Source organism: Paucibacter sp. KCTC 42545 (genome assembly GCF_001477625.1).
Taxonomy (GTDB): domain Bacteria; phylum Pseudomonadota; class Gammaproteobacteria; order Burkholderiales; family Burkholderiaceae_C; genus Paucibacter_A.
This window is the reverse complement of sequence record NZ_CP013692.1, coordinates 2,112,000-2,168,351: the sequence shown is the minus strand read 5'-3', so window position 1 is coordinate 2,168,351 and position 56,352 is coordinate 2,112,000. Positions and strand designations below refer to the sequence as shown.

Below are 56,352 nucleotides of genomic sequence, written 5' to 3'. Positions count from 1 at the left end.
CTGGAAGCCGAGATCATCACCGCACAAAAGGAGGCTGAGGCCTTTGGGACCCTGGCCGATGGCCACATTCCGAGCATTGCCTCGATGTTCGAGGATGTCTACAAGGAGATGCCAACCCATTTGCAGGAGCAAATGGCCGAGGCGCGCCGCTTTGGAGGTCGGGAATGACTGAGAAAGAAGCACAAGACAAGGCGGTGCCCATGACCATGATCCAGGCCCTGCGCTCGGCCATGGATGTGATGCTGGCGCGGGACCCCAATGTGGTGATCTTCGGCCAGGATGTGGGCTATTTTGGCGGTGTGTTTCGCTGCACCGATGGCCTGCAAGCCAAGTACGGCGACCAGCGGGTTTTTGATGCGCCCATCTCCGAGGGCGGCATCGTCGGCGTGGCCGTCGGCATGGGCGCTTATGGTCTGCGGCCGGTGGCTGAGATCCAATTTGCTGACTATTTCTACCCCGCCTCCGACCAGATCGTGTCCGAGGCTGCGCGGCTGCGCTACCGCTCGGCGGGCGACTTCACCGCGCCGCTGACGATTCGCATGCCTTGTGGCGGCGGCATCTATGGCGGGCAGACCCACAGCCAGAGCCCCGAGGCCTTGTTCACCCATGTCTGCGGCCTGCGCACGGTGATGCCGACCAATCCTTATGACGCCAAGGGCCTCTTGATCGCCGCGATTGAGTGCGATGACCCGGTGATATTTCTGGAGCCCAAGCGGCTCTACAACGGCCCCTTCGATGGGCATCATGACCGGCCGTCTACCCCGTGGTCCAGCCATCCCCTAGGCCTGGTGCCGGAAGGTTATTACAGCTTGCCGCTGGACCAGGCCACGGTTTTCAGACCCGGGCGCGAGCTGACGGTGATCACCTACGGCACGATGGTCTACGTGGCCGAGGCGGCGGCCAAGGAGACTGGCATCGATGCCGAAATCATTGATCTGCGGGCGATCTGGCCGCTGGATCTGGTGGCCATTGTTCGCTCGGTCAAAAAGACCGGTCGCTGCGTGGTCGTGCACGAGGCGACCCGGACCAGCGGCTTCGGCGCCGAATTGGTGGCCTTGGTGCAAGAGCATTGCTTCTACCACTTGGAAGTGCCGATCGAGCGCGTCACCGGTTGGGATACGCCCTATCCCCACGCCCAGGAATGGGACTACTTTCCAGGCCCGGCCCGTGTGGCCGCCGCCTTGCAACGTGCGATGGAGTCATGATGGGACAACACATCATCAAGATGCCAGACATCGGCGAAGGCATTGTCGAAGTGGAGTTGGTGGCCTGGCGAGTTCAGGTCGGCGAAGACATTCGCGAGGACCAGATCTTGGCCGATGTGATGACCGACAAGGCCACGGTTGAAATCCCTTCGCCCGTGCATGGTCGGGTGATCGCCCTGGGCGGCGAGGCGGGCGAGGTGATGCGGGTGGGCTCGGAGTTGATTCGCATTGAGGTGGAGGGCGAGGCAGGCGTCGCTGCGTCTACGCTCGAAAACGAAGTGGCAACTGTGGAAGCCGCACACGTGCCTGTTCTTGCTCCTGCAGCGGTGTCGGCAGTTGCTGCACCTGCTGTCACGTCCGCGCCGCCCCACGCGCCGCAAGACCTCGGCCTGAGTCTGGCCGAGAAACCCATTGCCTCGCCCTCGTTGCGCCGCCGGGCCTGGGAACTGGGTGTGGACCTGACCCAGGTGCGCGGCAACGGGTCGGGCGGCCGCATCATGCAAGCCGATTTGGATGCGTATATTGCTAGCCATGGCAGCCAGTTGCGCACGGCCGCCCCTGCCGTGGCAGTTGCGACCGCACCGGCAGCAGCCAGCAGCCTACGCCTCCCCCGTTCGAGCTCGCGTGGCGACGGCGTTGAGGCCATCCGCATCGTCGGTTTGCGCCGCAAGATCGCCGAGAAGATGCAGGACGCCAAACGCCGCATCCCGCATTTCAGCTATGTCGAGGAGGTCGATGTCACCGAGCTGGAGGCCTTGCGCCTCAAGCTCAACTCTCATTACGGTGCCACCCGCGGCAAGCTGACCCTCTTGCCCCTGCTAGCCCGGGCCATCGTGCGCACGCTGCCGGACTTCCCGCAGATCAATGCGCGCCTGGACGACGAGGCGGGCGTGATCAACCGTTTCGACGCGGTCCATCTGGGCGTGGCCGCGCAAACGCCGGCCGGGCTGATGGTGCCGGTGCTGCGCCATGCCGAGAGCCATGATTTGTGGAGCTGTGCCGCCGAGATTCGGCGTTTGGCCGAGGCCGCCCGCAGCGGCCGCGCCACCCGCGACGAGCTCAGCGGCTCCACCATCACCATCTCCAGCCTGGGCGCCCTGGGCGGCATCGTCACCACCCCGGTGATTAACAGCCCCGAGGTCGCCATCGTCGGCGTCAACCGCATCGTCGAACGGCCCATGATCCGCAACGGCCAGGTGGTGGCGCGGCAGATGATGAACCTGTCCTCCTCCTTCGACCACCGCGTGGTCGATGGTCAGGACGCCGCCGAGTTCATCCAGGCCCTGCGCGGCTTGATGGAATCGCCGGCCTTGCTCTTCATCGACTGAGCGGCAGGAGCAGGTTCGCCAAGCCCGCAGGCAAGTCGGGCTTGGCCACCATCAGGTAGAAGATGATGGGCATGGCCACGAAGGCGGCGTAGCCCAGCCCTTCCCACCATCGGGCATAACGCCAGTAGCGTGCGGGCAGGGCTTGTTCGCTCTTCAGCGCTGCCTCGACCATGTCGGACATGCGCAGCTGCAGCCAGACCACCGGCAGCCAGCAGGCCCCGGCAAACAGGTAGAGCGCCAGACCCAGGGTCAGCCAGGGTGTGCCCAGCACCGGCCAGCCGGCCTGCTGGGCCAGCCACAGGCCGCTGAACGGCTGGACGATCACCGCCGGCGTGGTGAACCAAAGGTCGGCCCGCTTGACCAGGCGGCAGACGACCACTTGCGCGGCCAGCGAGCCACTGCGGTTGGCAAAGAAGAGATAGAAGGCCGAGCCGAAGCCGGTGCCGGCCAGCAGCACGCTGGAAACCACATGCACGGTCTTGATGAGCAGATAGGTGTTCATGATGAGCTGCCGCCCTCGCGGGCGTCGAGAAAGAGCAGATAGAGCAGGGCGGCGATGGGCAGGTTCTTGCTCAGCGGGCCCAAGGGGTGGAGCCAGAGCGAGGGCAGCAGCAGGCTGCCCAGCACGGTCATCACCAGCATGGCCAGGCCTGCCGCCAAATAGAGCCGCGGCGCATGCCAGCGCCACAGCGCCGCACCGATCAGCAGGTCCAGGCCGGCGCCGCTGAGGATCAGGGTTTGGGCCAGCGCTGCATCCAGGCCGGCTGCGTGCAGCAGGGCCGCCGATTGGCCATACAGCTCCCAGAGGCTGACCACGCCGGTCCAGAGCCAGAGGCCGACCAGGCTGAGGCGCGCGGCGCGGCGTCCGGCGGGATGGAGTGCATGGCTCATGCGTCCTCCCAGGTGCTCAAGAACTCGGTCGGTGAGCGAGCGTCTCGATCCAGCAGTTGGCGCAGCGGCGCGGGGTCGGCTGTGTTGTCCTGCTGCAGCAGGGCCAGCGTTTCTCGACCCCAGGGTTGGAAGGGCAGGTGGTCGCCGATGCGGGCACTGAGCCGGCTCAGCGCATCGGGCAGGCGCAGCATTCGAGCCGGCGGCCGGCCTTGTTGCAGGCGCAGGCTGGCGATGAAATCGCTGAGGCGCAAGGCTTGGGGCCCCACCGCGGCGAGCTGCGGCGGTCCAGTCCGTGGCAGCAGACGCAGGCAGGCTTCGGCCAGGTCTTGCACGGCCACTGGTTGGACGCGGGTGTTCAGGGCCGCGCCGGGCAGGATCAGCAAGGGTAAGCGCGCCAGGCTCAGGAACAGTTCGCTGCTGGCGCCGCCGGGGCCGAAGACGATGCTGGGTTGCAGCACGGTGGCGTCCAGGCGCCCGGCTTCTTGCAACGCCAGCAGATGCGCTTCTGCGGCCCGCTTGCTGCGCGCATAACGCGTGTCGCTCCCGGCGATGCCCAGGGCCGAGATCTGCAGCACACGGCGCACTCCGGCTTCGGCGCAGGCCTCGAACAAAGCCACCGGGCCCCGGTGATGGATGGCCTCCATGGGTTGCCCCGGCCGGTCGCGAAGGACGCCCACGGCGTTGATCACGGCGGCTATGCCTTGCAGCCGCGGCAGCCAGTCCTTGGCCGAAAGGTCGCGGCTGAAATCGGCCTGGATCCATTCCAGGCCCGGCTTTTCAGAGCGGGGGCGTGCTGTTCGGCTTGTGGCCCGAACCGGGTGACCCTGGCTGAGCAACCGTTCCAACACATGGCGGCCGATGAAGCCATGGGCGCCGCAGAGCAGGATGTTCATGGTGATGCGCTGTGCCGTAGTGGAGGCGTGTTCAGCGTGTGCAGCGCTCGGCTGTGCAGCGTGGTTGGCGGGCGGCGTGTTCGGCGGCGCGCCGCAGGGCGCGGCCGAAGACCAGACCGCTGATCCAGGCCGGCACATGGTGGCGGTGGCGGGCAATCCAGGGGTAGAGCGTCTCGGCCAAGGGTCGCAGTACGGGCAGGGACAGGGCGCGACTGACACCGGGCAGGCCCACGGCCGCGTAAGCCAGGCGGAAGACCTCGACGCTGCGGATCACCTGGCCATCGGCCCGCAGGCCATGCATCAGGCTCAGCAAGTCCTCCCGGCTGCAGCCCGGCGGCGGGCCGGCGAAATCAGGTGCCGAGACATCGACAAAGCGCAGCTGGCCTTCGCTATTGCGCAGCATCAGATTGCGCATCTCGCTGTCGCACAAGGGGCATGCCGATTCGTAGAACAGGGTCAGGGGGAAGGCGCCGGGGTGCATGAGGGTGATATTCATGATTTGTCCGATATTTCAGTAATGACAGAAATTAAGGGTCAAAAAAATGCGCCCGTCTTTGACGACAGGCGCTGCCTTGCGCTTCAGTCCTTGCCGTCCGAGCCGCGCACAAATTTCTGCACACTGGCGCCGAGTTTCAAGACCTTCTCCAAGGTGGTGGGCGAGAGCCTGAGCATTTCCTCGGACCAGGCTCCCAGGGTGTCCATGAAGCGCAAGGCTTCACGCACGCGGTCCTGGGTGTCGGCGCTTTCACCGGCAAAGCCGGGGTCGGCGACCAAGGAGCTCAGCACGCGAACGGTCGGATCGAACTCCCGCTCCTTGCGCTCGCGCACGATGGTGCGGAACAGCTCCCAGACGTCGACCGAGGTCTCGAAGTAGTCGCGCCGGTCGCCCAGCACATGGGCCACCCGGATCAGGTTCCAGTTCTGCAACTCTTTCAGGCTGGTGCTGACATTGGAGCGCGCCACCGTCAGGGTGTCGGCAATCTCTTCCGCATGCAGCGGCCGGCCGTGAAAAAAGAGCAGGGCGTGAATCTGGGCCACGGTGCGGTTCACGCCCCAGGCATTGCCCATCTCACCCCAGTGGACGACAAATTTGCGTGCGACTTCGCTGAGTTCCATGGAAGGGAGTCTAGCTAGTCAGTAATTTCTGTCAATACAGAAATTACTGGGGCGCGGAAGAAATCGGCAAGGGCCAGCATTGCGGCGACGCAATTCAGTTTGGCGATTTGCGCTTTGCTGAAATACCCGGCGCACTTGTTTGTCGAGTGAGACCAAAGCCTGTCCGGCTAGCGCTCGCATGCGCTATTGCCAGTGCCTGCTGCACGGGGGCGCCTCGCTTCGCTGAGTCAGCGGCCGCAGGCCCTGCAGTTCACTGCGCAGCAAACGCGCCGCCCGCCTGCCAGGCCAACACATGCTCGGGCGCGGGCTGCTGGCAAGCCGGGTCTTGAATTGGGGCGCCGCGTTGCTGCGTGAGCGGCAGCACGCCGGCCCACACGGGCAAGGCGAGGTCCTCTTCATCATCCACCGGGCCGCCGGTGCGGACCTTGCAGGCGGCCTCGTCCAGACTGATGCGTAAGACGGTGGTGGCGTTGAATTCCTTGTCGTTGCCGGGGCGAATTTGGGCCTGGCGGCCGGGGGCCAATTTGTCCATGAAATGGGCCAGCGAGTCGCGCTTGGCTTGGGGTTCATCGACGGGCTCAAACCGGCCATAGATCATGGCGGAGCGGTAGTTCATGGAATGGTTGAAGGCTGCGCGAGCCAGCACCAAGCCGTCGAGGTGGGTGATGGTGACGCAGATGTCAGCGCCGCTGGTCAATGCCTTGAGCATGCGGCTGCCATTGGAGCCGTGGATGTAGAGGTGCTCACCTCGCGCCAGCAGGCTGTCGGGACGCAGTGGCTGGCGCTGCCGTCGGAGAAGGCGATGTGGCAGAGATAAGCGGCATCAACGATGGCTAGCAAGGTGGCGCGATCGTAGGCGGCGTTCTCGGCGATACGGCGGACACGGGTGCGGGGGCTGGGGGGCTGGTCGGGAACTGGCTTGGACATTTTCGATGGGCTGAATTGAGTTGGCTAAAACACAAAGAGATGTGTTGATGCGCCAATGTAGAGTTGGCTTGGTTCCATGGAAAGATCCAGGATGTGACTATTTTTTAGGGCCAGTGACAATTGCGGGTGGCCTGAGGGCCGTGCTGGCGCTGCTAGCCAAGCGCCCCCGAAGGTTCAAACAAGCCTCAACGTGGGTTGGTACGACAAATGCAGATTTCTCGATGATGGACGTTCAACTGCTATTGAATCGCCTTGCTGGCCCTAGTGATGGCGAGCGTAAGACCAAGGTGCGCGCCACCGGGCCTGCTGGCAGCGAGCCCATGCAACGCCGCTTGCATGAATGCTTGCGCACGGCCATTCGCGCCGGTGAATTGGCGCCGGGCACACGCTTGCCTGCCAGCCGGGCGCTGGCGCAAGAGCTGGCGCTGGCCCGCAATACCGTGCTGTATGCCTATGAACAACTGGCCACGGAAGGTCTGATTGAATCCAGCCGGCGCGGCACCGTCGTGGCCAGTTTGCTGCCGAACCGCGCCGCCCCCGTGGCGGCGGCCCGCAGTGCGGCGCCGGTGTTGGCGCGCCGTTTGGCACGTCGTGTGCAGTCCACCTTGAACGCGGTGCCGGTGCTGGAGGGCGTGGGCGCGTTTGCGGCTGGGGTGCCGGCCTTGAGCGACTTCCCGCTGCAACAGTGGCGCCGTGCCCTGGAGCGGGCTTGGCGCGGCCTGAGCCCCGCGCAGCTGAACTATGCCGACCCGGCCGGTGAAGCCGCGCTGCGTGAAGCGATTGCCGATCACTTGCGCCTGGCGCGCGGTGTGCGCTGCGAGCCTCGGCAAATTTTCATCACCGACGGCACCCAGGCCAGCTTGGATTTGTGCGCCCGTGCTTTTGCCGACCCTGGCGACAAGGCCTGGCTGGAAAGCCCCGGCTATGCCGGCGCGGCCGTGGCGCTGCGCGGCGGCTTGCTCAAGCTGATCGGCGTGGCAGTGGATGAGGAGGGCATGGCGCCGAGCGCGGCGGACTGGCGCCAGCAATGCCCACGCCTGATCTACACCACGCCTTCGCACCAATACCCCACCGGCGCGGTGCTGAGTCTGGCGCGCCGGCTTCAGCTGATTGAGCAGGCGCGGTCGCACGGCGCCTTGATCATCGAAGACGATTACGACAGCGAGTTCCGCCACGACGGCCCGCCTTTGCCCGCCATGCAAGGCCTGCAAGCCGATGCACCGGTGGTCTACCTCGGCACCTTCAGCAAAACCCTGTTCCCGGGCCTGCGCACCGGTTTCATGGTGGTGCCCGAAGGGCTTTGCGGGGACTTGCATCGCTTGCTGCGTATTCCATTGATCGCGGACACCGATTCCACGCTCATCGCGGACAGTGTTCCACGCGATGGCGGACACCCCGGACTGGGATCCTGAGTGACGGCGGGGATGGTAACGCACAGACCTCAGATGAGCGTTTAGTGGCCGGGTGGCGCAGGGGCATCAACGCCCGTTGGCCAGCTTCCTCATGGACTCCCCTTTGAGGGCCAGTTTGTGTGAGCCATGCACGATGCGGTCCAGGATGGCGTCAGCCAAGGTGGGATCATCCAGCCAGGTGTGCCAGGCCGTCACCGGCAATTGGCTGGTGATGAGTGTGGCGCGGCTGCCCACGCGGTCATCCAGCAACTCCAGCAGGTCATTGCGCTCGTGTGCGGCAATGGGGGCAATGGCAAAGTCGTCAAGAATCAGTAGGTCCAGTTTGGCCAGTTGAGCCAGCCGACGGGTGAAGCTGCCGTCCCCGTGCGCCACATGCAGTTCCTCCAGCAGGCGCGGGGCGCGGGCGTAGTAAACCGAGAAGCCCAATCGTGCAGCTTGCTGGCCCAGCGCGCAGGACAGCCAGGTTTTGCCGCAACCGGTGGCACCTGTGAGTAAAACGTTATGCCCGTGGCGTAGCCAGTCTCCGCCAGCCAGTGTTTGGATGGTGTCGCGGCTGAGTCCGCGGTTGCTGCGCCAATCGATGTCTTCCAGGCAGGCTGTGGAGACCTTCAGCCGGGCGGCTTTGAGCAGCCGCTCCTGGCGTTTGCCGTCGCGCCAGTCCAGCTCCCGCTGTACCAGCAACGCAAGGCGTTGGTCAAAGGGGAGTTCGGCAACGTGGATCTGGTTGGCAGGATCCGTCAGGGCTGCTGCCATGCCGTCTAGGCGCAGCGTTCTGAGTTGTTGCAGTGTGTGTTCGTTGAGCATGTTGATTCCTTGTTGAATCGGTGTTTTGTTTGGCGTCTTAGTTAGACGTTATGAATCGGGTTCTTCGATAAACACAGGCCCCTGCCGGGCCTTGTGTCCGGCCTCAGTGGTAGTAGTCGGGGCCGCGCAGGTTTGCGTGCAGGGGCAAACTGGTTTGGGTGGGCAGCGGCGCATCGATGGGACGCTGATCCAGGCCGCACTGCAAGATGGAGGCGACGCTTTTGTAGTTTGGCGCACGAATCGACTGGGCACGCGCGCACGCGGCCTCCAGTCGTTCATGGCCGTACTCCCGGCCCAGGCGCATGAGGCCCAGGCAGGATCGGTAGCCCTGCTCGGGATGGGCGCGGCGCTCCATCTGCCAGCGCACCACGGCGGCAGTGGCCGCACCGATGCCCTCGGCCCAGGTGATGAGCTTGTCCGGCGTCCATTGCAGGTGCGCCCGGTGCGAGGGTGGCATGTGCTCGGGCGCGGTGGAGTGGGCCCCTCGGTGCGGGCTCAGGGCATGGACAGCCACGCGGGCCTGGCCCTCCAGCACCTCCAGCGTGGTGGCCGTGATGCGCAGCTCCACCCGCCGGCCCACCAGGCGGTGGGGGGCGGAGTAGTAATGCCCATCGAGTTCAACGTGATAGTCGATGTTGACCCGCGCGGGCTTGAAGCGAGCGATGGCCATGCGCGTCGCCGGCAAGGGCCCCAGGAGAGGCCGATCCAGGCTGGCAAAGGCGCTGGCACGGCAGCCGGGCAGTTTCTTGAACGGGCGTTGGTTGAGCTCTTGCAGCAGGGCCGCAATGGCTTTGTTCAAGGCGGCCAGGCTGAAGAATTGTTGATGGCGCAGGCGCGCCAGAATCCAGCGCTCGACCACCTGCACGGCCACCTCGACCTTAGGCTTGTCGCGCGGCTTGGCCGGTCGGGCTGGCAGCACGGCCAGGCCGTAGTGGTGGGAGAGCTCATCCAGCAAGCGGTGGCTGGTGGGCTCGTAGCGGTCGGGCCGGATCATGAGCGCACGCGGCTGGTCAGGCACGAGCAGACGGGGCACCCCGCCGATGAACTCCAGCGTGGCGATGATGCAGGCGACCCAGTCGGCGGCCTTCTGGGCCGGCGTGGCGCAGGCATAGGTGTAGTTCGATGCGCCCAGCACGGCCACGAACACCTGCGCCTGGGTGATCTCGCCAGTGGCGGCATCCACCATGGGCACGGTCTGCCCGGCATAGTCCACGAAGAGCTTGTCGCCGGCCTCATGGGTCTGGCGCATGGAGCGCCTCAAGCGCTGGGCCCATTGCTGGTACTTCTCGCAAAAGGCGCTGTACTTGTAGGCCTGGCCCTGGTGTTGTGCTTGGTATTCCTCCCAGAGCAGCTGCAAGGTGACGCCGGGGCGTTTGAGTTCGATGTGAAGTGTGGCGTAGTCGGGCTCCAGGTGGCGGGACTGGCGTGCCACAGCGGGCCGGTAAAGCCGGCCCTGCAGTTCGGCGTCGCTCAAAGCCTGAGCGGCGTTCCAGTCCAGCCCGGCGACGCGGGCATAACTGGCGATCTCACTGACCGTGGATTTGGAGATGCCCAGCGAGGTGCCAATTTGGCGCTGGCTGAGTTTGCCGCTGTGCAGCAGTTGCAAAGTGTGTCGAATCTTGCTCATGGTGACTCTCGGTGTGGGCATCGCTGGGTTCCGGTGAAAAGACCGGGCAGCCTATGCCTCGTTGGAGTCACTCAGGACACAGCCAAAGTGTCCGCCATCAAAATGGAACGCTGTCCGCCATCAGCGTGGAATGGTGTCCGCGATGACGCTGGAATGCTGTCCGCCATCAACGTGGAATGGTGTCCGCCATGGCGTGGAATACGCAGCTTGCTGGCGCGTACCGCGCCGCGGGGGCGGGTGGCCGATCAATTGGCCTTGGCTGAGTTCATGCGTAACGGCCAGTTCGGCCTGCACCTGCGCCGCATGCGCCGGCTCTACCGGCAGCGCCGCGATGCGCTGGTGGCTGCCCTCTCGGCCGGTGTGGACGCAAGCGTGGCGACGGTGCACGGTGGCTCGGCCGGCATGCATCTGGCGCTGCGCTTTGAAGATGCCCGCTTGGACGATGTGGCCATCAGCGCCCGCGCTCTAGAGCTGGGTTTGATTGCCCCGGCGCTCAGCTTGCTGAGCATCGGGCCGCGCGCCCAGCCCTGGCGCGGCCTGCTGCTGGGCTATGCCCAGGTGCCTGCCGATCAAATGCCGGCGTTGGTTGCGCGCTTGCTGAGCTGCCTGACTACGGATACGGCGCCTACGGCTGAATGAGCCCGACTCTGGCTAGCCCCTAATCGCCTTCAGTCAGCCGTAGCACCCAGGGTGGAGCGTTCACGCAACTCGCGCAGCAGCGGCAGCAAATCGGCCTCTGGCCGGGCGGCGAGCTTGCGGTATTCCCGCCCGCCGTCGCTGCGCGCCAGCAGCTTCATATTGACCAATTCGCGCCTCAGCGTGCAGTGGTCGCCAAAGCAATGCTGGCGGTTCAGCACCTCGTTGATCTCGGGCTCGGTGTAGCGGCGCCGGCTGTCGAAATGCAGCCACAAGCCCCACAAGGCATAGCGCTGCACCTGATGGCGGCTGGGCCAGCGCATCAAGCGGCCTTGCGGGTCGAACTGGCGCAGGGCCCGGTCGGCCAGTTCGCTCAAATCCGGGTGGCGTGGGCCGCGCGCTGGGGGCAGGGACTTTGTCGGTGCAAGTACGGCGCTGGCGGCTTGGCTTGTGCTGGGCTGGCTCGCTTTGAGCGACTGGATATTGCGGTGCCCAGCAGCGCGGGCCAGCATATTCAGCAGGCTCAGATGGCCGGGCAGGGCGGCGTTGGCTTCTTGATGTGCGCTCAGCTGTTGGCGCAGTGATTTGGCGAAAGCCGAGATGTCCTCGGCCTGCAAGGGAATCAAACGGTCACGGGGCATGGTGATCAAACTCCACAACGCGTGCTCTTGACCATCTGGCGATGGCGCTATGGCTTGCCGACTTACAGCCGAGAACACACGCGGGTGAACACGAGCCTGTTGAATCAAAAAACTAGCAGGTTTAGCTCACGACGCTCTGCGTCGTGCGGCAAGGCCTGGGTGTGCTGCTGACCCAGGCTTGAGTATAGGCCGGCAAGACCTGACCCTGGCCGCAAAAAACAAGGCCCGCCGGGTTTCCCCGGCGGGCCTTGTTGAAGCGCGCTGCGCTCAGGCTAACTTCAGTTCGTCACGGCCTTGGCAGCATCGGCGTACTCCTCGATCTGGTCGAAGTTCATGTACTGATAAATCTTGCTGCCGTCCTTGTTGATGACACCCATATCGGCGTGGTATTCCTCAACGGTAGGAATACGACCCAGCTTGGAGGCAATCGCCGCCAACTCGGCCGAGGCCAGGTAGACATTGCTGTTCTTGCCCAGACGGTTGGGGAAGTTGCGGGTGCTGGTGGACACCACGGTGGCGCCTTCCTTGACCTGAGCTTGGTTGCCCATGCACAGGCTGCAGCCAGGCATTTCCATGCGGGCGCCGGCTGCGCCGAAGGTGCCGTAATGGCCTTCCTTGGTCAGCTCTTGGGCGTCCATCTTGGTCGGCGGGGCCACCCACAGCTTGACGGGGATGTCGCGGCGGCCTTCCAGCAGCTTGGAAGCAGCGCGGAAGTGGCCGATATTGGTCATGCAAGAACCGATGAAGACTTCATCGATCTTGGTGCCAGCGACGTCGCTCAGGAACTTGGCGTCATCCGGATCGTTCGGGCAGCACAGGATAGGTTCCTTGATGTCGGCCAGATCGATTTCGATGACGTGGGCGTATTCGGCGTCCTTGTCGGCTTCCAGCAGGCTGGGGTTGGCCAGCCAGGCTTCGACCTTCTCGATACGGCGCTGCAGGGTGCGGGCGTCGGCGTAGCCGTCATTGATCATGTTCTTCATCAGCACAATATTGCTGGTGAGGTATTCCTTGATCGGCTCGGGGTTCAGCTTGACCGTGCAACCGGCTGCGCTGCGCTCGGCCGAGGCGTCGCTCAGCTCAAACGCTTGTTCCACTTTCAGATCCGGCAGGCCTTCGATTTCTAGGATGCGGCCCGAGAAAGCATTGATCTTGCCGGCCTTGGCCACGGTCAAGAGACCTGCCTTGATGGCGTACAGCGGGATGGCATGCACCAGATCACGCAGGGTGATGCCGGGCTGCATCTGGCCCTTGAAGCGCACCAGCACCGATTCAGGCATGTCCAGCGGCATCACGCCAGTGGCTGCACCGAAGGCCACCAGGCCGGAGCCGGCGGGGAAGGAGATACCGATCGGGAAGCGTGTGTGGCTGTCGCCACCGGTGCCGACGGTGTCGGGCAGCAGCAGGCGGTTCAGCCAGCTGTGGATCACGCCGTCACCCGGGCGCAAGGACACGCCGCCGCGGCTGCTGATGAAGGCCGGCAGTTCGCGGTGGGTCTTGACGTCCACGGGCTTGGGGTAGGCCGCGGTGTGGCAGAAGCTCTGCATCACCAGGTCAGCGCTGAAGCCCAGGCAGGCCAAGTCTTTCAACTCGTCGCGGGTCATCGGGCCGGTGGTGTCTTGCGAGCCGACCGTGGTCATCTTGGGCTCGCAGTAAGTACCGGGGCGCACGCCTTGGCCTTCTGGCAGGCCAACAGCGCGGCCAACCATCTTCTGTGCCAGCGTGAAGCCAGCCTTGGTGGCGGCGGGCGGAGTGGGCAGGCGGAAGGTAGTGGCAGCGGGCAGGGCCAGGAACTCACGTGCCTTGGCGGTCAGCGAGCGGCCAATGATCAGGTTGATACGGCCACCGGCGCGCACTTCGTCAAACAGCACATCGCTCTTGAGCTTGAACTCGGCAGCGACCTTGCCGTCCTTCTCGATCTTGCCCTCGTAGGGGTAGATGTCGATGACGTCGCCCATGTCGAAGGCGCTCACGTCCACTTCGATCGGCAGGGCGCCGGAGTCTTCTTGCGTGTTGAAGAAGATGGGGGCGATCTTGCCGCCCAGCGTCACGCCGCCGAAGCGCTTGTTCGGCACGAAGGGGATGTCTTGGCCGGTGGCCCAGATCACGCTGTTAGTCGCAGATTTGCGCGAAGAGCCGGTGCCGACCACGTCGCCGACATAGGCCACCAGATGGCCCTTGCTCTTGAGGTCTTCGATGAACTTCATCGGGCCGCGCTTGCCGTCTTCCTCGGGTGTGATGCCGGGGCGGGCGTTCTTCAACATGGCCAGGTAGTGCAGCGGGATGTCGGGGCGGCTCCAGGCATCGGGCGCGGGCGACAGGTCGTCGGTATTGGTTTCGCCGGTGACCTTGAAGACGGTCACGGTGATCTTTTTCTCGACTTCAGGGCGGCTGGTGAACCACTCGGCATTGGCCCAGCTCTGGATCACATCCTTGGCGTGGGCGTTGCCGGCCTTGGCCTTTTCTGCCACATCGTGGAAGAAGTCGAACATCAGCAGGGTCTTCTTCAGCGCGGCGGCAGCGGAGCCAGCCACTTCGGCGTCGTCCAGCAGGTCGATCAGGGGCTTGACGTTGTAGCCGCCCACCATGGTGCCCAGCAACTCGGTCGCGCGGGTCTTGCTGATCAGGGCCACAGCCAGGTCACCATGGGCCACGGCAGCCAGGAAGCTGGCCTTGACCTTGGCGGCATCGTCCACGCCCGGGGGCACGCGGTGGGTCAGCAGGTCCAGCAGGAACTCGCCTTCGCCAGCAGGCGGGTTCTTGATCAGCTCGATCACGGCGGCGGTCTGCTCGGCGGAAAGGGCCAGGGGCGGGATGCCCAGGGCAGCGCGCTCGGCGACATGTTGGCGGTAGGCTTGCAGCATGGCTTTTACTCCAGGTGTGGCGGTGAAATTGAATGAAGGATGGCGGGACGTTTGGACTGTGCGCTTGGCTCAAGGCGCACTGGGTGTGATGACCTTGAGCCCTTTGAAATAGTCGCGAAAAAATCCGTCGTCGCGGGTGATCAGGGCGTCGCACTGCAACATGGCATGTGCGCCCACCAGAAAGTCAGGCACGGTACGGCGCGCGCTGACGGGGTCGTTGTTCGCTACGCCACTCGTGCGCTGGCGCAGCTTGTATTTTCTTTGCATTTCGCCGGCGCGAATCGCCGAGCGTTGGTCCAGGGGCAGAAAGCGCAGGCCCATATCTTCCAGCACATCCATCACCTCGGAGCCGTGGCCGAGGCTGGCGGTGACTTCGCTGACCACCACATCGCAGACGACCACCGGGCCGCTGGACAGGGCCAGGCGCAAAGCTGCCTCGGCCGCGTCGGCGCGGGAATCATCGCCCAGCAGGTCGATGAGCACGGAGGTGTCAACGGCAATCATGCGGCCATCACTCGCTGACCGGGTCGCCCGGTGCGCGACCACGCAGCTCGCGCATCAAATCATCGGTGGTGGTGCCTTCGGGCAGCTTGAAGCGGCCGCGGGCTCGGGAGATGGCGTCGTCGACGTTTTTGCGCAAGATGATGCGCGAGCCGTCCAATTCCACCTTGAGCGTGGTGCCCTTGCTCAGGCCCAATGCATCACGCACGGCCTTGGGCAGTGTGATCTGACCGCGTTCAGCAACAGTGGCTTCCATGCGCGAGCCTTTCGGAGGTGAGTCATACGTCTTGCCCGTTCGGAGTGAAGAGGTTTGGTATGACTCAGAAAGTATGCATGAATTCTACATACTTTTCCTGGCTTGGTGTTCGGATCTCAGCCGAAAAAAAGCCCCGCCGCAGCGCTTGGTGCTGGCGGGGCTGGTCCTTGCTTGGAATTAAGGCTTCTCGACCCGTGGGGTGATGCCCAGGCCGTTGACGGCGCTCAGGTCGATGCCGGAGGCTGCTGCGGCAGCGGCGGCCGCGCGGGCCAGATCGATCAGGGTGCGCTGCTCGGGGTGCAGGCACTCATCCACGATGCGCTGGCCGACTTGGGTGTCCAGCAGCATGGACTTGTTGGCGATCTGGATCATCAGGGTGCGGCCGGTCACGTCTTCCAGGCGCAGGGCGCCGGTGCTGGACAGCACGGGCTTCATGGTGAATACCTGCTTGAGGTATTTCACGTCCACGTAGCCGGCGGCGGTGGCGTGCGGCTCCAGCTCGATCGACTGCTTGAACTCGCAGTCGTAGCGGCCCAGATAGGCGCGCTTGGCGGCTTCGAGTTGTTCGGCCGAAGCTTCTGCCAGCGGAACGACGACGGGGGCCTTGACTTCAGCCTTCTTCGCGGCCTTGGTCGGCTTGGCTGCTGGCTTAGCTGCTGCCTTCTGCGCACCAGCGCTAGGCTCGGCGGCGCCGACGTGCAGGCTGGCGCCCAGTAGGCTCAGCAGTGCGAGCGACAAGAGGCTACGTTTCAATTGAGTCGAATTCATGGCGATGGGATGAGCGAATGAGTTGGCGAGATCGCGACTTGAAAAATTGGGGTGCGGAGGATGGATGGGCGGCATGCGTCCGAGCAAATGCTGAGCTAGGGCGCATGACGCGAGTCCTCATCCTTGCATTGTCACTCTTTGCTAGGTCCATTTGACCGAGCAACTGTGTCAAAGCGTTCAGTGCTGATGGGAGTTTGACCCGTCAAAGTGTGGAGAGGGCGGGTTCGGGTACAGGTCTGACCGGTTTGCCGCATTCAGTTGGCTGTATGTATCAGGCTGCGGCCGAGTTTTTCGGGGCGAAAAATGCTTGGCGCACTTCGGCTGGCAAGAGCTGGCCCGTGCGGTGGGCGCGCTCCAGCACGTGCCAGAAGAAGCGGTAGCTCGCGCGGTCATGCAGATTGTTGCGGTGCTGGATCGGCGCCCACTGGGCGGCCTGGGCCGCGTAAATGATCTCGATGGCTTCGTCCACCTCGGCGGTGCTGGGGGCGAAAGCGTCGAGGATGACTTGAATTTGCGTCGGGTGGATGCTCCACATGCGGGTGTAGCCGAACTCGCGCGCGGCGCGTGTGGCTGCAGTTTGAAGTGCGTCGCTGTCTTTGAACTCGGTCACCACGCAGTGCGAGGGTGTCTTGCCGTGGCCATGGGCGGCGGCGGAAATCTCCAGCTTGGCGCGCGCAATCAAGGGGTGGTCAAACTGGCCTTCGGCGCTCAGGCCAGAGCGAGGAATGGCGCCCTGGTGGGCAGAAACAAAATCCATCAGCCCGAAAGAGATCGACTCGATACGAGGATGTGCGGCAATGGCTTGCACATCGCGCAGTGCGCCGTGGGTTTCGATCAGTGCATGCAGAGGCAGGGCTTTGCGAATGCCGTGGCGTTGCAGGCTGGCGTCCACAAAGGCGCAGGCGGCGTTCAAGTCGGCAAAGCTGCGTGGCTTGGGCAGCATCAGGTAGGCGAGCGCTTCGCCGGCCTGGCTCACCAATGCATCCACATCGGCCTCGAAGGCGGGGTGATCGAAGGGGTGGACGCGCGCGCCCACGCGGCCCCAGCGGTTGGCGGGGCTGAGGGCCTTGTCAATCACCAACTGGCGTTGCTCAGCTTCGGCACCAACGGGCGCGCCGTCCTCCAAGTCGAGCGTGATGTCGAATACCGGGCCCATCTCGGCCTGCAGGGCCAGGCTTTTATCCATGCGCACTTCAACGCCGCAGTAGTGATCTACAACGGGTAGTGCGGTGGTTTGTTCGTCGGTGTCGAAAAGCGCTTGTTTTGGGTGGAGCATGGCTGTTGTGATGACGATGGCTATTCTTTGCGGTGCGGCATATTGCCACGGCATTGCGCCTTGCGGCGTGGTGGGCAAGGCGTGGCAGGCATGTAAAAAGGCCCTGCCTTCCTCGCGGAGGGCAGGGCCTTGAGCTTTTGGCTGCAGGGAATCAGACCAGGTGCTTGACGCCGTCTTGCTCGCCCAGCAGTTCGTCCAGGGTCTTCTTGATGCACTCTTGCGAGAAGGCATCGATTTCCAGGCCTTCAACGATCTTGTACTCGCCACCTTCGCAGGTCACGGGGTAACCGAACATGACTTCCTTGGGGATGCCGTATTCGCCGTTCGAAGGAATGCCCATGGTGACCCATTTGCCGTTGGTGCCAAGGGCCCAGTCGCGCATATGGTCGATGGCAGCGTTGGCAGCCGAAGCAGCCGACGACAGGCCGCGAGCGGCGATGATGGCGGCGCCGCGCTTGCCGACGGTGGGCAAGAAGGTTTCGCGGTTCCAGGTCTCGTCATTGATCATGTCCTTGACCGAAGCGCCGCCGATGGTGGCGAAGCGGTAGTCAGCGTACATGGTGGGCGAGTGGTTGCCCCAGACGGCCAATTTTTCGATCTCGGCCACGGCCTTGCCAGTCTTGGCAGCGATTTGCGAAGCGGCGCGGTTGTGGTCCAGTCGCAGCATGGCGGTGAAGTTCTTGGCCGGCAGATCCGGGGCCGACTTCATGGCGATGTAGGCATTGGTGTTGGCGGGGTTGCCGACGACCAGCACCTTGACGTTGCGCGAAGCAACAGCGTTCAGGGCCTTGCCTTGAGCGGTGAAGATGGCGCCGTTGATGGCCAGCAGCTCCGAGCGCTCCATGCCAGGGCCGCGGGGACGCGAACCGACCAGCAGGGCGTAGTCGGTGTCCTTGAAGACGGTCATTGGGTCGCTGTGGGCTTCGATGCCGGCCAGCAGCGGGAAGGCGCAGTCTTCCAACTCCATGATCACGCCCTTCAGCGCGTTCTGGGCCTTCTCGTCAGGGATCTCCAGCAATTGCAGGATGACGGGCTGGTCCTTGCCCAGCATTTCGCCGGAGGCGATGCGAAACAGCAGGGCGTAGCCAATTTGGCCTGCGGCGCCGGTAACGGCAACGCGAACGGGTTTCTTGCTCATGTGATTGCTCCGAAGGTAGTAAAAAACTGCTGCAATAAATTCCTGCCTGGGCGAGGCTTGTTTGTGCCCTCGCTGCGCCAGCGCTTGACCTGCAAGTGTAGGCCAGTCCAAGGGAATTCCCTTGCACAGAACTGACCTGCGTGCGTGCGATGGCGTGATTATGACGCGATGTTGCGTTTTTGCTGCTGGTCTTATGTCTTATAGAAGACATCTGGCATTTTGCAGCTGATGTGGGTGGACGTTGGGCCCCGCCCTGTGCTGCAATACCGGCCATGCCAACTTCGCCCGTCCGTTCTGCAGTCAAGTCTGCCGCCGCCCATGCGGGGTCGACGCTGGCCGGGCCGTCTTTTAGTCCGCTATACGCACAAATCAAGGGCTTGCTGATCGCCAGCCTGCAAGGCGGTGAATGGAAGGCCGGCGAGGCGATTCCGAGCGAGTTGGATCTGGCGGGGCGTTTCGGCGTGAGTCAAGGTACGGTGCGCAAGGCCATCGACGAGATGGCGTCGGAGAACCTTTTGGTACGCCGGCAGGGTAAGGGCACGTTCGTGACCACCCATGCCGAGCAAAAAATGCAGTACCGATTTTTGCGCCTGGTGCCGGACGAGGGCTCAACCAGCTTGGAGCGGCAGTTGCTCGACTGCAAGCGCATGCGCGCGCCCGCCGCCATTGCCAAGCAGTTGCAAATGCGTGCCGGCGAACAAATGGTGGAGGTACGGCGCTTGCTTAAAGCGGCCGGCCGGCCGGTGGTGTTGGACGACATCTGGTTGCCGGGCCAACTTTTCAAAGGGCTCACCACCGAGCGCCTGAATCAATACCGCGGGCCTTTTTATGGCTTGTTTGAGGCCGAGTTTGGCGTTCACATGATCCGCGCGCAAGAGAAAATTCGCGCCTTGGCGGCTGATGCCGAGGTGGCCGAGTTGTTGCAGGTGCCGGTGGGCGCGCCGCTGCTCAGCGTGGAGCGCTTGTCCTTCACTTATGGCGACCGGCCGGTGGAGTTGCGTCGCGGCCTCTACCACACCGAATCACACTTTTATCGCAATGAGTTGAACTAATGCGGCATAGGGCTTTTGCACGCGCTGTAAGCCTAGCGTCTGCTGCATTGCAATAAACTCTGGGAGTTTCACGTTGATTACACAAGGTCAGGTATGACAAACACCACCAAGATTAAAGCGGCCAGACCGGTCTTTCGCAATATTCACATCAGTCAGATCAGTTCATACCGGCTGCCGCCGGCAGGCATCGTTTCCATCCTGCACCGGATCAGCGGTTTGATGATGTTTTTGCTGCTGCCCTTCGTCGTTTGGATGTTCGACATGAGCTTGACGTCGGAAATCTCTTACGACGCCTTCACCAACGCCTTCGTGGCCGGTATCGGCTTCGTGCCGGCCTGGTTCGTCAAGCTGACGGTGTTAGCTTTGTTGTGGGGCTACTTGCATCACTTCATCGCCGGTGTGCGCCACCTCTGGATGGACGCGACCCACAGCGTCTCCAAGGAGCAGGGCCACAGCACGGCAGTCATGACGCTGGCTTTGAGCGTGCTGCTGACGCTGTTGCTGGGCGCCAAGCTCTTCGGCCTGTATTGATTCGGTCAGCCGATCAAGACTGAGAAAGAAAGAAAAAACTATGAGTACTTTTGGCAGCAAACGCACCGTGGTCGGTGCGCATTACGGCTTGCGTGACTGGCTGGCGCAGCGCGTCACCGCCGTGTTGATGGCCGTGTTCACCGTGGTGGTGTTGGCGCAGTTCCTGATGCCCGGCGCGCTGGGTTATGACCGCTGGGCCGGCATCTTCGCCCAGCAGTGGATGAAGTTCCTGACCTTTGTCGTCATTCTTTCCCTGGCGTACCACGCTTGGGTCGGCACGCGCGACATCTGGATGGATTACGTGAAGCCCGTCGGCCTGCGCCTGGCTTTGCATGTGTTTACCTTGGTTTGGTTGTTGGGCTGCGCCGGCTGGGCAGTTCAAGTGTTGTGGAGAATGTGATGACGGCGGCGACTACTAATTCGATTCCTAAGCGCAAGTTCGATGTGGTCATCGTCGGCGCGGGCGGCTCTGGCATGCGTGCCTCGCTGCAACTGTCGCTGGCTGGCCTGAACGTGGCGGTGCTGAGCAAGGTCTTCCCGACCCGCTCGCACACCGTGGCGGCGCAGGGTGGCGTGAGCGCCTCGCTGGGCAATATGTCCGAGGACAACTGGCACTATCACTTCTTTGACACGGTCAAGGGCTCTGACTGGCTGGGCGACCAAGACGCCATCGAGTTCATGTGCCGCGAAGCGCCCAAGGTCGTTTACGAGCTTGAACATTTCGGCATGCCTTTCGACCGCAATGCGGACGGCACGATTTATCAGCGCCCCTTCGGCGGCCACACCGCCAACTACGGTGAAAAGCCGGTGCAGCGCGCTTGCGCCGCGGCCGACCGTACCGGCCACGCGATGCTGCACACGCTGTATCAGCAAAACGTCAAGGCCAAGACGCAGTTCTTCGTCGAGTGGATGGCGCTGGACCTGATCCGCAACGAAGCAGGCGATGTGGTTGGCGTGACCGCACTGGAAATGGAAACCGGCGAGCTTCACATCATGGAGGCCAAGACCGTGCTGCTGGCCACCGGTGGTGCAGGGCGCATCTTCGCCGCCTCCACCAATGCCTTCATCAACACCGGCGACGGCCTGGGCATGGCGGCTCGCGCCGGCATCCCGCTGGAAGACATGGAGTTCTGGCAGTTCCACCCCACCGGCGTGCATAACGCCGGCGTGCTGCTGACCGAAGGTTGCCGCGGCGAAGGCGCGATTTTGCGCAATTGCAATGGCGAGCGTTTCATGGAGCGCTACGCCCCGACGCTGAAAGACCTGGCTCCGCGCGACTTCGTGTCACGCTGCATGGACCAGGAAATCAAGGAAGGTCGCGGCTGCGGTCCGAATAAGGACTACATCGAGCTGGACATGACCCACTTGGGTGGCGAGACCATCATGAAGCGTCTGCCTTCGGTGTTTGAGATCGGCCACAACTTCGCCAACGTCGACATCACCAAGGAACCGATTCCTGTGGTGCCGACCATCCATTACCAGATGGGTGGCATCCCGACCAATATCTACGGTCAGGTCGTTGTGCCCAAGGATGGCGAACCCAACACGGTGGTGAACGGCTTGTATGCCGTGGGCGAATGCGCTTGCGTCAGCGTGCACGGCGCCAACCGCCTGGGCACCAACTCGCTGCTGGACTTGCTGGTGTTCGGCCGCGCGGCTGGCAACCACATCGTTGAGTCCGGCCTGAAGTCGCAGCAGCACAAGCCTCTGCCGGCTAATGCAGGTGCCGACTCCGTGGCCCGTATCGCCCGTCTGGACAACAGCCAGAGCGGCGAGTACGCCCAAGACGTTGCCAACGATCTGCGCTTGGCGATGCAGCGTCACGCAGGTGTGTTCCGCACTCAAGCGATGCTGGACGAAGGCGTGGTCAAGGTGGCTGAGATTGCTGAGCGCGTGGGCAACATCACGCTGAAGGACAAGTCCAAGGTCTTCAACACGGCTCGTATTGAAGCGCTGGAAGTCGAGAACCTGATCGAAGTGGCCAAGGCCACCATCGTCTCGGCGGCAGCCCGTCGCGAGAGCCGCGGTGCCCATACGGTGGACGACTACGGCGATACGCCCGCCCACCCAAATGGTCGCAATGACGAAGAGTGGATGAAGCACACCCTGTGGTATTCGGAAGGCAGCCGTCTGGACTACAAACCGGTCAAGCTCAAGCCGCTGACGGTGGATTCGATTCCACCAAAGGTCCGCACATTCTGATGTCTTTGCGGAGCAGGGCTGCGCGCGAAGTCGCAGCTGGCCCTGTTGCCCACTGACTGAGGACTGACGGCCTTGAGTGGCGGCCCGATAGCCCGCAAGCGCCTCGCGCTGCCACCAACTGACTAGAACAAGGATTAAGAAAATGACCAAGCGTACCTTCCAGATCTACCGCTACGACCCGGACAAGGATGCCAAGCCCTATATGCAGACCCTCGAGGTCGAGCTGGACGGCTCCGAGCGCATGCTGCTGGACGCCCTGGGCAAGCTCAAGGCGGCCGATCCGACGCTGAGCTTCCGCCGCAGCTGCCGTGAAGGCGTGTGCGGCTCCGACGCCATGAACATCAACGGCAAGAACGGTCTGGCCTGCCTGACCAATATGCGCACCTTGCCGGGCGTGATCGTCTTGAAGCCGCTGCCGGGCCTGCCGGTGGTGCGCGACCTGATCGTCGACATGACGCAGTTCTTCAAGCAGTACAACTCGATCAAGCCTTACCTGATCAACGACACACCGCTGCCCGATAAGGAACGCCTGCAGTCGCCTGAAGAGCGTGATGAGCTGAACGGTCTGTACGAGTGCATCTTGTGCGCTAGCTGCTCGACCAGCTGCCCCAGCTTCTGGTGGAACCCTGACAAGTTCGTCGGCCCCGCCGGCTTGCTGCAGGCCTACCGCTTCATCGCCGACAGCCGCGATGAGGCCACCGCTGATCGTCTGGACAACCTGGAAGATCCGTACCGCCTGTTCCGCTGCCACACCATCATGAACTGCGTCGATGTCTGCCCCAAGGGTCTGAACCCGACCAAGGCCATCGGCAAGATCAAAGAAATGATGGTGCGTCGCGCCATCTGATGAGCCTAGATAAGACGCCGTGCACAAAGATCGCCAAGCCAGTTATGTCTGTTGAACCCAGCTCCATCATCGATGAGCGCGCCTTGTCCAAGCTGCGCTGGCGGTGTCGCCGTGGGCTGTTGGAGAACGATCTCTTCATAGAGCGTTTTTTTGACCGATATGCCCAAAGCCTGACCGAGTTTCAGGCCGAGGGGCTGCGCGTGCTGATGGACTTGTCCGACAACGATTTGCTGGACTTGCTATTGCGCCGCAAAGAGCCGGAAGGCGAGTTGGTCCGCGACGATGTGCACGAGGTTCTGGCCCTGCTGAGAACCACCTCTTAAGAATCCCCAAGAAGCCAAAGGAAAAGCCCATGACACCGTCAGACGTCAAAGCCACCCTGTCGTTCTCCGACGGCAGCCCCTCCATGGATCTGCCGCTCTACAAGGGCAGCATTGGTCCGGATGTGATCGACATCCGCAAGTTGTACGCCCAAACCGGCAAGTTCACCTACGACCCCGGCTTCCTGTCGACTGCCTCGTGCAACTCGACCATCACCTATATCGATGGTGATAAGGGCGAGTTGCTGTATCGCGGCTACCCGATTGAGCAACTGGCCACCAGCTGCGACTATCTGGAAACCTGCTATTTGCTGCTGTACGGAGAGCTGCCCAACCCGTCGCAGAAGGAAGAGTTCGTCAATCGCGTGACCAACCACACCATGGTCAACGAGCAGATGCAGTTCTTCCTGCGTGGCTTCCGCCGCGACGCGCATCCGATGGCCGTGATGACCGGCTTGGTCGGTGCCATGTCGGCCTTCTATCACGACTCGACGGACATCAATAATCCCGAGCACCGTGAAATCGCCGCCATCCGCTTGATCGCCAAGATGCCCACCCTGGTGGCCATGGCTTACAAGTACACCGTCGGCCAGCCTTACATCTACCCGAAGAATGACCTGTCTTACGCAGGCAACTTCATGCGCATGATGTTCGCCACGCCTTGTGAAGACTACAAGCCCAATGACGTGCTGGTGCGCGCCATGGACCGTATCTTCATCTTGCATGCCGACCACGAGCAAAACGCGTCGACATCGACCGTGCGCCTGTGCGGTTCCTCCGGCACCAACCCCTTTGCGGCCATCGCCGCAGGTGTGGCTTGCCTGTGGGGCCCGGCTCACGGCGGCGCCAACGAGGCAGCGCTGAATATGCTGGAAGACATCCAGCGCAACGGCGGCGTGGCCAAGATCGGCGAGTTCATCAAGCAGGTCAAGGACAAGAACAGCAGCGTCAAGCTGATGGGTTTCGGTCACCGTGTCTACAAGAACTACGACCCACGCGCCAAGCTGATGCGCGAAACCTGCCATGAGGTGCTGGACGAGCTGGGTCTGCATGACGACCCGATGTTCAAGCTGGCCATGGAGCTGGAGAAGATCGCGCTGGAAGACGAGTACTTCGTCGCCCGCAAGCTCTACCCCAATGTGGACTTCTACTCCGGTATCGTGCAGCGCGCCATCGGCATCCCGGTGCCTTTGTTCACGGCCATCTTCTCGCTGGCCCGCACGGTTGGCTGGATTGCCCAGCTGAACGAAATGATCGGCGACCCCGAGTACAAGATCGGCCGTCCGCGTCAGCTCTTCGTCGGCTCCGCTGCCCGCAACGTCAAGCCTATCGGCGAGCGTTGATCAGGCATTGAGTTCGGGGTTTTGGCGCGCTGCTTAGCGCGCCGGACTTCCCGCTCAAACCCTCGCCACCACTCCAGCAGGAGTGGTGGCGAGGGTTTTTTTGTTTGGGCTAGGTGCGCGCGCGCCGCCAAGCGCCTGGCTTTGGGCTATGCTGCGGCCCGTTAGCAAACGTTTGCCCAGCCTGAGTAGGCGATTTTTCTGTCTTCCCAGCCTTTGGCCGCCTTTCGCTTGGCGACTTTGGCGAGCTTTGCGCGCAGTCCACTCACCATCAGCCCACTCGACCCGAACCTGAGTAAGCCTCTTGAGCACCATCAAAGATGTGGCGGCCCGTGCCGGTGTTTCCTTCACCACCGTGTCGCATGTGTTGAACAACACCCGGCCGGTCAGCGCCGAGGCCCGTCGTCGGGTCGAAGAAGCCGTGGAAGAAATTGGCTACCTGCCCAGCGCGGTGGCTCGCTCGCTGCGCACCAGCGAGACCAAGATCATCGGCGTGCTGGTGCCCAATGTGCAAAACCCTTTCTTTGCCGAGCTGGTTTGCGGCGTCGAGGAAAGCTGCCGGCTGGCCGGCTATTCGGTCTTTCTGTGCAATTCCGATAACGATCCCAAGCGCCAGTTGCAATACATGCGCACGCTGTTGGAGAAGCGGGTTGACGGTTTGCTGCTGTCCTCAGCCGGCGATGACGAGGCGCTGGCCGGCATTTTCAAAATGGCCCGCGTGCCCGCCGTCACCGTCGACCGATTGGTGCCGGGCGCGCGCGCCGACCGGGTCAGTGTGGATAACAGCCAAGGCGCCTACAACGCAGTCAAGCATTTGCTCGATCTGGGGCACAAACGGGTGGCTTGCATCAGCGGCCCGGCTGAATTTGAAGTCTCGCGTGAACGTTTGGCCGGTTGGCGGCGGGCCCTGCAAGAACATGGCTTGGCCGCTGATGAGGACTTGGTTGTCGAGGCCGACTTCAGCAGCCAAGGTGGTTATTTGGCCGCCAGCCGCTTGCTCAAGCAATCAGGCCGGGATCGTGCAGGGCAGGGCGAATCGCCCAAATCCGCCATCAGCGCCATATTTGCCAGCAATGACTTGATGGCCATCGGTGCACTGCGCGCGGCGGCCGAATGCGGTTTGAGTGTGCCGGGCCAGCTGTCCGTCATCGGCTTTGATGATATTGATTTGTGCCGTTATGTATTTCCTGCCCTGACCACGGTGGGCTATTCCATCAAGGCCCTGGGCCAACGCGCCGGGCAGATGTTGATCGAGCGCATTGAGCAACCCGATGCCGTGTTCCAAGACCAGAAAATGACGCCCAGCCTGGTGCTGCGCGAGAGCACGGCCAAGCCATTCAACGCTCGCCAGTGAGCGACGGTCAGTTGGCGCCAATCATTGGGCAACAAGCCAGAGCAAGACGCAGTGCAAGAAGACGAACAAGATGAGTAAACCGAACGAGACAACAATCCCCGCCAGCGGTGCAGCGACGCCGCAGGCGCCTGGCCGGGTGCTGGTGGTGGGCAGCATCAATATGGACATGGTGGCTCATTCCCAGCGTCTGCCAGCCCCCGGCGAGACTTTGGTGGGTCAGAGCTTTGTGATGGCGCCCGGCGGCAAAGGAGCCAATCAGGCCGTGGCCGCCGCACGTTTGGGTGCACAGGTGGCCTTTGTGTCCCGCGTCGGCACCCGCCAGCACGGCGCTGAGTTGCTGCAGGCCTTGCAGGCCGAAGGCGTGGATGCCTCTTCCATCGTGCGCGACCCCGCGGCGCTGCCCGGTGTGGCCGTCATCATGGTGGCGAGTGAGGGTGGCGAGAACGCTATCGTTTACGTACCTGGTAGCAATGCGGATTTGACGGCCGCCGACGTGCAGGCCGCGGCCGATCAGTTCCAGCCCGGTGCGGTGGTGGTGGCGCAGTTGGAAGTGCCGGTGCCGGCGATTCAGCAGGCTTTTGAGTTGGCGCGCGCCGCTGGCGCCCGCACGGTTTTGAATGCCGCGCCGGCCCTGGCTGTGCCGCCCGCCTTGCTGGCTTTGTGCGACTGGCTGGTGCTCAACGAGACCGAGGCCCAGCAATTGGCGGGCGCCGAGGATGTGGAGACCGCTGGGCGCTTGCTGCAAGCGCGCGGCGCGCGTGAGCTGCTGGTGACCCTGGGTGCCGCCGGCGTGTTGATGCTCGATGCTGCGGGTCAGATGCAGCGCCTGCCGGCCACGGCCGTCAAGGCGGTGGACACGGTTGGCGCCGGCGATACCTTTGTCGGTGGCCTGGCCACCGGTTTGGCCGAAGGCTGCTCAGCAGAGCAAGCGGTGCGCTTGGGCATGGCTGCCGCTGCTATTGCGGTGAGCCGCAGCGGCGTGCAAAGCGCCATGCCGCTGCGTGCCGAGTTGCCTGCTGAATTCGCATCCACGAGGAGCCTCGCATGAGCCAACAAACATCCCCACTGCAAGTCATTTTCGACACCGACCCCGGCATCGACGATGCCATGGCCCTCTATCTGCTGGCGCGCCATCCGGCCTTGCGCCTGCGCGCCATCACCACCGTGTTCGGCAATGCCTCGCTGGCGGTGACCACCCGCAATGCGCGCGCCCTGTGCGGCCTGTATGGCTTGGATGCCGCCCAGGTCCTGGTGGCCGCTGGTGCCGCAGGCCCCTTGCTGCCCGAGGCCGAGCGTGAGCATTCCACCCATGTGCACGGGGATGACGGCCTGGGCGGCAGGGCGGAGGTGGCCGTGGCTGCCACGACGGAGTTACATCCGCTGGACCCGCGCCCGGCGCATCAGCTGATCTGCGATATGGTCAATGCTGAGCCGGGCCAGATCACCTTAATCGCCGTGGGCCCGATGACTAATCTGGCCTTGGCCCTGCGTCATGACCCCAGCATCGCCGTCAAGGTCAAGCAAGTCATCGTGATGGGCGGTGCCTTCGGCATTGAAGGTCGTGGCGGCAACGTCACGCCGGTGGCCGAGGCGAACATGATCAATGACCCGGAGGCGGCCGACATCGTCTTCACCGCCAACTGGCCCGTCGTCATTGTTGGCCTGGACGTGACCCAGGCCGTGGTGATGAGCCAGGATCACCTGGCGGCGCTGCAAGGTCGCGGCGGCGCGGTGGGTGATTTCCTTTGGCAGGCCACTCGCCACTATCAGGACTTCTACCATTCGGTGGACGGCATCACCGGCATCTATGCCCACGATGCCAGCGCGATTGCCTATGCCATTGAGCCGGAGTCCTTCACCCTGCGTGCCGGCCCGGTGCGCGTGGCGCTAGAGGGCATTGCGCGCGGCCAGACGATTCAAAGCCTGCGCGCGCCCGGCCGCCAGCCGGAAGCCTGGGCGCAAGCGCCATCGCAGCAGGTCTGCGTAGCGGTGCAGAGCCAGCGGGTGCTGGATCTGTTTGATCAGGCCTTCGATGCCGCCGCAAACGACTAAAGTTCATGCTCGCCACTTGGCGAGCTTTGTTTTTCCAGGAGTAGCTTTCAATGCCTAAGACCACCACCATCCTCAAAGCCCGTTGGTTGCTGCCGATGAGCCCGGGCAGCTCGGTGCTCGACCACCATGCGCTGGTGATGCAGGGCGAGCGCATCGCCGCCGTTTTGCCCTGGGCGCAGGCCGAGGCGCAGTACCCGGACGCGGCTCGCGTTGAACTGGGCGAGCATGTGCTGATCCCAGGCCTGATCAACGGCCACACCCATTCCGCCATGTCCTTGCTGCGCGGCGTGGCCGACGATGTGCCGCTGATGGACTGGCTCAACAACCATATCTGGCCGCTGGAAAAGAAGTGGGTCAGCGATGACTGGACCTACCAGGGCTCGCTGCTGAGTGCCTGCGAGGCGCTGCGTGGCGGTGTCACCTATCTCAACGATATGTATTTCTTCCCCGCCGCGATGGCGCGGGCAGCGATTGACAGCGGCGTGCGCGCCGGTGTCTCCATCAATGTGATCGACTTCCCCACCGGCTACGCCGCCAACGCGGCCGAGTACATCGCCAAAGGCCTGGAAGCTTACGAGCAGTTCAAGAACGAAAAGCTGCTGGACTGGACCTCGGCGCCGCATGCGCCCTACACGGTGTCGGACGAGACCTTTGTGCATTTGCGCGATCTGCGCGACCGCCTGAACCTGCAGATGCACTGCCATATCCACGAGACGCAGTTTGAGGTGGACGAGAGCGTCAAGCAGCACGGCATGCGCCCGCTGGAGCGCCTGAACAAGCTGGGCCTGCTGGATGAGCGCATGATGGCCGTGCACATGGTGCATTTGAACGAGGCCGAAATCGCCATGCTGGCCAAGCAGCGTGTGCACCTGGTGCACAACCCCAACTCGAATATGAAGCTGGCCTCGGGCGTGTGCCCGGTCACGGCGCTGGAAGAGGCGGGCGTCAACACCATTCTGGGCACCGATGGCGCGGCCTCGAACAACCGCCAAGACATGTTCGGCGAAATCCGCGCGGCCGCTTTGCTGGCCAAGGGCGTGACGCAGAACTCCACCACCGTCAGCGCCCGCACCGCGCTGGAAATGGCCACCATCCGCGCCGCCAAGGCCATGGGCCGTGAGGCGGATCTGGGTTCGCTGGAAGTGGGTAAGCTGGCCGACGTGGTGGCCGTGAGCCTGAGCGCGCTGGAATGCCGCCCGGTCTACAACCCCGAGGCACAGCTGGTTTATGTGGCCGGTCGCGAGCATGTGTCCGACGTGTGGGTTGGCGGCCGCCGCGTGCTGCAAGACCGGGTGCTGACCCAGGTCGAGCAGGCTGATGTGCTGGACCGCATCGAGCACATCGTCGCGCAGATGCAGGCGCAACGCTGATCGAAGCTGAGGCTGACCGTTCGGCGCCGGCCTGACGGCGGCTTGAAAAGGGCGGAGATCGCCCAAGGTGCCGCTTTCCACCGCCTCGCCTGTCCACATCAGCTGTGGGTAACTTTGGGGATGGCCACTGGAGTCTTGGGCAGAGGCCAGTAGGCATCGAGGATTCCCTGCCTTGCCTAAAAATGTGGCGCTGGTGGCGAAGCGAAAAAAAAAGGGCCTGCGCTTGCAGGCCCTTTTTGCGTTCCGTGCAGCTGACTCAACCCGGCATGAAATGCACGCGTTTGGCGATCAGCACGCCATTCGTCAGGCTGCCCTTGATTTCCAGCTTGGCGCCATTGGCCAATTTGGCCGCATTGCCATCGATGAACTCGACGTTGCTGCCGCTGGCATCGACTTTTTGCCCTGCAAGCGTGAAGTTAGCGCTGCTGGAGAAATCAGTCACCAAGCCGGCGAGATAAAGCACATCGCCACCCGCGGAATCCTTTTCTGGTTTCTCAATTTCAATCGACAGGGCTGTCAAGACCGGCTTGCCGTCCACTGTCGTCAAGCTGGCCTTGACGCTGACCTTGGCGCCGTTCTTCAAGTCGGCCAGGGTGCTGCCGCTGGGCTGCAGCTGGGTCGTGTTGCTGATCAGAACGGTATTGCTGCCGACTTGGAAGCTACTGCTACTGGCATTGAAGATGAGGCCGGAAAAGCCCACCGTGCGGATCCCACCGGTATTGGCGCTGGCGGCCGAGCCCTTCATGCTGGTGACGGTAAAGACGTTGGTGGTGGCATCGAAGCTGCCTTCAACGCTCAGCACCACGCCGTTGGCCAGGGTGCTCAGGCTCAGTCCCCCTTCAAAGCTGAACTTGGTGGCATCGCTCCATTGCACCGTCACGCCCAGCAAGCTCAGCTTCTTATTGGCCAGATCCAGGCCGCTGATGGCGCCTTGCAGGCTGGAGGGTTTGTTGGCCGGCGGGGCTTGCACCTCGATCTCCTTGGCCACGACGCCGCTGCTGGTCAGCTGCCCCGTCACTTTGAGCCAGGTGCCGGTGGCGATGTCCGCCGCCTTACCCTTGCTGAAGCTGGCATTGCTGCCGTCCACGACCGTGCCGCGCAGGGTGAAGTTGGCGATGGAGACAAAGTCGGTCACCTGGCCGCTCAATTGCGCTTTCAAGGCGGTTTCCGGCTTGAATACCTTCAGGCTGGTGGCCTTCAGCACACCGGCGCTCAGTGCGCCTTGCGCATAGGCCTGCGCGCCGTTGACCACATCGGCGGCCACGGTCCCTTCTTTCAGCGTGGCGCTGCTGGCATCCACCTGCACATCACCGATGCGAAGCGAAGCCAGTGACTGGAAGTCGCTGATCTGCCCGCCAATCGACAGGTCAGGGCTGTCAGGCAATTTCTTGCTGCGTACTTCAACGGCGCTGGCCGTCAGCACGGTGCTGCCTCCAGTTGTGGCCGGCGCACTCTTGGCGACCACGCTGACGAGCTTGCCGTTCTCAATCACGGCGCCGCTGGGCAGCAGCTTGGCATTGCTGTAGTCCACGCTGACGCTGCTGTTGCCGCCTAAGGTGAAGCGCCTGTTGGCGCTGTCCAGGCCCTGCACGGCGCCACTGAGGCGGTAGATCTCGCTGCCGTCCTTGAGGCGGCGCTCGATCCGGGTGGCTGTGATGCTGCCGTCGCTGGCGACCGTGCCCGAGACCTTGAGCAGATCGCCTACCGCCAATTGGCTCAAGGCATTGAAGCCTTCGAACACGGTGGGCAAGGGGCCGGTGGCGGTGGCGCTGACCACCTTGATGGTTTGGCCGAACACGTTCAGGCTGCCGGCGCTGGTGTCGATGGCGCTGAGCGTGCCCACCAAGGCGAAATTCACCGCCAGGTTCTGCAGCACGCCGTCTTTCAACTCGGCCTGCACCCGCATGCCTGTGCGCAAATCGCCCAGGGTGGCTTGGCTGCTGGCTTCGGGGTTGTTGGCGATGGCGACCTTGGCGCCGGTGTCATCGAAACGTTGGCCGTCGATGATGACGCTGCCAAAACCGGTGATCGTGCCTTCCACTAGGCTGGCGGCCGAGGCGGCGGGCGCGGGTGGGGCTGTTGGGGCAGGGGTGGGCGCGGGAGCGTCGGCGCTGCTAGAGCCGCCACCGCCGCCGCAAGCGGCCAGGGCGGCTGCAGTCAGCAAGCTGACGAAGATGCCGGCGGGACGGCGCCAAGCCAGGGATTGGGGAGTTTTCATGGACCAGGACCTCAAGGACTGCTGAAAAGTCACCGCTGCGGGCAGCGGCACTGGGCGCCCGCCGACGAGGGGGTGTGAGGGGCGCTGCCTTGAATGTACGGAATACGCACAAGCTCAGGGGAGGCGATTTGTATCGAGATGCTCCTTACGCAACTGGCGCGGCGTGCGCTTTGTCACAAATTTTGAAAACCGCGCTTGAGCGGCATTCGCACAGGCTTGAGCGGTGCAGCGCCTGGGCGCGAAGCAGCCTGACAGCAAGTTTGTGACCTTGAGCCGGAAAGCCCGCCAGTCCTCGGTAAAATCCCGGGTTTTGGTGCCCAGGCATGGCTGAATCCGCCGCCTTGGCCCCGCCAGTATTCATTTTTGCAATCAAAGCGTTGTAGCCCAGCGCGCCAACCCAGCTCCGGGACCCCATGGCCACTCATAAGCATCTGCTTTCTTTCGAGGGCGGCAACGCTCTGTCAGCGTTCCGCTCCCAAGCCTTGCTGCCGCAATTGCAGGCCATCCACGAAGGCGTGAAGGCGGTTCACGCCCGCCATGTGCATTGGGTCTGGAGCGATGCGGCTCTGGCCGAGAGCGATGCCACCAAGTTGGCCGCGCTGCTGAACTACGGCGATGCCTATGTGGGCGGCGCTGAGGGCAGCCTGGTGGTGGTGGCCCCGCGTTTGGGCACCGTCAGCCCCTGGGCCTCGAAGGCGACCGACATCGCCCACAACTGCGGCCTGAGCCAAATCCACCGCGTCGAGCGCGTCACTGAGTACCGCATCGTTTTGAAGTCCGGCCTCTTGGGTGGCGTCAAGACGCTGAGCCAGGCGGAGCTGATCGCCTGCGCCGCGCTGCTGCATGACCGCATGACCGAAAGCGTGCTGCTGGCGCGTGAAGACGCCGCCCACCTGTTCGACGAAAAGGCAGCGCAGCCGCTTGAACATGTGGACGTGTTGGGCCAGGGCAGGGCGGCACTGGAAGCCGCCAACGTGACCTTCGGTCTGGCCTTGTCGGTCGATGAAATCGACTACCTGGAAGCCGCCTTCAAGACTCTGAATCGCAACCCCAGCGATGTCGAGTTGATGATGTTTGCGCAGGCCAATTCGGAGCATTGCCGCCACAAGATCTTCAATGCCAAGTTCACTGTGGATGGCGTGGATCAGCCGCTGAGCCTGTTCGGCATGATCCGCAATACCGAAAAGCTGAGCCCCCAGCACACCGTCAAGGCCTACTCTGACAACGCTTCGGTGATGGAAGGCCATTTGATCGAGCGCTGGATGCCCGCCGGCGACCAACGCGCCCCGCAATACCAGGCGCGCGAAGAGTTGGCCCATGTGCTGATGAAGGTCGAGACGCACAACCACCCGACCGCCATCTCGCCATTCCCTGGTGCCTCTACCGGCGCGGGCGGTGAGATCCGTGACGAAGGCGCCACCGGCCGTGGCTCCAAGCCCAAGTCGGGCTTGACCGGCTTCTCGGTCTCCAATTTGCACCTGCCGGGCCTGAGCGAGCCCTGGGAGCAAAACCCGGTTGGCAAGCCCGCGCATATCGCCAGCGCTTTGCAAATCATGATCGAAGGCCCGCTCGGTGGCGCGGCCTTCAACAACGAGTTCGGTCGTTCCAATCTGAACGGCTATTTCCGCGTCTACGAACAAAACGTGGACGGCGTGCAGCGCGGCTATCACAAGCCCATCATGATCGCCGGCGGCCTGGGCGCGATCCGTGCGGACCAGTGCGAAAAGATCGAATTCCCGGCCGGCAGCTTGCTGATTCAGCTGGGTGGCCCCGGCATGCGCATCGGCATGGGTGGCAGCGCGGCCAGTTCGATGGCGGCGGGCACCAACACGGCGGACCTGGACTTTGACTCGGTGCAGCGCGGTAACCCCGAAATTGAGCGGCGCGCGCAAGAGGTGATCAACCATTGCTGGGGCCTGGGCGGCAAGAACCCCATCCTGGCCATCCACGATGTCGGCGCCGGCGGCATCTCCAACGCCTTCCCCGAGTTGGTCAATGACGCCCATCGCGGCGCCTTGTTCGACCTGCGCAAAGTGCCGCTGGAAGAAAGCGGCATGGCGCCCAAGGAAATCTGGTGCAACGAAAGCCAGGAGCGCTATGTGCTGGCGATTGCGCCCGACAGCCTGGAGCTGTTCCGCAGCATGTGCGAGCGTGAGCGTTGCCCCTTCGCCGTGGTGGGTGTGACCACCGAGCAGCGCGAGTTGGTGCTGGAAGACGGCCTGGCCAAGGGCACGGACAGCGAGTTCGCCGTCAATATGCCCATGGACGTGCTGCTGGGCAAGCCGCCCAAGATGCACCGCGAGGTCTCGCGCCTGGCCCGTTCTGGCGGCACGCTTGACCTCAGTGGCACCAGCCTCGAGAAGGCCGCATTTGACGTGCTGCGCCACCCTACCGTGGCCTCCAAGCGCTTCCTGATCAGCATCGGTGACCGCAGCGTGGGCGGCCTCAATAGCCGTGACCAGATGGTCGGCCCCTGGCAGGTGCCGGTGGCGGATTGCGCCGTCACTCTGGCTGACTTCAAGGGCTTCGCCGGTGAAGCCTTTGCCCTGGGCGAACGCACGCCGCTGGCCGCCATCGACGGCCCAGCCTCCGGACGCATGGCCGTGGCTGAAGCCATCACCAATTTGCTGTCCGCACCGATTGAGCTGCCGCGCGTCAAGCTCAGCGCCAACTGGATGGCTGCTTGCGGCGAGCCGGGCGAGGACGCCGCGCTGTTCGACACCGTCCATGCCGTAGGCATGGAGTTGTGCCCGGCCTTGGGCATTTCGATTCCTGTCGGTAAGGATTCCTTGTCCATGCGCACGCGCTGGACCAAGGATGACGGCCAGGTGCAGCAAGTCACCGCGCCGGTCTCGCTGATCGTCACCGCCTTTGCCTCGGTGGCCGATGTGCGCGCCACGCTGACGCCTGAATTGCGCCGCGATCAGGGCGACACCTGCCTGATTCTGGTTGACCTCGGCCAGGGCAAGCAGCGCATGGGTGGCTCCATCCTGGCACAGGCCCTGAACCAGTTTGGCGGCGCCGTGCCGGATCTGGACGATGCCGCTTTGCTGAAGAATCTGGTCACCGCCGTGAATGCGCTGCGCGCCGAAGGCAAGCTGCTGGCTTACCACGACCGTGGCGACGGCGGCCTGTGGGCCACGGCCTGCGAAATGGCTTTTGCTGGCCACACCGGCGTGAGCCTGAATGTGGACATGCTGGTCACCGAAGGTGATGGCGTCAGTGACAGCCGTGCCGATGTGGGTGATTCCAAGAACTGGGCCAGCCAGGTCGGCGCACGCCGCGAAGAGCTGACACTCAAGGCCTTGTTCAGCGAAGAGCTGGGCGTGGTTCTGCAAGTGCGGGTGAGCGAGCGCGACAGCGCGCTGCAGACCCTGCGCGCGCATGGCCTGTCCAAGTGCAGCCATGTGGTTGGCAAGCCCAATGCCAATGGCCAGATGGAAGTCTGGCGCGATGCCAAGAAGGTGTTTGCGGCGCCGCTGGAAGCCCTGCACAAGAGCTGGGACGAGGTGTCTTGGCGCATTGCCAGCCTGCGCGACAACCCGGCTTGCGCCCAGAGCGAGCATGAACAAGCAGGCTTGGCGGCCGACCCCGGTCGCCATGTGCACTTAAGCTTCGACCCCAGCGAAGATGTGGCCGCGCCCTTCATCAATGTGGGTGCCAAGCCCAAGCTGGCCATCCTGCGCGAGCAGGGCGTGAACTCCCACGTCGAGATGAGCTACGCCATGGCCAAGGCCGGCTTCGACACCTACGACGTGCACATGAGTGACTTGCAGGCGGGCGCGGTCAGCCTGGCCGAGTTCAAGGGCTTTGTGGCCTGCGGCGGCTTCAGCTACGGCGACACCCTGGGTGCCGGTGAGGGCTGGGCGCGCTCGGTGATGTTCAACCCGGTGTTGGCGGAGCAGTTCAAGGCCTTCTTCGCCCGCCAAGACAGTTTTGCCCTGGGCGTTTGCAATGGCTGCCAGATGATGGCGGCACTCTCGCCCATCATTCCTGGTGCCCAAGACTGGCCCAAGTTCACCCGCAACCGCAGCGAGCAGTTCGAAGCCCGCCTGGCCATGGTGGAAGTGCTGGAAAGCCCCAGCCTGTTCTTCCAAGGCATGGCGGGTTCGCGGCTGCCCATCGCCGTGGCCCACGGTGAGGGCTTTGCCGACTTCTCGCAGCGCGGCAATGCGGCGAAGGTGGCGCGAGCCATGCGCTATGTGGACAACGCTGGCCGGCCCACCGAGGTCTATCCGCTCAACCCCAACGGCAGCCCGGATGGCCTGACCTCGGTGACCACGGCAGACGGCCGCTTCACCGTGCTGATGCCGCACCCGGAGCGCGTGTTCCGCAATGTGCAGATGAGCTGGACCTCGGGTGACGCGGGCGAGCTGAGCCCCTGGATGCGCATGTTCCGCAATGCGCGCCGTGCGATCGGCTAATTAGCCTGAGCTGTTGATCGGAGGGGCGCCTCGGCCCCTTCAGTGCGCCACAAATACGCCATCAATGCCTCATCAATGCGCCATCATCGGCGCCATGATGGGCAGGCGCATCACAAAACGGCTGCCCACGCCTGGCTCGCTCTGCAGCTCGATCTGCCCGCCCAAGATGCCCGTCACGATGTTGTAGACGATGTTCAGGCCCAGGCCGGTACCGCCCTGGCCCATCTTGGTGGTGAAGAAGGGATCGAAGGCGCGGCGCCGGATGTCGGCGCTCATGCCCTTGCCGTTGTCGACCACGCTGAGGATCACCATGGCCGGGTCCGTCGGGTCGATTTCTGCCTCGATGCGCAGGCGCTGTTCAGGCGCCGGCGTGCCCTCGGCATCGCCTTCCTTGCGCTCGGCCGTCGGCGGATCGAAGGCGTGAATCATGGCGTTCATGACCAGATTGGTCAGCACCTGGCCGAGCGGGCCGGGGTAGCTGTCCAAGGCTTCAGTCAGCTGGATCTGCTGTTCGATTTGCAGCGGCGACTTGCGCAATTGCGCCCCGAGCAGGCTCAAGACATCGCTGACCAGCGATTGCAGCGTGAAGCTGCGCCGCTGCGCGGTGGCCTGATCGACCGACACCTGCTTGAAGTGCGCCACCAATTCGGTCGCCGTGCTCATGCTGCGCAGCAGGATGGCGCAGGCGGTTTGTGCATCGGCGAGGTAGGCGTCCAGCACCGAGCGACGAATCTGGCCGGCATCAAAATCGCGCCGGACCTGCTGAGTCAAGCTCTCCAGGGTGGAGGCGGTGGTCAGGCAATTGCCCAGCGGTGTGTTGAGTTCATGCGCAATGCCCGCCACCAATGAGCCCAAGGCGGCCATTTTTTCTGAGCGCATCAGTTCGGCCTGCGCCTGGCGCAGGGTGACCAGGGCTTGCTGCAACTCCGCCGTGCGCTTGTCCACGCGCATTTCCAGTTCCGCATTCAAGGTCACCAACGCACGCTGCGCCTGACGCTCGGCGCTGACATCGCGTGCAATGCAGAGCCAGCCTTTGAGGCTGCCGTCTTGCTCGCGCATCAGATTGACGGTCAGCGAGACTTCCAGCTCCGCGCCATCTTTGCGGACGAAGATCCAGAAGCTGGTCTGGGTGTCGAAGGCCTGCACTGAGGCCGGATCCACCCGCATCAGCGTGCGCCCGCCCTCTTGGATGATTTGCACGCCGCGCGCCAGCAACTCCTCTTCGCCGTGTAGCAGGTTGATGCATCGGTTCAGCATCTCGTCTTCGGCATAGCCCAGCATCAATTGGGCGCCGTGATTGAAGAGCTCGATTTGCCCCTCCATATCGGTGACGATGATGGCCACCTCGCGGGCCGAGTCCAGCACGGCCTGCAAACGGTCTTTGGCGGCGCTCAGCGCCGCTTCAGATGCGCGCAGAGCCAACTCAGCGCTCTTGGTTGCGGTGATGTCGCGGCCGGTGCCGCGGTAGCCGGTAAAACGCCCTTGCGCATCAAAAATGGGCGAGCCGGAGATGCTGATGTAGCGCATCTCCCCGGAGGCCAATCGCCGGCCATAGCCGAAGTCCCGGAAGGGCTCGTGGCGCTTCAGCAATGCAATGTGCTCGGTCCAGTCAATGTCGACCCCAGCCTGCGGGCCTTCCCAGCGCTTTTGGCCAATCAATGTCGGGGTGTATTTGCGCAGCTCCGGGTCGCTTTCACGCGAGTAGTAGACGAAGCGAAACTCCGCGTCTTGCTCCCAAACCCAGTCGCTGGAGATCTCGGTCAGGCTACGGAAGCGCTGCTCGGTGGCTTGCAGCGTCAATTGCTGATCGCGGATTTGCTGGATGTATTGGTTGAGCGCCAGGTTTTGCGTTTGCAGATGCCGGCGGCGTTGCACCAGCAGGGCGGCCAGCAGGGACAGTACAGCGCTGGCCAGCAAACCGGCGATCATCTCGGTGTCCAACCAGGTGCTGGCCGCTGCGCGGCTATGCCTGGGATAAGCGGCGATGGCCCAGGTGGCGCCAGGTAAATGCACAAATTGCGTCACCGCCAAGGCTTCTTTGGCGAGGCTGGCATCGCCCCAGATCAACTCGCTGAGGCTCTGGCTGTCGGCCCGCCACTGAAACAGCGCCAGGCGCAATGGTGAGTTATCGCTCAGACCCGCAGCCTGCACAAAGCGCGGCAGGTCGGCCACCACCGACACCACACCCCAATAGGCCGGCGGCTGACCGTTCGGGCTGGCAAAGAAGACCGGTGTGCGTTGGATGATGCCTTCGCCCCCTTGCACCAGCTTGACCGGCCCCACCAACAATGGGTGGCCTTGCTGGCGCGCCTGTTGCACCTGGGCGTATTGCAAGGGGATGCTGGCGTAGCGCAGGCCCAGCACCGCCCCATTGCCGTCAAGCGGGTAGACATAACGCACCACATCGTCGGGGGCGACAACGATGCTGCGCACCTGGGGCAGCAGGTTGACCACCCGCTGGCTGAGGGCATCGAAGCGCTCGGCGCTGATGCCGTGGTCCAGCTGAATCATGGCCTCCAGGGCCAGCGTAGGGCCGAAGGTGGCTTGGGCCACTGCTTCGAGCCGGGTGCGCACGGCGCTGAGGGCTTCGTGCACCTGGCTTTGTTCGCTGGCCAAGCGTTGCTGCTGCCGAGCCAGCCCCAGGGCGAGGCACAGGGACAGGCCGGTCAATGCGGTCAGCAGGGTGACCCAGTGGGCCCATGCCCAGTGCTTGGCGGCAAAGGCGGGTGGGCGAACTGCTGGATTGTCGAGGACTGCGTCCCCATTCGAATCAAGACTCATGGGCCGCTTACCTATCGCTTCAGTCTCGGCGCTTTGACGGTATCACAGCCGCGCCAAAAATGCCGACTCTGGCTGTGCAGCGGGGCACAGTGAGCCGGCTTGGCGGCTTCAGTCCGATTCGCCCAGCTGCAGCGCCTGTTTGCGCGTCTTGCCCTCATTCCACAGTGTGAGCGTGATGCGCTCCCCGACCTGGCGCTGCTCCAGCAGGTTGAGCATCTCGTCGAGATCACGCACCGGCTGATCGTTGATGGCGGTGATCACATCACCCTGGATCAGTCGGCCATTGCGTTCACGGGCAAACACCTGCAGGCCGGCCTTCGCCGCCGGGCTGCCGGGGTTGACGCGCACCAGCGCCACGCCCTTGGGCAGATTCAGCGCCTGATGCACATTCGGTGCCGCAGCGGTCACGCCCAGGGCAGGGCGGATGATGCGGCCATCGCGGATCAGCCGCGGCACGATGCGATTCACCTCATCGACGGGAATCGCAAAGCCGATGCCCGCGCTGGCCCCGCTGGGGCTGTAAATGGAGGTGTTGACGCCGATCAGCCGCCCGGCTGAATCCAGCAGCGGCCCGCCCGAGTTGCCTGGGTTGATGGCCGCATCGGTTTGAATCGCCCCTCGAATCATGCGGCGGGTGACCGATTCGATCTCGCGGTTGAGGGCGCTGACGATGCCTAGGGTCAGGGTCTGGTCCAGGCCGAAGGGGTTGCCGATGGCGTAGACCGATTGGCCGACCTGCAAATCGCGGCTGCTGCCGATGGCAATGGCTTGCAGCTTCTCCTTGGGGGCGTCAATGCGCAAAACGGCCAGATCGCGGTCGGGGAACACGCCCACCAGGGTGGCGGGGTAGCTGGCCTCGTTGGACAGCATCACCACCGCCGAGCTGCCGCCCTGGATGACGTGGAAATTGGTCACCACATGGCCGGCCTCGTCCCAGATGAAGCCGCTGCCCGTGCCTTGCGGCTGCTCGGTGATGTGAAGGGAGAACATGTCCCGGGTGCGCGCCAAGGTGGTGATGTGCACCACCGAGGGCGAGACCTTTTTGAACACATTCACATGGTTTTGCTCGGTGGCATCCAGCGGCCCGCGGGGCTGCACGGCGCGCGGCTCGGCTTGGGGCTTGCTTTGCGCGCTTTGCGGCGCCAGCCAGCTATAGCCCAGCAGGCTCAAACACAGCAGCAGAGCCAGGGAGAGAACGGCTTTGTTTTGACGAGACATGGCGGTGGTTCAGGTGGCGCGCAATTGATTCAAGTGGCGCTGAAGTGGCAATGAATGACTATCCAAGTGGCGGAGCTGCGCCGCTGACATAGACTGGCGCGCCGCGTCCCGCCATTGTGCCGAATTGAACTGTGACTGCCTTGCCTGCCCCTGTAATGCGCGCTATGCGCTTTGATCGACTCGATGCCTTGCGCGGCCTGGCCATCGTCTGGATGGCCGTCTTTCATTTCTGTTTCGATCTGAATCACTACGGCTGGATTCGGCAGGACTTTTATCGCGACCCGGTCTGGACCGGCCAGCGCACCGCCATCGTCAGCCTGTTTTTGCTCTGCGCCGGCATGGGCCAGGCCTTGGCCATTCATCAAGGCTTGAGCTGGCCGCGTTTTTGGCGGCGCTGGGGGCAGGTGGCGGGTTGTGCCTTGTTGGTGAGCCTGGGTTCTTACCTGATGTATCCGCGCAGCTTCATCAGCTTTGGCGTGCTGCACGGCATGGCGGTGATGCTTTTGCTGCTGCGCGTGGCGGGGCCGCGCTTGTCGAATCTGGCTGGTCTGTTGCTGGGCTTGGCGGCCTTGCTGCTGCCGCTGTGGCTGCAACATGAATTCTTTGACAGCCGCTGGACCAATTGGCTGGGCCTGGTGACCCACAAGCCCATCACCGAGGACTATGTGCCCGTGTTGCCCTGGCTGGGCGTGATGCTCTGGGGCTTTGTGCTGGGTCGTTGGCTTTTGCTCGCACGCCCCGCGCTACTGACCGGCGCGCTGCCGGCATTCGCACGCCCGCTGGCGGTTTTGGGCCGATGGTCATTGAGTTTTTACATGGTCCATCAGCCGGTCTTGATCGGATTGCTCATGCTAGCGGCTACGATGCGGGCATGAGTTCCAACAAAATCCTGTTCGGCTTCCACGCCGTCACGGTGCGTCTGAAGACGCATCCCACCACCATTTCCGAGATCCATGTCGATGCGACGCGGCGCGACCAGCGCATGAAGCAGTTCATCGAGCGGGTCAAATCCAGCGGCACCAAGCTGATCGAAAGCGACGACGATCGCATCGCCAAGATCGCCGGCACCACCCGCCACCAAGGCGTGGTGGCCAAGGTTCAGGCCGTGGCTCTGGCCAATACCTTTGACGATGTGATGGACAACATCCAGGGCATGCCTATGCTCTTGGTGCTGGACGGTGTGACCGATCCGCACAATCTGGGTGCCTGCCTGCGCGTGGCCGACGGTGCCGGCGCCCAAGCCGTGATGGCCCCCAAAGACCATGCCGTTGGCCTTAACGCCACCGTGGCCAAGGTGGCCAGTGGCGCGGCCGAGACTGTGCCCTATGTGATGGTGACCAATCTGGCCCGCACCCTGGGTGAGCTGAAGGACTTTGATATTTGGGTGGTGGGCACTTCCGACCAGGCCGAGAAGTCGATTTACGACCTTGACCTGAATCGCCCGGTGGCCCTGGTGCTGGGCGCCGAAGGTGACGGCCTGCGTCAGCTGACCGCCAAGACTTGCGATGAGCTGGTGCGCATCCCCATGGCCGGTGGGGTGGAAAGCCTCAATGTCTCGGTGGCCGCAGGCGTGTGCCTGTACGAAGTGGCGCGCCAACGCGCCGCAGCCGCCAAGAAGACAAACAGCTAAGCGCGAAGGAGTTTCACACCATGGCTGTCATTGAAGTTCAACACCCGCTCGTCAAACACAAGATCGGCTTGATGCGCGAGAACGATATCTCGACCAAGAAGTTCCGCGAACTCACCGGCGAGGTGGCCCGCTTGCTGGCCTACGAGGCCACGGCCGACTTCCCGCTTGAAAAAACCACCATCGACTGCTGGAGCGGCCCGACCGAGGTGGACCAGATTGCTGGCCGCAAGGTCACCGTGGTGCCGATACTGCGCGCCGGTCTGGGCATGCTGGACGGTGTGCTGGACATGATCCCGAATGCCAAGATCAGCGTTGTGGGTCTGGCCCGCAACCATGAGACGCTGCAGCCGGTGCATTATTTCGAACGCTTTGTGGGTCAGTTGGATGAGCGCACCGCGCTGATCGTGGACCCAATGCTGGCGACCGGCGGCTCGATGATTGCCACCATCGACCTGCTCAAGCGCCGCGGTTGCAAGGACATCCGCGCCCTGGTGCTGGTGGCTGCGCCCGAAGGCGTGAAGGCCTTGCACGACGCCCACCCCGATGTGCGCTGCTGGACGGCCACCATCGACAGCCACCTGGATGAGCACGGCTACATCATCCCGGGCTTGGGTGACGCCGGGGACAAGATCTTCGGCACCAAAGAGTAAGCGTAAGAAAAGGCTGGGCTCAGACCCAGCCTAACGCCCCCAGCACGCCGCCGCCCAGCACCAGCCAGACCAGGCTGATGCGGGTCTTGGCCGTCAGCAGCACGGTCGCGGCCATCAAGCCCAGGGTGAACCAGCGATGTTCCGGCTGGCGCAGATAGGGCTCGGCCAGCAAATAGCCCGTGGCGATCAGCAGGCCCAAGGTGATGGGTGCCATGCCGGCCTTGAAGGCGCGCACACCCAGGCTTTGCTGGTTTTTCTGCGCCCAGCGAGTGGCAGCGAGCACCAAGGTGGTGGAGGGCAGCATGATGCCCGCCAGCGCCGCCAGGGCGCCGCTCAGGCCCGCGATATTCCAGCCCAGCACCGCCACGAACAAGATATTCGGGCCAGGCGCGGCCTGCGCCAGGGCGATGGAATTGGTGAACTGCAGATCGGTCAGCCAATGCTGCTGCCCGACCAGATAGCGGTGCATCTCCGGCGCGGTGGAAATCGCGCCGCCGATGGACAGCAGAGACAGGGTCAGAAAGTGCAGAAACAGCGGCAGCAGCTCAGGTGGCAAGCTCATGCTTTGAGCCTCCGCCAAGCCGCCCACATGCCCAGCGGGCCCAGGCACGCCAGCACCCAGGGCAGCGGCAGGCGCAGCACGGCGATGGCCACGATGGTCAGCCCGGCCAAGCCCCAGGCCCACCAGCGCCCCATCGGATTGCCAGGCAGCGAGGGCGCCAGCTTGACGCCCGTAGCCAAGATCAGGCCCGCCGACACGGCGCCCATGCCGCGCAATGCATTGCCCACGACCGGATGCGAGGCGAATTGGCCGTACAGGGCGGCCATGCTCAGCATCAGGATGCAGGGCAGCAGCATCATGCCGGCCAGCGCCGCGAAGGCACCGCGCACGCCAAAGAAGCGGTCGCCAATCATCAGCGACAGATTCACAACATTGGGGCCGGGTAGAACCTGGGCGACCGCGAGGGACTCCAGAAACTCCTCTTGGCTCAGCCAGCCCAGGCGCTCGACCAGCTCACGCTGGGCCACCGCCAGCACACCGCCGAAGCCTTGCAAGGCCAGGCGGTTGAAAGCCCAGTAAAGCTTCCACAGCGAGGCCGGGCGTGCGCGTCCTGTTTCATCAGTTCCTGCAGCTCCCGCTGGCTCGGCAGCGGGACTCACCGCATGACCTTCAGGGCCTCGGGATTGATCAGGTTGCTGGGCTCACTCTTGATGAAATTCAGCACATTCTCGAAGGCGGCGTCGAGATAGAGCTCGTAGCTGTCTTGCTCCACATAGCCGATATGCGGCGTGCAAACAGCGTTTTCCATGCGCAGCAGTGGGTGGCCTTGCAGCACGGGTTCGGTTTCGAACACATCGATGGCGGCCATGCCGGGCCGGCCGCGATTGAGTGCCGACACCAGCGCGCCTTCGGCAATCAGCTCGGCCCGCGAGGTGTTGACGAATAGGGCGGTGGGCTTCATGCGCGCAAAGTCCTCGGGGCCGACCAGTCCGGTCGTCGTTGGGCTCAGGCGCAGATGCAGACTCAGCACATCGCAGCTCTCGAAAAACTGTTCGCGGCTCTCGGCGGCTAGGTAGCCATCGGCCGAGGCCCGCAGGCGCGAGGCCTCGCTGCCCCACACCATCACCTGCATGCCGAAGGCGTGGGCGTAACCGGCCACCAGTTGGCCGATGCGGCCATAGCCCCAGATGCCCATGGTCTTGCCCTTGAGCACCATCCCGAGGCCGAAATTGGGTGGCATGGAGGCTGCTTTTAGACCCGACTGCTGCCAGATGCCATGCTTGAGATTGCTGATGTACTGCGGCAGGCGCCGCATCGCGGCCATGATCAAGGCCCAGGTCAGTTCGGCCGGCGCCGTGGGTGAACCTACGCCCTCGGCCACCGCAATGCCTAGCTTGGTGCAGGCAGCAACATCGACGTGGGCGCCGACCCGGCCGGTTTGCGAGATCAGCTTGAGCTTGGGCAGCTTTTCCAGCAGCTGGCGGGGGAAGGCGGTGCGTTCCCGAATCAAGACCAGCACCTCGGCGTCACGCAGGCGCACAGACAACTGGCCTATGCCCTTGACCGTGTTGGTGAAGACTTTGGCATGGAGGTGCTCCAACTTTGCCGCGCAGCGTAGCTTGCGCACGGCATCCTGATAGTCGTCGAGGATGATGATATTCATGTGTGCGGGCCATTTTGCCTTGTTCTTGCCGCTGGCTTGATTGGGCCGGTGACGAGATGTTGTTTCGGCTCGCAGGCAGCGCTGCTGCCGCCGCTGCATTTGGGCGGTGGGCCAGGGCGGCCGCGCTCAGAGGGCGGTGCGAATGGCCAACTCGTGGATCGCGGCCCGGCTGCAGTCGGCGGGCAGGGCGGCCAGCAAGCTGGCGCGCAGCAGCCATAACTCGATCGGCTCACTGGCGTGGCGGATGGTTTGCTGCAAATGCTGGCCAACCTCGCCCGGCACATCGGCCGCCGCGCGCTGAAACACCAGCTTGAGCTGGACCAGGGCCTGGCGCGCCGAGCTGCGGCCACGCCTCTCGTCCGGCCGGCCCGCACTGGCAAAGCCCCAGGGCGGTGGGAAGTCGGGAATATCGCGCAGAGTGAGATGCATGGTCGTCTGGCTCGCTTGATCTGGCGGCTTGTATGAGCAGGCTGAAATGATCCGGCTGAAATGTGCCGGCTTAATGCCGCTTGCCGAGAGGCTGAGCCAAGGCTTGGCCCGGTGCATTGAAATTGAGCATGGCCGCTTGGCTGCTAAAAAAGCTGTTCAGCGCCTGGAGGCGGCGTTCGGCCTCATGTTGCGAGTAGGCCCGCGCCACTTCGGTGTAAAGCCAGGCGCGCAAATGCCAGAGGTCACGCAGGTTTCGGCTACGGCAGATGCTGCGCTCAAGCGCTTCGACCGTGTCGCCGCTGAGTCCTTGCAAAGAAGCCTGAAACTGAACCCGGGCAACGGTCACATTGGCTTGTCGGCGGGCGTCCAGCATCTGAGCCTGTGCGGCCCAAGGGTCGACATCGGCGGGCCGGCGGCGCAGCAAGGTCTGCCAAATCGAGTCCAAATTGCCGGCGTTGATGCTGCTGCGCGGCGGCGGAAAGCTGCCGCTGGGTCGGTTCAGGCCGTGAGGCTGGGTCGTGATGGACGAGGTCGACGACAAGGCTCCGCGTGTCCTGGCCCATCGAGTCAGAATGGCATTCAGCATATTTTTGCTCTCTAAACAGCGACCGGTTTCGGGCGCGCCCTCCTCCTACAGAGGTGAAACCATTCTGACCAGCCCGGCCTTGACCTGAAGGGCTGAAATGCAGGGGCAAGAGGGAGTAAATCGAAACTCAAGTTTTTGCCGGCTCGAGCGAAATGCAGAGGTGCAGGGAGACATGCGGGGAATTGGGCCCCTGGACCCGGCTATTTGCGGCGATCCTGCAGGGAGTAGTGCTTGGAGAATCGAGACGGGGAAGCCCTTGTGGGCCCGTCCCTGGCCAGGTTTCGTCCTCGTTGGGCAAAGCCAAGGTCTTAGACACGCGCTTCGCGACACGTTTACATAGGCCTGTATCGCCATGGACCTTGCTTCACCCCGCATGCAAACATTGAGCATTCCCGCCGCCCTCAGCGCCGAGTGGGATCAACTCCTGCGCCGCTGCCAGGAGGCCAGCTTGCCCTTGGCCGAGTTGATGGGCCGGGCGTCCCAGTTGCAGACACAAGGACTGGGCGAACTGGCTGGTGAGTTGTACCGCGCTTGGCTGGACAAGCAGACCGGACCGCTGCGGGTTGTCGCCCTCTACAACATGGGCGCCACCCTGGCCAGCATCCACAAACATGCCGAGGCAGAGCAGGCCTATCTGCAAGCGCTGGCACTCAAGCCTGACTTTCTGCAGGCCAAGGTCAATCTGGGGCATCAACAAGAGCATCTGGGGCAGGTCGAGAATGCGCTGAAGACCTGGGCAGATGCTGCCAATGACACATCAGTCGGCGAGATCATGGGCACTGACGCCCTGGAGCTGCGCCTGCATGCCTTGAAGAATCGTGCCCGCCTGCTGGAGCAAGAAAAGCGCTATCCCGAGGCCGAGACCGTCATGCGTCAAGCGCTGATGCTCAAAGCCGATCAAGGCGATGTGCTGCAGCACTATGTGCACATTCGCCAAAAGCAATGCGCTTGGCCGGTGTATGAGCCCGTCGGCGCGGTCACGCCCAATCAGCTGCTGCTCAATACCTCTTTGCTGGCCATGCTGAGCTATAGCGATGACCCGGCGCTGCAACTGCTGGTCGCCCAGCGCTTTGTGCACGAGAAGGTCATCAAGTACGCCGGCCCGCCTTTGTACAAACAAAGCGGCAAGCGCAGGGAAGGGCGGATCCGGATTGGCTATCTCTCCGGCGACTTGCGCATGCATGCGGTGGGCTTTCTGACGCCGGAAATCTTCGAGTTGCACGACCGTTCGCGCTTCGAGGTGTTTGCTTTTTGCTGGAGCGGCGAAGACGGCTCGGCCCAGCGTGCCCGCATCCGCTCGGCCATGGATCAGCTGATCCCCTTGCAAGGCCTCAGCGATGAGGCGGCCGCCCAACTGATCGCCAGCATGGGTATCGACGTGTTGGTGGACTTGCAGGGCCTGACCAGCGGCGCTCGACCGAATATCCTGGCTTATCGCCCCGCACCCATTCAGGTCAGCTACCTAGGCTTGCCTGGCACCTCAGCCATTCCCGGCGTGGACTGGATTCTGGCGGACCGTTTTGTGATGCCGCCCGAGTACCTGCCTTTCTGTACCGAGCGGCCGATCTACCTCGATAAGTGCTACCAATCCAGCGACCGCAAGCGGCCAATTGGCGCCACGCCGACGCGCAGCCAGCTGGGTCTACCGGAAGACGCCTTCGTTTACTGTTCCTTCAACAACAACCACAAATACACCGAGCCGATGTTCCAGGCCTGGATGCGGGTGCTGCAAGCGGTGCCCAATTCGGTCTTGTGGTTGCTGGCAGATAACGCCAAGGCACGCGAGAACATGCTGGCCCATGCGGCGGCGCAAGGGGTGGCGGCGGAGCGTTTGATCTTTGCGCCACGTGCCGCGCCGCCGGACTATCTGGCACGCTTTCAGCTGGCCGATTTGGTGCTGGACACCTTCCCCTACAACGCCGGAACCACGGCCAATGATTGCCTCTGGATGGGCGCGCCCATCCTGACGCTGAGCGGGCGTAGCTATATCTCGCGCATGGCGGGCAGCCTCTTGACGGCGGTCGGCTTGCCGGATCTGGTCACCTATTCTGTGACGGAGTATGAGCAACGCGCGATTCAGATTGGCCAGCAGCCGGCGCGGGCACTATCCTATAAACGTTATCTGCAAGAGTTTGGTCGCAGCTCGGCCTTGTTTGATATGCCGGCCTTGGTGGCCGATATGGAAGCTCAGTTTGAACGCATGGCCTTGGCCCAGCGTGAGGCCTGAAGCGATGTGCTCAAGCCCTCGTTTTGGACGTTTTGAGGAGTGAATCGGGTGTCCCGACGCGACGATTTCTTTGACCCCGCAGGCACCGACCGAGGGCCGAGCCTGCGCTTGGCCGCCTCCGCAGAGGATGGGGCGGTGCGCCAGGATCCTGTCCTGGATGCCGAGGAAGAAGTCGGGGCAGACATCGGTGATCCCTTGCTGCAGGCGCTGGTCTGGCTGACCAACCACCACAAACGCCCTCGCTCCGCCGCTTCCTTGCGTGCCAATGGCGCGGCCGACGGCGTCTTGTCGCCGGCGCAGGCGGTCAGATTGATGAAGGAGGCGGGCTACGAGGCTGCCCTTCAACGCCGCGCGCTGAATCAGATCAACAGCCTGATGCTGCCGACGGTGATTCTGCTCAATGAGGGCGACGCCTGCGTGCTGGTGCGCGTGCTGGACGAGGCCAGCGGCCGCTACCAGGTCTTGTTTCCTGGTGCTGAGTCGCAGCTTTGCGAGGCCAATCTGAGCGAGTTGCAAGCCGAATACAGCGGCTTTTGCCTGCTGGTCAGCCCCAAGGAGCAGACCCGAGCCCAAGCCCATCACCATGTGGTGATGGATGCCACCGATCACTGGCTGTGGGGCACGCTCAAGCGTTTCATCCCTTACTACCGTGGCGCCATGTTGGCGGCCTTGCTCAGCAATGTCTTGATGCTGGCCACCGGCATGGTCACGGCGGTGATTTACGACAAGGTCATCCCGCACCAAGATGCCTTGGTGACCTTGTGGACGCTGGTTATCGGCGGCGCGCTGGCATTGGTGTTTGACCTGTTCGCCAAACATTTGCGAGCCGACTTGATTGACCTGGCGGGGCGCAAGGCTGATTTGATCATCGGCGCCAAATTGTTCCGCCACATTCTGTCGATCCGCATGGAGCACAAGCCGGCCTCGGCGGGTTCCTGTGCGCATTACATGGGCCAGGTCGAAACGGTGCGCGACTTCTTCGCCTCGGCCAGCATGTCGGTGTTGACCGATCTGCCTTTCATCATCATTTTTGTCGGCATGGTCTTCACCATCGGCGGCCCTCTGGGCTGGGTGGTGACGCTGACGGTGCCCATCATGGTGGCGGGCATCATCGTGCTGCAGGCCTTGGTGCGGCGGTCGGTTCGCACCGGCATGGCTGAGCAGGCTGAAGTGCAGGGCAATTTGGTGGAGGCACTCGAGGGCCTGGAGGACGTCAAGACCTCGGGCGCCGCACCACAGTTTCAACACCGCTACGAGATCAGCAATGCGGTGGCAGCCGAATCCAGCTTGCGCACCCGTAGCATGCACGGCTTGATCAATCATCTGTCTCACTCGATGTACCAGATCAACACGCTGTTGATGCTGTTGTGGGGCGTGTATTTGATCCGTGAAGGCGTGATCACGCAGGGGGCCTTGATCGGCTCCATCATGTTCGCCTCGCGTGCGCTGGCACCTTTGGGCAGCATGGTGGGTTTGGTCACGCGCTACCAAGGCGCACGGGCGGCCTTGCAAAGTATCGATTCCCTGATGAACAAGCCCACCGAACGCGACAGCGCTCAAAACTATGTGCCGCTGACCAGTGTGCAGGGCCGCATCGTCTTGCGCGATGTGGGCTTCCAGTACCCGGCAGCGCCTGGCCAGGCGGCGCCTCGGGTGCTGGGTGGACTGAATGTGCAGATTCAGCCGGGCGAGCGGATCGCCGTGCTGGGCCGCATTGGTAGCGGCAAGTCCACCGTCTTGCGCTTGATTGCCGGCCTGTATCAGCCAACCGAAGGCATGGTGGAGGTGGAAGGCCTCGATCTGCGCCAGATCGACCCGGCTGAGTATCGCTCGCATGTGGGTTTCGTGTCGCAAGAGCCGCGCCTTTTCCAGGGCACGCTCCGAGACAATGTTTTGATGGGCCGCGGTGAAGTGCCGGCGGCTCGCTTGGTTGAAGTGGCCCGTTTGACCGGCCTAGACCGCGTTGTCGCTGCTCACCCCATGGGCTGGGACCTGCCCGTGGGTGAGATGGGCGGCCTGCTTTCCGGCGGCCAGCGTCAATTGGTGGCCTTGGCACGTGCCTTGGTCAACAAGCCCAAGCTCTTGCTGATGGATGAGCCGACCAGCTCCATGGATGCGCAGTCCGAGATGAGCTTTCTGCGCCAGCTCAAGGAGGCCGCCGCTGGTTGCACCTTGATCGCGGTGACGCACCGCCCGGCCGTGCTGGAGTTGGTGGGCCGGGTGATGGTGATGGATGCGGGCAAGCTGGTGCTGGACGGTCCGCGCGACAAGGTGCTGGCTGCGCTTTCCGGCGTGCAGCCGGCAGCCACGGTGCAGGCGGGAGGCCGAGGTGGAGAGGACTCTCGCGTGCACATGCATCCCAGTGCCCAACCGGTTGAGCGCAAGGCCTCGGTTTAAGGCCTCGGTTGACGGGCCTGGACACGATCTCACAGCAATAACGAAGACGCGCTACGGCGCCAGACAGAGAAAAAGATATGGCGAAAGCCGCGCACGACAGCCCCTTTCTCAGTAGCCTTGCCCGGGCTCAGCTCGACGAGCCGCTGCCGCATGCCATGTGGGCGCTTTATCTTTTGTTGGCCGCGGTGGCGACCGCCATCACCTGGGCTGCATTCGCCAGGGTGGATCAGGTCAGCCGCATGCAGGGCAGGGTAGTGCCGGAGGCGCGGGAACAGGTGATCGCCAGTCTGGAAAGCGGCTTGCTGGCCGAAATGTTGGTGGTTGAGGGCCAAGAGGTGGCAGTTGGCCAGGAGCTGATGCGCCTGGACCCGACCCGCGTGGAGGCACAGCAAAACGAAGGCAGTCTGCGTCGCCTGGCTTTGAAGGCGGCCGTGGCCCGACTCAAGGCCGAGGCCTATGGCGGTCGCCCGGAGTGGCCGGCCGAAGTGAAGGCCGCGCCCGAACTCGCGGCGGCCGAGTTGCAGACTTATGAGTCCCGCATGCATGTGCTGGATGAGGCGGTGGTGGCTTTGGACCGAAGCGTGGGCTTGCTGGGGCGTGAACTCAAGGTGGCGCAGGACTTGTCCACGCGCGGACTGATGTCCGAAGTGGAAGTGATGCGCCTGAACCGCCAGGTCAATGATTTGCGCCAACAGCGCCAGGAGCGGGTCAGCCGCTTCCGGCAAGATGCCAGCCAGGAGTTGGCGCGTCAGCAAAACGAGTTGGCGGCGCTGGATGAGCAACAGGTGGTGCGCAAGGATGCAATGGCCCGCACGGTCTTGCGCTCGCCGGTGCATGGGCTGGTCAAGAACATCCGCAACAACACTGTGGGCGGCGTGGTGGCCGGTGGCTCACCGGTGATGGAGATCGTGCCGATTGGCCCCAATGTCTTGGTGGAAGCGCGCTTGCCTCCGTCCGAAGTGGGCTTTATCGGCGTCGGCCAGCGCGCCGTCGTCAAGCTGGCGGGCTATGACTTCAATATCCACGGTGGCCTGGAAGGCCATGTGGAGCTGATCAGCGCGGATACTTTGGGTGATAACGAGAAGACCTCGGCGACCGGTGACGCGCGCTACTACCGCGTGCTGATCCGCACTGACAAGAACACCTTGCGCCGAGCTGGCGAGCCTTTGCCGGTGCTGCCTGGCATGGCCGCCAATGTGGAAGTCAAGACCGGTGAACGCACGGTGCTGAGCTTCATCCTCAGGCCATTGCTCAAGAGCAATGAGGCCTTGAAAGAGCGCTAAAAATGCGCTGCTCGCGCCTAGCGATGCATTGACTGTGTGAGGCGCCAGCGGGCCTGGCCTTCAAATTGCGGGGTCGCCGGGTGGCAACTCCGGCCTTCACCTCCGGGGCTTGTGTGGTCTAGTGAATAGGTGTCTTTCCGAGCCTGATTGCCGACCATGAACAGCCTTTTTTTCAACGTCTTGCCTCGTCCTGTCCTGGGCCTGCTCATCGGCAGTACGTTGGCTTTGTCGACCTTGTCGGTGCAAGCGCAGCTGCGCTGTAACGAAGAGGAGCGCACAGCGATTGAAGGCAAAGATGCGCTGCCTGGTTTCGGCAGTGCCGACCCCCGTGGTCAGCTGTTGGAGATGATCGATCTGGCCTTGGCTCGCAGCCAGCAACTCGGTGCCGCCAATTTGCTGGCCCAAGCCGCAAGAAATGATTGGGAAGAGGCGGCAGCGGCTCGCCTGCCCGTGGTGCAGGCCCAGGCTTCGACCAGCGGTGCTGGCCAACAGGTTGGGGGTGTGCGCCAGAACCAGGGGCAGGCCCAAGCGGGTTTGAATCTGAGCATGCCGCTCTGGGATGCTGGCCGCATTGCTCAGACCGCTGCCTGGCGCTTGCAGCTGGCCGAAGCGGCCCGGCAAGGCCTGATCAGCAGCGAGCAACAGCTAGCCGCGCAGGTGGTGAGTTACTCCCTGGATCGTGGCCGTTTGTTGCTGCAAGCCCAGGTTTACCGTCAGTACACCAAGCGCATGGCCTGTCTGGTCGATGCGCTGGAGTCCGTGGTCAAGGCCGATAAGGGCCGCGCCAGCGAGCTGACTCAGGCCCAAAAGAGCCAGATGACGGCCGAGCTGTCGATGGAACAGACTCGCTCTGATTTGCGCGTGGTGGAGGTTCGGCTCAAGCGCTTGGTGGGCGATGCCCTGCCGGCCAGTGCCAGCTATGCCTCATTGCTGAATCAATTGCCTGACTTGCCAGGCTTGCAAGAGGCTGCGCTTCAGTCCTCCGATGTGAAGCAATTGGAGGCTTCTTCGCGTGCACAGGAACGTTATGCCTCGGTCGTGGCGGCGCAAAGCAAGCCGCAGGTCAGCCTGGGCATGGCGGCGAACGGCACCGGTACTTCGACCGGGACGCGGGCGGGCGAGTGGAGCGCCGGCGTGACTGTGACCATGCCGATCTATGCGCCAGGCCTTGACGCTTCCAAGCTGGCGGCCCAGCGCCGCGCCGACGCCAGCAAACTGCAGTTGCAAGATGCCATGACCGTGCGCAATTTCCAGTTGCAGGAGTTGCACCTCAATGCGGGGGCGGCGCTGGAGCGTGCCCGCCGCATCGTTGAAATTCTGCGTGCCAGCGAGCGACTGCGCAGCGCAACCATGGTGCAGTGGCAGCAGATGGGGCGGCGCTCGCTCTTCGATGTGATGGGGGCCGAGTCGGACTATTACTCGCTGCGCGTGGCCCATATCTCTGCACTTTCTGAGGTGCAGCAAGGTGTGCTGAATATGTGGTCCCTAGGCCCCGGTGTACTGGCGGTTCTGCGCTGAGCAAGCGGTATTTCAAGGCGCCGGCCATCGAATAAATAGCCGGGGCTTTCATGCGCTCAGAGACGCAAGAGCGCGGGGCAAGCGCCAGTATCATGGCCGCGGGTTGTTTGGCGGCTGTGAGCTCGCGCTTCTAGCTAGGCAGTTGCGCAACAGCGCTATCGCTGTAGGCAAAGCGAGTTGGCTTGACCCCACTATCGAAGGCGATTCATGGCATTAGCGGATATCCAAAGTTTTCAAGTCGGGCAGTCGGTTGTGTTCTCGCACGAGATCTCGCAACGCGATGTCGATCGCTTTGTCGACCTGACCGGGGACGACAACCCCATGCATGTGGATGCCGAGTTTGCCGCGCAGACTCAGGTGGGTTCACCGGTGGCGCATGGCATGTTGACGGCCTCCTTCATCTCCACCGTGATCGGTAAGCATCTGCCGGGTGTTGGCGCTTTGTGGGTCTCGCAAAAGCTGGAATTCCTGGCCCCGGTGCGGGTGGGAGACCGCATCGAGATTGCCGCCGAAATCAAAAAGATTCATCTGGGCAATCGCTTGTTGACGATTGCCATCGACATCAGAAACCACCTCAATCGCAGCGTGATACGCGGTGAGTCGGTGGTCAAGTGGCCGGAGGAGCGCCAAGCGGCGGAGCCTGCCGTGGCCGCCAAGCCTGCTCAAAAGATCGCGCTTGTCACGGGCGCTTCACGCGGCATCGGCGCCGAGATCGCGCTGGAATTGGGCCGTCAAGGCTATTTCGTCTACATCAATTACCAGCGTTCACAGGCCAAGGCTGAGGCCTTGCTGGAACAGGTCAAGGTGCTTGGCGGCGGCGGCGAACTGCTGCGCGGCGATGTGTTTGACCCGGTGGCGGTGGAGCGCATGTTCTCGGAGATCAAGCTGCGCCATCAAGGCCTGGATCTGCTGGTCAACAATGCCTCGCCCGCGATCGAGGAGCGCGATATTTTCGAGTTGGATCTGGCGGCCTTCGAGGCCCAGTTCCTGCCGCATACCCGTGCCATGTTCTGCACCATCAAGGCGGCCTTGCCCTTGTTTGAAGCCCATGGGGGCGGCGCCATCGTCAATATTGGCAGCGTCGTAGCCGAATACGAACCGCCGGCCAAATGGTTGGGCTACAACCTGGGCAAGGGCTGCGTCCATCTGCTCACCAAAAATCTGGCTGGGCCCCTGGGCAGCCGGGGCGTACGGATCAATACCGTCGCACCGGGCATGACCGAGACCGAGATGACCCAAGACATGCCCGAGCGCCAGCGCATGCTGCTGAAGATGAAGACGCCGCTGGGTCGTCTTGCACGCCCCGCGGACATCGCCAGCACGGTGGCCTTTCTCGCCGGCCCGGGCGCCGCGCATATGACCGGGCAGGTGCTGCATGTGAACGGGGGCGTTTGCTGATGAGGCTCGCCGCATTTGATGCCTTCCCGCCCGAGGAGCAAAAGCGTGTGGCGGTGCAAAAGGCCGTCAACCAATGGCGGCGTGAAGACTGGGCCGCGCCCGCGCCGCGGGTGTATTGCCTGTCCAACTACACGCTGAACGGGATTGAGCTTTTCCTGTCGTACCACTTGCTCAAGCAAAAGCTGCGTCCTGAGATCACATTCAGCGACTTCAATGTGGTGGCGCAGACTTTGCTGGACGAGGATTCGTCCCTGCACCGCAGCAAGCCCGACTTCGTTGTGCTCAGCCTGGATCTGCGCATCCTGATCAAGGACTTTCTGGCCAATACCTGGGACGAGGCGCGTGAGGCCGAGGCGCTGATTCAGTTGCTGGACTTGGCCCGTGCCCGCATCAAGGCGCCGGTGATCGTGACCGACTTTGCCCTGCCTTTGCTGCCTGACTCGCGCGGTGCGCCGAGCCTGGAGGCCAAGGTGCGCGCCCTCAACACAGCGCTGGCGGCCTATGTGCGTGAGCATGCGAGCCAGTTCTTTCTGGTCGATGTCAATCGCCTGGTGGGCCTGCTTGGTGCGAGCGAGGTGCATGACAGCAAGCTCTGGCATTCCAGCAAAGCGCCTTACAAATCGCCGATGTGGTCCTGGTTGGCGCGTGAGATGGCGACCATCGTCGCCGCGCATTACGGCCGGGCGAAGAAGTGCGTGATCCTCGATTGCGACAACACGCTCTGGGGCGGGGTGATCGGCGAGGACGGCCTGGACGGCATCGCGCTCGACGCCAGCAAATTCCCCGGCGTGGCCTATCACCAGTTCCAGGCCTATTTGCTCGGCTTGCACGCCCGCGGCGTACTCTTGGCCATTTGCAGCAAGAACAATGAAGCGGATGCCCTGGAGGTGTTCGAGCGTCATCCGCACAGCCTGCTGAAGAAGGAACACTTTGTCTGCATCCGCGCCAACTGGAAGAACAAGGCGGAGAACATTGCCGACATCGCCAAGACCTTGCAGCTTGGCTTGAACAACTTCGTATTCATCGATGACAGCTCGGTGGAATGTGCCCTGGTGGAGCAAAGCCTGCCCGAGCTGGATGTGATTCAAGCGCCCGCAGACCCCAGCCAGTTCGAGCGCATCTGGCAGGCCGAGGACTTGTTTTTCATCCCCCACCGCACGACCGAAGACGGCGCCAAGCTGCAGCAGTACCGAGACAATGACAACCGGGCCGAGAGTGCCGCGGGCTTTCAAGACATCGCCGCCTTTTTGCAATCACTGGATACGCGTGTCGAGCTGGTGCTGAACCGCCCCGGCCAAGCCGAGCACATCGCGCGCATCGCCCAGCTGACGCAAAAGACCAATCAATTCAATCTGCGCACCGTGCGTTACACCGTGCAGGAGATCGAGGCCTTCGTTGCCTCGGACCAGCATCTGGTCTTCCATATGCAGGTGCGCGATAAGTTCGGCGAACTGGGCATCACCCACGTCTGCATCCTGCATTTGGACGGCGAGGGTGGCGCTTTTGTGGACACCTTTTTGATGAGCTGCCGGGTGATCAAGCGCGAGCTTGAGCAGTTCTTTTTCCATGCCTGCGCTGAGCAGGCGAGGGAAGTTTTCGGCGTGGACAATGTCCGCGCTGAATTCGTCCCGAGTAGCAAAAACCAATTGGCCGCGACCTTCTGGGCCGAGCTGGGTTTCCAGGTTGAGCAGGAGGCCGATGGCCGCCAGCGCTGCCATGCCCGGCTCGATGCGCTCAGCTACGCGCAGCCTCGCCATATTCAACTCATAGCAAAGTAAACAAGATGAGCACAAACAAGGGATTGGACGAGAAGCTGACCGATTTGCTGGCCAGTGTCTTCGACATCGACAAGAGCCTGATCACCGCGGCCTCCAGCGTTGACAACGTGGAGGGCTGGGACTCGGTCAATCACATGCATTTGGTGGTGGCTTTGGAAGAAGAGTTCGGCATCGAGTTCAAAGACGATGAGGCCGTGGAATTGATCAGCTTTGAGTTGATCCGCTCCTATCTGCGCGAGAAGCTGCCGGCTTGAGCTTCCAGCCCAGCCCAGCCTGACCTCTGAACCGGAGAGCCCGAC

At 63.2% G+C, this 56,352-nt stretch carries 48 protein-coding genes and 2 pseudogenes (1 of these 50 cut by a window edge); 27 read left to right on the top strand and 23 right to left on the bottom strand.

Going from position 1 to position 56,352, the window contains the following annotated elements:
* The 3 genes and pseudogenes from AT984_RS09520 to AT984_RS09510 all read left to right on the top strand — a co-directional run.
* Positions 1 to 168 (top strand): annotated as a pseudogene (locus tag AT984_RS09520) (3-methyl-2-oxobutanoate dehydrogenase (2-methylpropanoyl-transferring) subunit alpha) (its annotated part extends 1,056 nt beyond the left edge of the window); the annotation flags it as partial.
* On the top strand, positions 165 to 1,205 hold the full coding sequence (locus tag AT984_RS09515) for an alpha-ketoacid dehydrogenase subunit beta (RefSeq protein WP_058719895.1): 1,041 nt from the start codon (positions 165 to 167) through the stop codon (positions 1,203 to 1,205). The pseudogene AT984_RS09520 and the gene AT984_RS09515, both read left to right, overlap by 4 nt.
* The gene (locus tag AT984_RS09510) at positions 1,205 to 2,533 is read left to right on the top strand and encodes a dihydrolipoamide acetyltransferase family protein (RefSeq protein WP_058722205.1); all 1,329 of its coding nucleotides are present in this window, start codon (positions 1,205 to 1,207) and stop codon (positions 2,531 to 2,533) included. The genes AT984_RS09515 and AT984_RS09510 overlap by 1 nt, the downstream gene beginning before the upstream one ends.
* Here the strand turns inward: AT984_RS09510 and AT984_RS09505 are convergent.
* The 6 genes and pseudogenes from AT984_RS09505 to AT984_RS09480 form a co-directional block, all read right to left on the bottom strand.
* On the bottom strand, positions 2,523 to 3,035 hold the full coding sequence (locus AT984_RS09505) for a DUF2269 family protein (RefSeq protein WP_058719894.1): 513 nt from the start codon (positions 3,033 to 3,035) through the stop codon (positions 2,523 to 2,525). The two genes, AT984_RS09510 and AT984_RS09505, sit on opposite strands and share 11 nt — an antisense overlap.
* The gene (locus AT984_RS09500; RefSeq protein ID WP_058719893.1) at positions 3,032 to 3,424 is read right to left on the bottom strand and encodes a DoxX-like family protein; all 393 of its coding nucleotides are present in this window, start codon (positions 3,422 to 3,424) and stop codon (positions 3,032 to 3,034) included. The genes AT984_RS09505 and AT984_RS09500 overlap by 4 nt, the downstream gene beginning before the upstream one ends.
* Complete coding sequence (locus AT984_RS09495) at positions 3,421 to 4,317, bottom strand: NAD-dependent epimerase/dehydratase family protein (protein ID WP_058719892.1); 897 nt, start codon at positions 4,315 to 4,317, stop codon at positions 3,421 to 3,423. Before AT984_RS09495 ends, AT984_RS09500 begins: the two co-directional genes overlap by 4 nt.
* Positions 4,318 to 4,348: 31 nt before the next feature.
* Positions 4,349 to 4,813: a thiol-disulfide oxidoreductase DCC family protein gene (locus tag AT984_RS09490; RefSeq protein WP_231741620.1), complete on the bottom strand. Its 465-nt coding sequence runs from the start codon at positions 4,811 to 4,813 to the stop codon at positions 4,349 to 4,351.
* Between the two features lie 83 nt (positions 4,814 to 4,896).
* The gene (locus AT984_RS09485; protein WP_058719891.1) at positions 4,897 to 5,433 is read right to left on the bottom strand and encodes a GbsR/MarR family transcriptional regulator; all 537 of its coding nucleotides are present in this window, start codon (positions 5,431 to 5,433) and stop codon (positions 4,897 to 4,899) included.
* A gap of 250 nt (positions 5,434 to 5,683) precedes the next feature.
* A pseudogene (locus AT984_RS09480) lies at positions 5,684 to 6,360 on the bottom strand (pyridoxamine 5'-phosphate oxidase family protein).
* 221 nt (positions 6,361 to 6,581) lie between these two features.
* Between AT984_RS09480 and AT984_RS09475 the strand changes: the two are divergent.
* Entirely contained in the window at positions 6,582 to 7,772 is a 1,191-nt protein-coding gene (locus AT984_RS09475; RefSeq protein ID WP_058719890.1) for an aminotransferase-like domain-containing protein, read from the top strand.
* A gap of 66 nt (positions 7,773 to 7,838) precedes the next feature.
* Here AT984_RS09475 and istB read toward each other — a convergent pair whose 3' ends face one another.
* Both istB and istA read right to left on the bottom strand, forming a co-directional pair.
* Positions 7,839 to 8,576, bottom strand: coding sequence for an IS21-like element helper ATPase IstB (gene istB, locus AT984_RS09470; RefSeq protein ID WP_058719889.1), 738 nt, complete (start codon positions 8,574 to 8,576; stop codon positions 7,839 to 7,841).
* Between the two features lie 103 nt (positions 8,577 to 8,679).
* A complete protein-coding gene (istA, locus tag AT984_RS09465; protein ID WP_058719888.1) occupies positions 8,680 to 10,224 on the bottom strand; it encodes an IS21 family transposase in 1,545 nt (514 codons plus the stop codon).
* A gap of 132 nt (positions 10,225 to 10,356) precedes the next feature.
* Between istA and AT984_RS09460 the strand changes: the two genes are divergently transcribed.
* Positions 10,357 to 10,842 (top strand): hypothetical protein, encoded by a 486-nt coding sequence (locus AT984_RS09460; protein ID WP_156421963.1) that lies wholly within the window; start codon positions 10,357 to 10,359, stop codon positions 10,840 to 10,842.
* A 29-nt stretch (positions 10,843 to 10,871) separates the two neighbouring features.
* On the opposite strand, the gene AT984_RS09455 is transcribed toward AT984_RS09460, so the two are convergent.
* The 7 genes from AT984_RS09455 to AT984_RS09425 all read right to left on the bottom strand — a co-directional run bounded on the left by AT984_RS09455 (position 10,872) and on the right by AT984_RS09425 (position 18,283).
* Positions 10,872 to 11,480 (bottom strand): DUF2087 domain-containing protein, encoded by a 609-nt coding sequence (locus tag AT984_RS09455; protein ID WP_058719886.1) that lies wholly within the window; start codon positions 11,478 to 11,480, stop codon positions 10,872 to 10,874.
* 278 nt (positions 11,481 to 11,758) lie between these two features.
* The gene (gene acnB / locus AT984_RS09450; protein WP_058719885.1) at positions 11,759 to 14,344 is read right to left on the bottom strand and encodes a bifunctional aconitate hydratase 2/2-methylisocitrate dehydratase; all 2,586 of its coding nucleotides are present in this window, start codon (positions 14,342 to 14,344) and stop codon (positions 11,759 to 11,761) included.
* A gap of 69 nt (positions 14,345 to 14,413) precedes the next feature.
* Positions 14,414 to 14,848: a type II toxin-antitoxin system VapC family toxin gene (locus AT984_RS09445; protein ID WP_058719884.1), complete on the bottom strand. Its 435-nt coding sequence runs from the start codon at positions 14,846 to 14,848 to the stop codon at positions 14,414 to 14,416.
* A 7-nt stretch (positions 14,849 to 14,855) separates the two neighbouring features.
* Positions 14,856 to 15,101, bottom strand: a complete 246-nt coding sequence (locus tag AT984_RS09440; RefSeq protein ID WP_058719883.1) for an AbrB/MazE/SpoVT family DNA-binding domain-containing protein — start codon at positions 15,099 to 15,101, stop codon at positions 14,856 to 14,858.
* A gap of 177 nt (positions 15,102 to 15,278) precedes the next feature.
* On the bottom strand, positions 15,279 to 15,839 hold the full coding sequence (locus tag AT984_RS09435) for a hypothetical protein (RefSeq protein WP_058719882.1): 561 nt from the start codon (positions 15,837 to 15,839) through the stop codon (positions 15,279 to 15,281).
* A 301-nt stretch (positions 15,840 to 16,140) separates the two neighbouring features.
* On the bottom strand, positions 16,141 to 17,145 hold the full coding sequence (locus AT984_RS09430; protein ID WP_082679913.1) for an HpcH/HpaI aldolase/citrate lyase family protein: 1,005 nt from the start codon (positions 17,143 to 17,145) through the stop codon (positions 16,141 to 16,143).
* A gap of 151 nt (positions 17,146 to 17,296) precedes the next feature.
* The gene (locus AT984_RS09425; RefSeq protein WP_058719880.1) at positions 17,297 to 18,283 is read right to left on the bottom strand and encodes a malate dehydrogenase; all 987 of its coding nucleotides are present in this window, start codon (positions 18,281 to 18,283) and stop codon (positions 17,297 to 17,299) included.
* A gap of 272 nt (positions 18,284 to 18,555) precedes the next feature.
* Between AT984_RS09425 and AT984_RS09420 the strand changes: the two genes are divergently transcribed.
* From AT984_RS09420 to AT984_RS09370, 11 genes are all read left to right on the top strand, one after another.
* Positions 18,556 to 19,335, top strand: a complete 780-nt coding sequence (locus AT984_RS09420) for a GntR family transcriptional regulator (RefSeq protein WP_082679912.1) — start codon at positions 18,556 to 18,558, stop codon at positions 19,333 to 19,335.
* A 93-nt stretch (positions 19,336 to 19,428) separates the two neighbouring features.
* Positions 19,429 to 19,866: a succinate dehydrogenase, cytochrome b556 subunit gene (gene sdhC, locus AT984_RS09415; protein WP_058719879.1), complete on the top strand. Its 438-nt coding sequence runs from the start codon at positions 19,429 to 19,431 to the stop codon at positions 19,864 to 19,866.
* 40 nt (positions 19,867 to 19,906) lie between these two features.
* A complete protein-coding gene (sdhD, locus tag AT984_RS09410) occupies positions 19,907 to 20,266 on the top strand; it encodes a succinate dehydrogenase, hydrophobic membrane anchor protein (RefSeq protein WP_058719878.1) in 360 nt (119 codons plus the stop codon).
* Positions 20,266 to 22,068: a succinate dehydrogenase flavoprotein subunit gene (gene sdhA, locus AT984_RS09405; protein WP_058719877.1), complete on the top strand. Its 1,803-nt coding sequence runs from the start codon at positions 20,266 to 20,268 to the stop codon at positions 22,066 to 22,068. Before sdhD ends, sdhA begins: the two co-directional genes overlap by 1 nt.
* A gap of 142 nt (positions 22,069 to 22,210) precedes the next feature.
* Positions 22,211 to 22,915 carry a succinate dehydrogenase iron-sulfur subunit gene (locus AT984_RS09400; protein ID WP_058719876.1) on the top strand — a complete coding sequence of 235 codons (705 nt, stop codon included), beginning with the start codon at positions 22,211 to 22,213 and terminating at the stop codon, positions 22,913 to 22,915.
* Positions 22,916 to 22,959: 44 nt separating this feature from the next.
* Entirely contained in the window at positions 22,960 to 23,238 is a 279-nt protein-coding gene (locus AT984_RS09395) for an FAD assembly factor SdhE (protein WP_058722202.1), read from the top strand.
* Positions 23,239 to 23,267: 29 nt separating this feature from the next.
* Positions 23,268 to 24,578, top strand: coding sequence for a citrate synthase (gene gltA / locus AT984_RS09390; RefSeq protein ID WP_058719875.1), 1,311 nt, complete (start codon positions 23,268 to 23,270; stop codon positions 24,576 to 24,578).
* 301 nt (positions 24,579 to 24,879) lie between these two features.
* Positions 24,880 to 25,929 (top strand): LacI family DNA-binding transcriptional regulator, encoded by a 1,050-nt coding sequence (locus AT984_RS09385; RefSeq protein WP_058719874.1) that lies wholly within the window; start codon positions 24,880 to 24,882, stop codon positions 25,927 to 25,929.
* Positions 25,930 to 25,999: 70 nt separating this feature from the next.
* Positions 26,000 to 26,977: a ribokinase gene (gene rbsK, locus AT984_RS09380; RefSeq protein WP_082679911.1), complete on the top strand. Its 978-nt coding sequence runs from the start codon at positions 26,000 to 26,002 to the stop codon at positions 26,975 to 26,977.
* Entirely contained in the window at positions 26,974 to 27,981 is a 1,008-nt protein-coding gene (locus AT984_RS09375) for a nucleoside hydrolase (RefSeq protein WP_058719873.1), read from the top strand. Before rbsK ends, AT984_RS09375 begins: the two co-directional genes overlap by 4 nt.
* A gap of 50 nt (positions 27,982 to 28,031) precedes the next feature.
* Positions 28,032 to 29,351 carry a TRZ/ATZ family hydrolase gene (locus AT984_RS09370; RefSeq protein WP_058719872.1) on the top strand — a complete coding sequence of 440 codons (1,320 nt, stop codon included), beginning with the start codon at positions 28,032 to 28,034 and terminating at the stop codon, positions 29,349 to 29,351.
* 256 nt (positions 29,352 to 29,607) lie between these two features.
* On the opposite strand, the gene AT984_RS09365 is transcribed toward AT984_RS09370, so the two are convergent.
* Entirely contained in the window at positions 29,608 to 31,569 is a 1,962-nt protein-coding gene (locus AT984_RS09365) for a DUF5666 domain-containing protein (RefSeq protein ID WP_058719871.1), read from the bottom strand.
* A gap of 413 nt (positions 31,570 to 31,982) precedes the next feature.
* On the opposite strand from AT984_RS09365, the gene purL reads away from it, so the two are divergent.
* Positions 31,983 to 35,993: a phosphoribosylformylglycinamidine synthase gene (purL, locus tag AT984_RS09360; protein WP_058719870.1), complete on the top strand. Its 4,011-nt coding sequence runs from the start codon at positions 31,983 to 31,985 to the stop codon at positions 35,991 to 35,993.
* Between the two features lie 72 nt (positions 35,994 to 36,065).
* Here purL and AT984_RS09355 read toward each other — a convergent pair whose 3' ends face one another.
* The gene (locus AT984_RS09355; RefSeq protein ID WP_058719869.1) at positions 36,066 to 38,774 is read right to left on the bottom strand and encodes a PAS domain S-box protein; all 2,709 of its coding nucleotides are present in this window, start codon (positions 38,772 to 38,774) and stop codon (positions 36,066 to 36,068) included.
* A 108-nt stretch (positions 38,775 to 38,882) separates the two neighbouring features.
* Positions 38,883 to 39,992: a S1C family serine protease gene (locus tag AT984_RS09350; protein WP_058719868.1), complete on the bottom strand. Its 1,110-nt coding sequence runs from the start codon at positions 39,990 to 39,992 to the stop codon at positions 38,883 to 38,885.
* A 155-nt stretch (positions 39,993 to 40,147) separates the two neighbouring features.
* Between AT984_RS09350 and AT984_RS09345 the strand changes: the two genes are divergently transcribed.
* Genes AT984_RS09345 through upp form a run of 3 tightly spaced genes read left to right on the top strand, consistent with a single transcriptional unit; the run spans position 40,148 to position 42,272 of the window.
* Positions 40,148 to 40,867 carry a DUF1624 domain-containing protein gene (locus AT984_RS09345; protein ID WP_058719867.1) on the top strand — a complete coding sequence of 240 codons (720 nt, stop codon included), beginning with the start codon at positions 40,148 to 40,150 and terminating at the stop codon, positions 40,865 to 40,867.
* Positions 40,864 to 41,622 carry a 23S rRNA (guanosine(2251)-2'-O)-methyltransferase RlmB gene (gene rlmB / locus AT984_RS09340; RefSeq protein ID WP_058719866.1) on the top strand — a complete coding sequence of 253 codons (759 nt, stop codon included), beginning with the start codon at positions 40,864 to 40,866 and terminating at the stop codon, positions 41,620 to 41,622. The genes AT984_RS09345 and rlmB overlap by 4 nt, the downstream gene beginning before the upstream one ends.
* Before the next feature lie 20 nt (positions 41,623 to 41,642).
* Positions 41,643 to 42,272: a uracil phosphoribosyltransferase gene (gene upp / locus AT984_RS09335; protein ID WP_058719865.1), complete on the top strand. Its 630-nt coding sequence runs from the start codon at positions 41,643 to 41,645 to the stop codon at positions 42,270 to 42,272.
* 19 nt (positions 42,273 to 42,291) lie between these two features.
* Here upp and AT984_RS09330 read toward each other — a convergent pair whose 3' ends face one another.
* From AT984_RS09330 to AT984_RS09310, 5 genes are all read right to left on the bottom strand, one after another.
* Complete coding sequence (locus AT984_RS09330; protein WP_058719864.1) at positions 42,292 to 42,834, bottom strand: chromate transporter; 543 nt, start codon at positions 42,832 to 42,834, stop codon at positions 42,292 to 42,294.
* Positions 42,831 to 43,433 (bottom strand): chromate transporter, encoded by a 603-nt coding sequence (locus tag AT984_RS09325; RefSeq protein ID WP_058719863.1) that lies wholly within the window; start codon positions 43,431 to 43,433, stop codon positions 42,831 to 42,833. The genes AT984_RS09330 and AT984_RS09325 overlap by 4 nt, the downstream gene beginning before the upstream one ends.
* Positions 43,430 to 44,437 carry a D-2-hydroxyacid dehydrogenase family protein gene (locus AT984_RS09320; protein ID WP_058719862.1) on the bottom strand — a complete coding sequence of 336 codons (1,008 nt, stop codon included), beginning with the start codon at positions 44,435 to 44,437 and terminating at the stop codon, positions 43,430 to 43,432. The genes AT984_RS09325 and AT984_RS09320 overlap by 4 nt, the downstream gene beginning before the upstream one ends.
* A 126-nt stretch (positions 44,438 to 44,563) precedes the next feature.
* A complete protein-coding gene (locus tag AT984_RS09315; RefSeq protein WP_058719861.1) occupies positions 44,564 to 44,866 on the bottom strand; it encodes a hypothetical protein in 303 nt (100 codons plus the stop codon).
* Between the two features lie 70 nt (positions 44,867 to 44,936).
* Positions 44,937 to 45,452, bottom strand: a complete 516-nt coding sequence (locus AT984_RS09310) for a hypothetical protein (RefSeq protein ID WP_231741619.1) — start codon at positions 45,450 to 45,452, stop codon at positions 44,937 to 44,939.
* 373 nt (positions 45,453 to 45,825) lie between these two features.
* On the opposite strand from AT984_RS09310, the gene AT984_RS09305 reads away from it, so the two are divergent.
* From AT984_RS09305 to AT984_RS09275, 7 genes are all read left to right on the top strand, one after another.
* A complete protein-coding gene (locus AT984_RS09305) occupies positions 45,826 to 47,679 on the top strand; it encodes an O-linked N-acetylglucosamine transferase, SPINDLY family protein (RefSeq protein WP_058719859.1) in 1,854 nt (617 codons plus the stop codon).
* Positions 47,680 to 47,727: 48 nt separating this feature from the next.
* On the top strand, positions 47,728 to 50,076 hold the full coding sequence (locus tag AT984_RS09300) for a type I secretion system permease/ATPase (protein WP_197418291.1): 2,349 nt from the start codon (positions 47,728 to 47,730) through the stop codon (positions 50,074 to 50,076).
* Positions 50,077 to 50,153: 77 nt separating this feature from the next.
* Positions 50,154 to 51,359: an HlyD family efflux transporter periplasmic adaptor subunit gene (locus tag AT984_RS09295; RefSeq protein WP_082679909.1), complete on the top strand. Its 1,206-nt coding sequence runs from the start codon at positions 50,154 to 50,156 to the stop codon at positions 51,357 to 51,359.
* A gap of 156 nt (positions 51,360 to 51,515) precedes the next feature.
* Positions 51,516 to 52,877 carry a TolC family protein gene (locus AT984_RS09290; protein ID WP_058719856.1) on the top strand — a complete coding sequence of 454 codons (1,362 nt, stop codon included), beginning with the start codon at positions 51,516 to 51,518 and terminating at the stop codon, positions 52,875 to 52,877.
* A gap of 207 nt (positions 52,878 to 53,084) precedes the next feature.
* Complete coding sequence (locus tag AT984_RS09285) at positions 53,085 to 54,275, top strand: SDR family oxidoreductase (RefSeq protein ID WP_082679908.1); 1,191 nt, start codon at positions 53,085 to 53,087, stop codon at positions 54,273 to 54,275.
* Positions 54,275 to 56,053, top strand: a complete 1,779-nt coding sequence (locus AT984_RS09280) for an HAD-IIIC family phosphatase (protein WP_058719854.1) — start codon at positions 54,275 to 54,277, stop codon at positions 56,051 to 56,053. Before AT984_RS09285 ends, AT984_RS09280 begins: the two co-directional genes overlap by 1 nt.
* 5 nt (positions 56,054 to 56,058) lie before the next feature.
* Positions 56,059 to 56,307, top strand: a complete 249-nt coding sequence (locus AT984_RS09275; protein WP_058719853.1) for an acyl carrier protein — start codon at positions 56,059 to 56,061, stop codon at positions 56,305 to 56,307.
* The last annotated feature ends 45 nt before the right edge of the window (positions 56,308 to 56,352 follow it).

What these genes read in the sequence shown, in the direction of transcription:
- AT984_RS09460 (WP_156421963.1), top strand. Translation starts at nt 10,357, where the DNA reads ATGCTGTCCGCCATCAACGTGGAATGGTGTCCGCCATGGCGTGGAATA.
- AT984_RS09430 (WP_082679913.1), bottom strand. Translation starts at nt 17,145, where the DNA reads ATGCTCCACCCAAAACAAGCGCTTTTCGACACCGACGAACAAACCACC.
- sdhD (WP_058719878.1), top strand. Translation starts at nt 19,907, where the DNA reads ATGAGTACTTTTGGCAGCAAACGCACCGTGGTCGGTGCGCATTACGGC.
- rbsK (WP_082679911.1), top strand. Translation starts at nt 26,000, where the DNA reads ATGAGTAAACCGAACGAGACAACAATCCCCGCCAGCGGTGCAGCGACG.
- gltA (WP_058719875.1), top strand. Translation starts at nt 23,268, where the DNA reads ATGACACCGTCAGACGTCAAAGCCACCCTGTCGTTCTCCGACGGCAGC.
- rlmB (WP_058719866.1), top strand. Translation starts at nt 40,864, where the DNA reads ATGAGTTCCAACAAAATCCTGTTCGGCTTCCACGCCGTCACGGTGCGT.
- AT984_RS09330 (WP_058719864.1), bottom strand. Translation starts at nt 42,834, where the DNA reads ATGAGCTTGCCACCTGAGCTGCTGCCGCTGTTTCTGCACTTTCTGACC.
- AT984_RS09515 (WP_058719895.1), top strand. Translation starts at nt 165, where the DNA reads ATGACTGAGAAAGAAGCACAAGACAAGGCGGTGCCCATGACCATGATC.
- AT984_RS09490 (WP_231741620.1), bottom strand. Translation starts at nt 4,813, where the DNA reads ATGAATATCACCCTCATGCACCCCGGCGCCTTCCCCCTGACCCTGTTC.
- AT984_RS09320 (WP_058719862.1), bottom strand. Translation starts at nt 44,437, where the DNA reads ATGAATATCATCATCCTCGACGACTATCAGGATGCCGTGCGCAAGCTA.
- sdhC (WP_058719879.1), top strand. Translation starts at nt 19,429, where the DNA reads ATGACAAACACCACCAAGATTAAAGCGGCCAGACCGGTCTTTCGCAAT.
- AT984_RS09295 (WP_082679909.1), top strand. Translation starts at nt 50,154, where the DNA reads ATGGCGAAAGCCGCGCACGACAGCCCCTTTCTCAGTAGCCTTGCCCGG.
- AT984_RS09275 (WP_058719853.1), top strand. Translation starts at nt 56,059, where the DNA reads ATGAGCACAAACAAGGGATTGGACGAGAAGCTGACCGATTTGCTGGCC.
- AT984_RS09475 (WP_058719890.1), top strand. Translation starts at nt 6,582, where the DNA reads ATGATGGACGTTCAACTGCTATTGAATCGCCTTGCTGGCCCTAGTGAT.
- AT984_RS09420 (WP_082679912.1), top strand. Translation starts at nt 18,556, where the DNA reads ATGCCAACTTCGCCCGTCCGTTCTGCAGTCAAGTCTGCCGCCGCCCAT.
- AT984_RS09290 (WP_058719856.1), top strand. Translation starts at nt 51,516, where the DNA reads ATGAACAGCCTTTTTTTCAACGTCTTGCCTCGTCCTGTCCTGGGCCTG.
- AT984_RS09440 (WP_058719883.1), bottom strand. Translation starts at nt 15,101, where the DNA reads ATGGAAGCCACTGTTGCTGAACGCGGTCAGATCACACTGCCCAAGGCC.
- AT984_RS09355 (WP_058719869.1), bottom strand. Translation starts at nt 38,774, where the DNA reads ATGAGTCTTGATTCGAATGGGGACGCAGTCCTCGACAATCCAGCAGTT.
- AT984_RS09485 (WP_058719891.1), bottom strand. Translation starts at nt 5,433, where the DNA reads ATGGAACTCAGCGAAGTCGCACGCAAATTTGTCGTCCACTGGGGTGAG.
- AT984_RS09375 (WP_058719873.1), top strand. Translation starts at nt 26,974, where the DNA reads ATGAGCCAACAAACATCCCCACTGCAAGTCATTTTCGACACCGACCCC.
- istA (WP_058719888.1), bottom strand. Translation starts at nt 10,224, where the DNA reads ATGCCCACACCGAGAGTCACCATGAGCAAGATTCGACACACTTTGCAA.
- AT984_RS09510 (WP_058722205.1), top strand. Translation starts at nt 1,205, where the DNA reads ATGGGACAACACATCATCAAGATGCCAGACATCGGCGAAGGCATTGTC.
- istB (WP_058719889.1), bottom strand. Translation starts at nt 8,576, where the DNA reads ATGCTCAACGAACACACACTGCAACAACTCAGAACGCTGCGCCTAGAC.
- AT984_RS09495 (WP_058719892.1), bottom strand. Translation starts at nt 4,317, where the DNA reads ATGAACATCCTGCTCTGCGGCGCCCATGGCTTCATCGGCCGCCATGTG.
- AT984_RS09395 (WP_058722202.1), top strand. Translation starts at nt 22,960, where the DNA reads ATGTCTGTTGAACCCAGCTCCATCATCGATGAGCGCGCCTTGTCCAAG.
- AT984_RS09455 (WP_058719886.1), bottom strand. Translation starts at nt 11,480, where the DNA reads ATGCCCCGTGACCGTTTGATTCCCTTGCAGGCCGAGGACATCTCGGCT.
- acnB (WP_058719885.1), bottom strand. Translation starts at nt 14,344, where the DNA reads ATGCTGCAAGCCTACCGCCAACATGTCGCCGAGCGCGCTGCCCTGGGC.
- AT984_RS09400 (WP_058719876.1), top strand. Translation starts at nt 22,211, where the DNA reads ATGACCAAGCGTACCTTCCAGATCTACCGCTACGACCCGGACAAGGAT.
- AT984_RS09505 (WP_058719894.1), bottom strand. Translation starts at nt 3,035, where the DNA reads ATGAACACCTATCTGCTCATCAAGACCGTGCATGTGGTTTCCAGCGTG.
- upp (WP_058719865.1), top strand. Translation starts at nt 41,643, where the DNA reads ATGGCTGTCATTGAAGTTCAACACCCGCTCGTCAAACACAAGATCGGC.
- AT984_RS09280 (WP_058719854.1), top strand. Translation starts at nt 54,275, where the DNA reads ATGAGGCTCGCCGCATTTGATGCCTTCCCGCCCGAGGAGCAAAAGCGT.
- AT984_RS09445 (WP_058719884.1), bottom strand. Translation starts at nt 14,848, where the DNA reads ATGATTGCCGTTGACACCTCCGTGCTCATCGACCTGCTGGGCGATGAT.
- AT984_RS09365 (WP_058719871.1), bottom strand. Translation starts at nt 31,569, where the DNA reads ATGAAAACTCCCCAATCCCTGGCTTGGCGCCGTCCCGCCGGCATCTTC.
- AT984_RS09345 (WP_058719867.1), top strand. Translation starts at nt 40,148, where the DNA reads ATGCGCGCTATGCGCTTTGATCGACTCGATGCCTTGCGCGGCCTGGCC.
- AT984_RS09310 (WP_231741619.1), bottom strand. Translation starts at nt 45,452, where the DNA reads ATGCTGAATGCCATTCTGACTCGATGGGCCAGGACACGCGGAGCCTTG.
- sdhA (WP_058719877.1), top strand. Translation starts at nt 20,266, where the DNA reads ATGACGGCGGCGACTACTAATTCGATTCCTAAGCGCAAGTTCGATGTG.
- purL (WP_058719870.1), top strand. Translation starts at nt 31,983, where the DNA reads ATGGCCACTCATAAGCATCTGCTTTCTTTCGAGGGCGGCAACGCTCTG.
- AT984_RS09315 (WP_058719861.1), bottom strand. Translation starts at nt 44,866, where the DNA reads ATGCATCTCACTCTGCGCGATATTCCCGACTTCCCACCGCCCTGGGGC.
- AT984_RS09350 (WP_058719868.1), bottom strand. Translation starts at nt 39,992, where the DNA reads ATGTCTCGTCAAAACAAAGCCGTTCTCTCCCTGGCTCTGCTGCTGTGT.
- AT984_RS09285 (WP_082679908.1), top strand. Translation starts at nt 53,085, where the DNA reads ATGGCATTAGCGGATATCCAAAGTTTTCAAGTCGGGCAGTCGGTTGTG.
- AT984_RS09370 (WP_058719872.1), top strand. Translation starts at nt 28,032, where the DNA reads ATGCCTAAGACCACCACCATCCTCAAAGCCCGTTGGTTGCTGCCGATG.
- AT984_RS09305 (WP_058719859.1), top strand. Translation starts at nt 45,826, where the DNA reads ATGCAAACATTGAGCATTCCCGCCGCCCTCAGCGCCGAGTGGGATCAA.
- AT984_RS09425 (WP_058719880.1), bottom strand. Translation starts at nt 18,283, where the DNA reads ATGAGCAAGAAACCCGTTCGCGTTGCCGTTACCGGCGCCGCAGGCCAA.
- AT984_RS09500 (WP_058719893.1), bottom strand. Translation starts at nt 3,424, where the DNA reads ATGAGCCATGCACTCCATCCCGCCGGACGCCGCGCCGCGCGCCTCAGC.